The organism is Burkholderia mycopellens (genome assembly GCF_964265025.1).
Lineage (GTDB): Bacteria > Pseudomonadota > Gammaproteobacteria > Burkholderiales > Burkholderiaceae > Burkholderia.
The window spans coordinates 3,319,327-3,376,393 of the sequence record NZ_OZ183803.1 but is presented as its reverse complement, the minus strand read 5'-3'; the positions used below and the strand labels follow the sequence as shown (position 1 = coordinate 3,376,393).

Annotated in this window: 55 protein-coding genes and 1 pseudogene (2 of these 56 running past the window's edge); 37 read left to right on the top strand and 19 right to left on the bottom strand. The window is 57.6% G+C overall.

Annotation, left to right across the window (positions count from 1 at the left end; all coding sequences use genetic code 11):
- From ACPTTC_RS33475 to ACPTTC_RS33455, 5 genes are all read left to right on the top strand, one after another.
- Positions 1–29, top strand: the end of a protein-coding gene (locus ACPTTC_RS33475) for a helix-turn-helix domain-containing protein (protein WP_423395610.1). 328 nt of this gene lie to the left of the window's left edge; 29 of the gene's 357 nt are visible here — the last part of the coding sequence; the start codon falls outside the window, past its left edge; it ends in the stop codon at positions 27–29.
- Positions 30–313: 284 nt separating this feature from the next.
- The gene (locus ACPTTC_RS33470; protein ID WP_423395609.1) at positions 314–949 is read left to right on the top strand and encodes a TnsA endonuclease N-terminal domain-containing protein; all 636 of its coding nucleotides are present in this window, start codon (positions 314–316) and stop codon (positions 947–949) included.
- Entirely contained in the window at positions 930–2,879 is a 1,950-nt protein-coding gene (locus ACPTTC_RS33465; RefSeq protein WP_423395608.1) for a Mu transposase C-terminal domain-containing protein, read from the top strand. Before ACPTTC_RS33470 ends, ACPTTC_RS33465 begins: the two co-directional genes overlap by 20 nt.
- A 10-nt stretch (positions 2,880–2,889) precedes the next feature.
- Positions 2,890–3,798: a TniB family NTP-binding protein gene (locus ACPTTC_RS33460; RefSeq protein ID WP_085546229.1), complete on the top strand. Its 909-nt coding sequence runs from the start codon at positions 2,890–2,892 to the stop codon at positions 3,796–3,798.
- On the top strand, positions 3,795–4,556 hold the full coding sequence (locus ACPTTC_RS33455; RefSeq protein WP_423395607.1) for a TniQ family protein: 762 nt from the start codon (positions 3,795–3,797) through the stop codon (positions 4,554–4,556). The genes ACPTTC_RS33460 and ACPTTC_RS33455 overlap by 4 nt, the downstream gene beginning before the upstream one ends.
- A 198-nt stretch (positions 4,557–4,754) precedes the next feature.
- On the opposite strand, the gene ACPTTC_RS33450 is transcribed toward ACPTTC_RS33455, so the two are convergent.
- Positions 4,755–5,402 carry a helix-turn-helix domain-containing protein gene (locus ACPTTC_RS33450; RefSeq protein ID WP_423395606.1) on the bottom strand — a complete coding sequence of 216 codons (648 nt, stop codon included), beginning with the start codon at positions 5,400–5,402 and terminating at the stop codon, positions 4,755–4,757.
- 49 nt (positions 5,403–5,451) lie between these two features.
- Between ACPTTC_RS33450 and ACPTTC_RS33445 the strand changes: the two genes are divergently transcribed.
- The 11 genes from ACPTTC_RS33445 to ACPTTC_RS33395 all read left to right on the top strand — a co-directional run bounded on the left by ACPTTC_RS33445 (position 5,452) and on the right by ACPTTC_RS33395 (position 13,003).
- Positions 5,452–5,700: a DNA-binding protein gene (locus tag ACPTTC_RS33445; RefSeq protein WP_423395605.1), complete on the top strand. Its 249-nt coding sequence runs from the start codon at positions 5,452–5,454 to the stop codon at positions 5,698–5,700.
- A complete protein-coding gene (locus ACPTTC_RS33440) occupies positions 5,700–7,847 on the top strand; it encodes a Mu transposase C-terminal domain-containing protein (RefSeq protein WP_423395604.1) in 2,148 nt (715 codons plus the stop codon). Before ACPTTC_RS33445 ends, ACPTTC_RS33440 begins: the two co-directional genes overlap by 1 nt.
- 78 nt (positions 7,848–7,925) lie before the next feature.
- Positions 7,926–8,657 (top strand): AAA family ATPase, encoded by a 732-nt coding sequence (locus ACPTTC_RS33435; RefSeq protein WP_423395603.1) that lies wholly within the window; start codon positions 7,926–7,928, stop codon positions 8,655–8,657.
- The gene (locus tag ACPTTC_RS33430) at positions 8,654–9,103 is read left to right on the top strand and encodes a phage protein GemA/Gp16 family protein (RefSeq protein WP_423395602.1); all 450 of its coding nucleotides are present in this window, start codon (positions 8,654–8,656) and stop codon (positions 9,101–9,103) included. Before ACPTTC_RS33435 ends, ACPTTC_RS33430 begins: the two co-directional genes overlap by 4 nt.
- Positions 9,100–9,396, top strand: coding sequence for a hypothetical protein (locus ACPTTC_RS33425; protein ID WP_423395601.1), 297 nt, complete (start codon positions 9,100–9,102; stop codon positions 9,394–9,396). The genes ACPTTC_RS33430 and ACPTTC_RS33425 overlap by 4 nt, the downstream gene beginning before the upstream one ends.
- Positions 9,393–10,097 carry a hypothetical protein gene (locus ACPTTC_RS33420; RefSeq protein ID WP_423395600.1) on the top strand — a complete coding sequence of 235 codons (705 nt, stop codon included), beginning with the start codon at positions 9,393–9,395 and terminating at the stop codon, positions 10,095–10,097. Before ACPTTC_RS33425 ends, ACPTTC_RS33420 begins: the two co-directional genes overlap by 4 nt.
- A gap of 235 nt (positions 10,098–10,332) precedes the next feature.
- Positions 10,333–10,668 carry a Mor transcription activator family protein gene (locus tag ACPTTC_RS33415; RefSeq protein WP_423395599.1) on the top strand — a complete coding sequence of 112 codons (336 nt, stop codon included), beginning with the start codon at positions 10,333–10,335 and terminating at the stop codon, positions 10,666–10,668.
- Between the two features lie 41 nt (positions 10,669–10,709).
- Complete coding sequence (locus ACPTTC_RS33410) at positions 10,710–11,396, top strand: hypothetical protein (RefSeq protein ID WP_423395598.1); 687 nt, start codon at positions 10,710–10,712, stop codon at positions 11,394–11,396.
- Between the two features lie 232 nt (positions 11,397–11,628).
- Positions 11,629–12,162 (top strand): hypothetical protein, encoded by a 534-nt coding sequence (locus ACPTTC_RS33405; protein WP_423395597.1) that lies wholly within the window; start codon positions 11,629–11,631, stop codon positions 12,160–12,162.
- 18 nt (positions 12,163–12,180) lie between these two features.
- Positions 12,181–12,483, top strand: a complete 303-nt coding sequence (locus ACPTTC_RS33400; RefSeq protein ID WP_423395596.1) for a hypothetical protein — start codon at positions 12,181–12,183, stop codon at positions 12,481–12,483.
- Entirely contained in the window at positions 12,467–13,003 is a 537-nt protein-coding gene (locus tag ACPTTC_RS33395; protein ID WP_423395595.1) for a DUF3486 family protein, read from the top strand. The genes ACPTTC_RS33400 and ACPTTC_RS33395 overlap by 17 nt, the downstream gene beginning before the upstream one ends.
- A 109-nt stretch (positions 13,004–13,112) precedes the next feature.
- Here the strand turns inward: ACPTTC_RS33395 and ACPTTC_RS33390 are convergent, their stop codons facing one another.
- Positions 13,113–13,268 carry a hypothetical protein gene (locus ACPTTC_RS33390; RefSeq protein WP_423395594.1) on the bottom strand — a complete coding sequence of 52 codons (156 nt, stop codon included), beginning with the start codon at positions 13,266–13,268 and terminating at the stop codon, positions 13,113–13,115.
- A 375-nt stretch (positions 13,269–13,643) separates the two neighbouring features.
- Here ACPTTC_RS33390 and ACPTTC_RS33385 point away from each other — a divergent pair, with 375 nt between their 5' ends.
- Entirely contained in the window at positions 13,644–13,880 is a 237-nt protein-coding gene (locus ACPTTC_RS33385; protein ID WP_423395593.1) for an antitoxin Xre/MbcA/ParS toxin-binding domain-containing protein, read from the top strand.
- Between the two features lie 31 nt (positions 13,881–13,911).
- Positions 13,912–14,682 carry a TniQ family protein gene (locus tag ACPTTC_RS33380; protein ID WP_423395592.1) on the top strand — a complete coding sequence of 257 codons (771 nt, stop codon included), beginning with the start codon at positions 13,912–13,914 and terminating at the stop codon, positions 14,680–14,682.
- 148 nt (positions 14,683–14,830) lie between these two features.
- On the opposite strand, the gene ACPTTC_RS33375 is transcribed toward ACPTTC_RS33380, so the two are convergent.
- From ACPTTC_RS33375 to ACPTTC_RS33360, 4 genes are all read right to left on the bottom strand, one after another.
- Positions 14,831–15,745: a hypothetical protein gene (locus ACPTTC_RS33375; RefSeq protein WP_423395591.1), complete on the bottom strand. Its 915-nt coding sequence runs from the start codon at positions 15,743–15,745 to the stop codon at positions 14,831–14,833.
- Between the two features lie 8 nt (positions 15,746–15,753).
- Entirely contained in the window at positions 15,754–17,769 is a 2,016-nt protein-coding gene (locus tag ACPTTC_RS33370) for a hypothetical protein (protein WP_423395590.1), read from the bottom strand.
- A gap of 9 nt (positions 17,770–17,778) precedes the next feature.
- Positions 17,779–18,687: a phosphoribosyltransferase-like protein gene (locus ACPTTC_RS33365; protein ID WP_423395589.1), complete on the bottom strand. Its 909-nt coding sequence runs from the start codon at positions 18,685–18,687 to the stop codon at positions 17,779–17,781.
- Between the two features lie 119 nt (positions 18,688–18,806).
- Positions 18,807–19,925 (bottom strand): hypothetical protein, encoded by a 1,119-nt coding sequence (locus ACPTTC_RS33360; RefSeq protein WP_423395588.1) that lies wholly within the window; start codon positions 19,923–19,925, stop codon positions 18,807–18,809.
- Between the two features lie 107 nt (positions 19,926–20,032).
- On the opposite strand from ACPTTC_RS33360, the gene ACPTTC_RS33355 reads away from it, so the two are divergent.
- Positions 20,033–21,004 carry a hypothetical protein gene (locus ACPTTC_RS33355; RefSeq protein WP_423395587.1) on the top strand — a complete coding sequence of 324 codons (972 nt, stop codon included), beginning with the start codon at positions 20,033–20,035 and terminating at the stop codon, positions 21,002–21,004.
- Between the two features lie 156 nt (positions 21,005–21,160).
- Positions 21,161–21,490, top strand: a pseudogene (locus ACPTTC_RS33350) (acetyl-CoA C-acyltransferase); the annotation flags it as partial.
- 19 nt (positions 21,491–21,509) lie between these two features.
- On the opposite strand, the gene ACPTTC_RS33345 reads toward ACPTTC_RS33350, so the two are convergent.
- Positions 21,510–24,308 (bottom strand): LuxR C-terminal-related transcriptional regulator, encoded by a 2,799-nt coding sequence (locus ACPTTC_RS33345; protein ID WP_423395586.1) that lies wholly within the window; start codon positions 24,306–24,308, stop codon positions 21,510–21,512.
- Between the two features lie 275 nt (positions 24,309–24,583).
- Between ACPTTC_RS33345 and ACPTTC_RS33340 the strand changes: the two genes are divergently transcribed.
- The 12 genes from ACPTTC_RS33340 to ACPTTC_RS33285 all read left to right on the top strand — a co-directional run bounded on the left by ACPTTC_RS33340 (position 24,584) and on the right by ACPTTC_RS33285 (position 38,491).
- On the top strand, positions 24,584–26,233 hold the full coding sequence (locus ACPTTC_RS33340) for a fatty acid--CoA ligase (RefSeq protein WP_423395585.1): 1,650 nt from the start codon (positions 24,584–24,586) through the stop codon (positions 26,231–26,233).
- A gap of 52 nt (positions 26,234–26,285) precedes the next feature.
- Positions 26,286–26,735 carry a MaoC family dehydratase gene (locus ACPTTC_RS33335; protein ID WP_423395584.1) on the top strand — a complete coding sequence of 150 codons (450 nt, stop codon included), beginning with the start codon at positions 26,286–26,288 and terminating at the stop codon, positions 26,733–26,735.
- Between the two features lie 22 nt (positions 26,736–26,757).
- Entirely contained in the window at positions 26,758–28,470 is a 1,713-nt protein-coding gene (locus tag ACPTTC_RS33330) for an alpha/beta fold hydrolase (RefSeq protein ID WP_423395583.1), read from the top strand.
- A 56-nt stretch (positions 28,471–28,526) separates the two neighbouring features.
- Positions 28,527–29,420: a poly(3-hydroxyalkanoate) depolymerase gene (gene phaZ, locus ACPTTC_RS33325; RefSeq protein ID WP_423395582.1), complete on the top strand. Its 894-nt coding sequence runs from the start codon at positions 28,527–28,529 to the stop codon at positions 29,418–29,420.
- A 123-nt stretch (positions 29,421–29,543) separates the two neighbouring features.
- Entirely contained in the window at positions 29,544–30,293 is a 750-nt protein-coding gene (locus tag ACPTTC_RS33320; RefSeq protein ID WP_423395581.1) for an electron transfer flavoprotein subunit beta/FixA family protein, read from the top strand.
- A complete protein-coding gene (locus ACPTTC_RS33315) occupies positions 30,294–31,232 on the top strand; it encodes an electron transfer flavoprotein subunit alpha/FixB family protein (RefSeq protein WP_423395580.1) in 939 nt (312 codons plus the stop codon).
- A 33-nt stretch (positions 31,233–31,265) separates the two neighbouring features.
- Complete coding sequence (locus ACPTTC_RS33310; RefSeq protein WP_423395579.1) at positions 31,266–33,056, top strand: acyl-CoA dehydrogenase; 1,791 nt, start codon at positions 31,266–31,268, stop codon at positions 33,054–33,056.
- 32 nt (positions 33,057–33,088) lie between these two features.
- Positions 33,089–34,192: a porin gene (locus ACPTTC_RS33305; RefSeq protein WP_423395760.1), complete on the top strand. Its 1,104-nt coding sequence runs from the start codon at positions 33,089–33,091 to the stop codon at positions 34,190–34,192.
- A gap of 97 nt (positions 34,193–34,289) precedes the next feature.
- Entirely contained in the window at positions 34,290–34,706 is a 417-nt protein-coding gene (locus ACPTTC_RS33300; protein ID WP_423395578.1) for a phasin family protein, read from the top strand.
- A 164-nt stretch (positions 34,707–34,870) separates the two neighbouring features.
- Positions 34,871–36,880: an acyl CoA:acetate/3-ketoacid CoA transferase gene (locus tag ACPTTC_RS33295; protein ID WP_423395577.1), complete on the top strand. Its 2,010-nt coding sequence runs from the start codon at positions 34,871–34,873 to the stop codon at positions 36,878–36,880.
- 114 nt (positions 36,881–36,994) lie between these two features.
- Positions 36,995–38,008 (top strand): AraC family transcriptional regulator ligand-binding domain-containing protein, encoded by a 1,014-nt coding sequence (locus ACPTTC_RS33290; protein ID WP_423395576.1) that lies wholly within the window; start codon positions 36,995–36,997, stop codon positions 38,006–38,008.
- Between the two features lie 246 nt (positions 38,009–38,254).
- The gene (locus ACPTTC_RS33285; protein WP_423395575.1) at positions 38,255–38,491 is read left to right on the top strand and encodes a hypothetical protein; all 237 of its coding nucleotides are present in this window, start codon (positions 38,255–38,257) and stop codon (positions 38,489–38,491) included.
- On the opposite strand, the gene ACPTTC_RS33280 is transcribed toward ACPTTC_RS33285, so the two are convergent.
- The 12 genes from ACPTTC_RS33280 to ACPTTC_RS33225 form a co-directional block, all read right to left on the bottom strand.
- On the bottom strand, positions 38,492–39,820 hold the full coding sequence (locus ACPTTC_RS33280) for an NAD(P)/FAD-dependent oxidoreductase (RefSeq protein ID WP_423395574.1): 1,329 nt from the start codon (positions 39,818–39,820) through the stop codon (positions 38,492–38,494).
- A gap of 383 nt (positions 39,821–40,203) precedes the next feature.
- A complete protein-coding gene (locus ACPTTC_RS33275) occupies positions 40,204–41,139 on the bottom strand; it encodes a 3-hydroxyacyl-CoA dehydrogenase NAD-binding domain-containing protein (protein ID WP_423395573.1) in 936 nt (311 codons plus the stop codon).
- A 28-nt stretch (positions 41,140–41,167) separates the two neighbouring features.
- Entirely contained in the window at positions 41,168–42,373 is a 1,206-nt protein-coding gene (locus ACPTTC_RS33270) for an acyl-CoA dehydrogenase family protein (protein WP_423395572.1), read from the bottom strand.
- Positions 42,374–42,396: 23 nt separating this feature from the next.
- On the bottom strand, positions 42,397–43,152 hold the full coding sequence (locus ACPTTC_RS33265; protein WP_423395571.1) for an acetoacetate decarboxylase: 756 nt from the start codon (positions 43,150–43,152) through the stop codon (positions 42,397–42,399).
- Between the two features lie 84 nt (positions 43,153–43,236).
- Positions 43,237–44,469 carry a CaiB/BaiF CoA transferase family protein gene (locus tag ACPTTC_RS33260; protein WP_423395570.1) on the bottom strand — a complete coding sequence of 411 codons (1,233 nt, stop codon included), beginning with the start codon at positions 44,467–44,469 and terminating at the stop codon, positions 43,237–43,239.
- 91 nt (positions 44,470–44,560) lie between these two features.
- Positions 44,561–45,409: an enoyl-CoA hydratase/isomerase family protein gene (locus ACPTTC_RS33255; protein ID WP_423395569.1), complete on the bottom strand. Its 849-nt coding sequence runs from the start codon at positions 45,407–45,409 to the stop codon at positions 44,561–44,563.
- Positions 45,410–45,475: 66 nt separating this feature from the next.
- A complete protein-coding gene (locus ACPTTC_RS33250; protein WP_423395759.1) occupies positions 45,476–45,835 on the bottom strand; it encodes a DUF3331 domain-containing protein in 360 nt (119 codons plus the stop codon).
- 372 nt (positions 45,836–46,207) lie between these two features.
- Entirely contained in the window at positions 46,208–46,672 is a 465-nt protein-coding gene (locus tag ACPTTC_RS33245) for a two pore domain potassium channel family protein (protein WP_423395568.1), read from the bottom strand.
- A 208-nt stretch (positions 46,673–46,880) separates the two neighbouring features.
- Complete coding sequence (locus tag ACPTTC_RS33240; RefSeq protein WP_423395567.1) at positions 46,881–48,122, bottom strand: PucR family transcriptional regulator; 1,242 nt, start codon at positions 48,120–48,122, stop codon at positions 46,881–46,883.
- 307 nt (positions 48,123–48,429) lie between these two features.
- On the bottom strand, positions 48,430–48,780 hold the full coding sequence (locus ACPTTC_RS33235; RefSeq protein WP_423395566.1) for a hypothetical protein: 351 nt from the start codon (positions 48,778–48,780) through the stop codon (positions 48,430–48,432).
- 13 nt (positions 48,781–48,793) lie between these two features.
- Positions 48,794–49,801, bottom strand: a complete 1,008-nt coding sequence (gene cydB, locus ACPTTC_RS33230) for a cytochrome d ubiquinol oxidase subunit II (RefSeq protein WP_423395565.1) — start codon at positions 49,799–49,801, stop codon at positions 48,794–48,796.
- A 3-nt stretch (positions 49,802–49,804) separates the two neighbouring features.
- Positions 49,805–51,205 carry a cytochrome ubiquinol oxidase subunit I gene (locus ACPTTC_RS33225; RefSeq protein ID WP_423395564.1) on the bottom strand — a complete coding sequence of 467 codons (1,401 nt, stop codon included), beginning with the start codon at positions 51,203–51,205 and terminating at the stop codon, positions 49,805–49,807.
- A 434-nt stretch (positions 51,206–51,639) separates the two neighbouring features.
- On the opposite strand from ACPTTC_RS33225, the gene ACPTTC_RS33220 reads away from it, so the two are divergent.
- The 5 genes in view from ACPTTC_RS33220 to ACPTTC_RS33200 are tightly spaced (at most 24 nt apart) and all read left to right on the top strand, a layout consistent with a single transcriptional unit that may run on beyond the window.
- Entirely contained in the window at positions 51,640–51,945 is a 306-nt protein-coding gene (locus ACPTTC_RS33220) for a YtcA family lipoprotein (RefSeq protein ID WP_423395563.1), read from the top strand.
- Between the two features lie 14 nt (positions 51,946–51,959).
- Complete coding sequence (gene mdtN, locus ACPTTC_RS33215; RefSeq protein WP_423395562.1) at positions 51,960–53,015, top strand: multidrug transporter subunit MdtN; 1,056 nt, start codon at positions 51,960–51,962, stop codon at positions 53,013–53,015.
- Between the two features lie 7 nt (positions 53,016–53,022).
- Complete coding sequence (locus ACPTTC_RS33210) at positions 53,023–55,110, top strand: FUSC family protein (RefSeq protein WP_423395561.1); 2,088 nt, start codon at positions 53,023–53,025, stop codon at positions 55,108–55,110.
- A 2-nt stretch (positions 55,111–55,112) separates the two neighbouring features.
- Positions 55,113–56,597 carry an MdtP family multidrug efflux transporter outer membrane subunit gene (locus ACPTTC_RS33205; protein WP_423395560.1) on the top strand — a complete coding sequence of 495 codons (1,485 nt, stop codon included), beginning with the start codon at positions 55,113–55,115 and terminating at the stop codon, positions 56,595–56,597.
- Positions 56,598–56,621: 24 nt separating this feature from the next.
- Positions 56,622–57,067: the 5' portion of a MarR family winged helix-turn-helix transcriptional regulator gene (locus tag ACPTTC_RS33200; protein WP_423395559.1), read on the top strand. 1 nt of this gene lie beyond the right edge of the window; 446 of the gene's 447 nt are visible here — the first part of the coding sequence; its start codon is at positions 56,622–56,624; the stop codon is cut by the window's right edge — 2 of its three bases fall inside, at positions 57,066–57,067.

Here is a 57,067-nt window from a genome sequence, read left to right as displayed (position 1 = left end):
ATGAACTGGTGACGAGGCTGGACCGGTAACGTCATCGGAAAATGCCCTTCCTCATCAACCTATTGACTTAGGAGTACTTTCTATTCGACAAAAAAGAAAAAACCAACCCATCTAGGACGGATTGGCTTCTTCGACCCGGGCGAGCCGGGGGCACTGGTGAACTCGCAAGTCCCAGTATAGCCCTCCTCTCATCCGCGTCAAGATCCAACTCGTCTCCTCGTTGCGTGGAAATGACATCCGCGCGGCCGGTGCTCGTCCATTCGGACTGGCACCCCCACATCCACGCGCCCGAAAGGGCGCAGGAGACATCATCATGCCTTCGTACGATACCCGCAGTGGCGGGAATTTTCGAGGTTTCACGCCCTCCGTCAAGAACGCTTGCTCGATGCCCTGGTATTCCCTGGCCGAAGAGGCGTCGACCCTCTTGCTCGAGTTCAGCCCGGAGGTGCTGCGCTTTCGCAGTGCTCAAGATAGAACATTTCTTCTCCGCGAGGCCGGCCAGACATTTCGATACACGCCCGACTATGAAGTGGTGCGTCGCGACGGATCGACTGTCTTCGTTGAAGCCAAGCCTGCAAAGGATTTACAGAAGCCTTCAGTGCAGGCCCGCATGGCGCGTGCGAGAGCCGTCCTCGCGCAGCATGGACACGCCCTCTTCATTTGGGATGAACGCACCTACATCTGCGGCACGCGTCACGAGACACTGCGGCTCCTGCGGCCGTGGCGAGGGCGAATTTCGTCCGAACGGATCCGGGAAGCACAGTGGCTCGTTGAAAAGAAGTATCCGAAAACTTTCCGAAACCTCGTGCATCTGGCCCGTTCGCGCGACGTTGCGTTGACCTGGATCGCCAATGGCGCCGCGGGTATCGATCTCGATGTGCCGCTGACCTCCGACGCAGCCATTTACGTCGCTCCTTCGGAGGTGCGTCATGCAAAAATTTTTGCTTAAGCGTGGCGTCGAGTTCCGTGAGGGCGAGTATGTCTGGCGCGTTCAGACTGCGCTGCCCGATGGTCGAATCGAGCTCAGCTCCGACTACAGCTCGCCAATACGCCTGCACGAAACTGAAATATGGGCACGCCACGGCAATGGGACATGGTCCGTCAGTATCGAATCGCTACGTGAGACGGCTGCGTCACCGATTGTTGTTGCTCGACGTGATGTCACCACCTTCAAAGAAGAAGATCTTGTCGTGATGCGTGCGCGACTCGTCTACCTAAGAGCCGTCGAGGAGGCGAAGTGCTCGCGCGTGCGCGAAGTCGAGGCCGTCATCAACCGGGTGGCGTGTGAGGTTGGTGCAACGATACCGCCAACCTATCGATCCTTCTGTCGGTGGAGAAAACGCTACCAACCGTCACGTGATGCCATGGACGTGGTGCCGCGCCATGAAAACAAGGGACGACGCGAAATCCTCGATGGTCCACTGCTCACGCTGGTGGAAGATGTCATCGAAACGCACTATCTCAATGGCCAGAAACTCAACGTGACGAGATTGTACGATCAAGTAGAGGATGCCATTGACGCTCATAACGAACGTGACCTGGAAAATCCGTTACCCACAATTAGTAGAGCGACGCTTTATCGTCATGTCGGGAAACTGAACAGCTATCTCGTCACCGCGGCCCGGGAGGGCCGCACCGAAGCACTGAAGCAGTATCGACCGGTGTTCCGTCGGCTCAAGACAAAACGACTCAACGAGCGGTGGGAGATTGACCACACGCCGGTGAACTTGCTGTGCGTTTGTGAGCGTACCCGTATGGTCATCGTCCGTCCCGTACTGACGCTCATCATTGACGCGCACACACGCATGGTGATGGGGTTTCATATCGGGGCGCGCTCACCTGGCCAGGAGGAGGTCGGATGGGCAATGCAAATGGCCATGCTCAGCAAGCGCGATCTACTGAACCGATTAGGCCTGGGGCATCTTGAATGGTTGGCGCGAGGTGTAGCCGAGATGATCTTCGGTGACAACGCGTGGGAATTCCACGGCGGCGCCACACGAGCTGGCTGCGACGAGCTGGGGATTTCACTCGTGTACTGCCCGAGCCGTGCACCATGGTTCAAAGGCCGTGTGGAGCGGTTCATGCGCACGATAGCGGAACAACTCTTCCATTTGATTCCGGGGACGACTTGGTCGAATACCAAGGATCGTGGAGAGTACCCGTCCGAGAAGCTTGCGTGTGTGACCCTCGAACAGCTAACGGTGTTTGTCGTGCGCTGGATTGTGGAGTGTTACCAGCACGCGCCACATCGTGGCTTGAAGGGCAAGACACCGTTTCAGGCATGGCAGGAAAGTGCACGGCTGACCCCTATCTACATGCCGGCCGATCCCGATCAGCTTTCCGTCGCGTTCTCGGACACCATTATGCGTCCGATCACGAACAGTGGCGTGACGTTTGATCACCTGTCGTACAACTCCAGTGCGTTGCAACTGCTTCGTCACAGCATCTCGGACGACGAAAAAGTCAAGGTTCGGTATTTCAACGAGCAGACCAGCTTTGTCTACGTCTACGACCCAAGGCAGAAGGAATACCTTCGCGTTGATTGCACCGACCCAGATTACACGAAGGATTTGACCAGATGGATGCACAACGAAGTCACCAGCACCATGCGAGACAGCAGCATCGATATCAACTCTGTCTCGCTTCGAAAAGCGCGTATCCGTCTCGCAGACGACATTGCCAAGGCAGAGCTTGATCAGAAACTCAAGAAGCGCAAATGGGTTGCGCAGATCAAGGGGAAGTCGAGCAAGGATCTTTTGTTGGGAGCCGCTGGCGGGAACGCCGTGGACGATTCCGCCCAGTCCGATCAAGTGGACTCCATGGTCGTTAGATTCGATAGTGTTCCTGAATTTTCTGTTACGAAGCGTAATGAACGGTAAGGAGCTGATCATGAAGCGATTTAATGTCCGTAAAAGCATTGTCGAACATCCCGATTTCGTTACTGCGCTCAAGAGTATCGAGGAGATCCATCAATGGCTGCGGGAATCCGGTGAAGCAGGGTGTCTGGCGACGATCGGGGCGTCCGGAGCCGGAAAATCGACCGTGCTCGAATGCTATCGTGCCCAATTCCCGGTGCGAGAGGAGGTGTTGCGCCGGCACGTGCCGGTCCTCTATGTCATCGTGCCTGCAGTACCGACTGTCAGATCGCTGGCTGAAGCTATGTTGATTGCCTTGGGTGAAATCGCGCAAGCTGGGCAATCGAGTGCGCGCCTGACAGAGCAGATTGTCAAACTGGTACACGGCTGTGGCGTGGAGATCATCATGCTCGACGAGTTTCAGCACTTCGTCGAGGGCGATCGCCGTTCGCTGAGACAGGTTGCGAACTGGTTGAAGGTGCTGCTGGACCGGCTCCCAGCTGCTGTTGTGCTCGCGGGGCTGCCGTCGCTGTTGGGTGTGCTGCGAGTCAATGGGCAATTGCGGCGCCGATTTTCTCGCGTGACGGAGATGCGCCCGTTCAATGTGAACACCAACGAAGGCGCCAAAACGTTCATTGGCGTGATGCAGGCGCTCGCCAAAGATATGCCATTGCCGATGACGGATATTGTCGACAAGCGTGTCGTGATGAAGTTGTACTACGCAACTGCAGGACTGGTGGACTACATGTGCAAGCTGTTGAACGGTGCTTACCAGGTTGCCGAGAGACGCGGTGGGAAAAGTGTCACGCTGAACGATTTTGCCGCGGCGTTTCGCGTTCATATCTGGAAGGATGCACCGCCTTCTCGCGATCCCTTCGATTCGAAGTTTAATGGCGTTCCGCTTGACCAACCAGGTGAACCGTTTGCGGAGGACGTGCAATGACGACCCCTCTTCTTCTTGGCGTTGCTCCGCATCGCGGAGAGTCGCTCTCGTCGTTGCTGCATCGTGTTGCCGAGGTCAACGGGTTGAGTGGACCAGGGATGGTCCTGCGCCGCGCCGGCGTGGCTGCTGCTCGGCCGCGCTTTGCCTCGGAGGTCGATGCGCTTGCCCGCGTTTGCCGGCTCTCCCCGAAATTGGTCCGGGCGATGACACCGTTGACCGTGGGCGCGATCGACCGTAGCGGGACGAAGCACGCGAAGATCAGCTTGTACGGTCACTGGGTTGAACCCGATGCAATCCTTGTCGGCGCCAACGAGCGCATATGTCCGGTGTGTATCGCCGAGCACCGACATGTGCTGGGCGTGAATGCTTACGTATTCGCTACGTGCTGCGCTGTCCACGGCGTCCAGCTGCTCGACCGCTGTCCGAGCTGTCGACGCGATGTGTCGTCCATGCGGCCGGCCCTGGCGCGTTGTCAGTGCGGGATGGATCTCGGGTCAATTGCATGTCAACCCGCGAAGCCGGACGACCTGATGATCACTCGGCTCATCGATCGGCGCTGGCGCATGAGCTTTGAGCATGATGTGCCGGACTGTCCGCCAGGCGTCCCATCCGATTTCGCCGCGCTTGACCTTGGGGAACTGTTGCGTGTGCTTTCGTTCCTGTATCGCGTCAGTGGTAGAGGGGCTAAAATTAATCCGGACTGGGAGGCTAGAAATATGGCGGATTTCGGTGGGCTGAACTGCGCCAATACGGGCTGAAGTGGGCTGTAAACGTCCATTTTGACCCACCTCGATTCCATATTGTGGGAAATTGGGCCCCGAGACGCGATTGGCGCAATGATTGCCGCAATATTGCGGCAATCCCCGAGAGATGCTTTGCGACATGTCTTGCTGCGATGCAGCAGATAATTTACATGACGGCCAGCATCGCTCGAAAGACTTCCAGAGCAGTCGAGGTTACGACTTCCGCCAATCTCCGTCAGCTCTTGTGGCATGAGCTCGCGCGATTAGAATTTCTCGGTCAACCCTACCGGCTGCTGCAAACTGTTGATACAGCGACACTACAGTGTGCGATTTGTCTATCGGATGAATTTTTCTACTCATCCGCATCCATTCATTCTCAAGCTCATAGATGATATCCGTCAGGATATCTCGATCGATTTCTAGATCAATCGTTTGTCTGTTCAGCACCGGACTACCTGTTACTACCTCATTTGCAAGCAAGTTGGCCTTCGCAACAAGCGTGCGGTAGCCGAGTTCCGCAACGCTCAACGCAGTAGCCCTGGCCAGCACTGTTTCAACAGTTTCTCCGGGCACCTCCAACACCTCGCACATCGCGCGAATCAACGATTCTAATCCGACCGTTGCGTCGATTCCATTTCTCGACACCGCTCCTGTGATGACGAAGGCGACATCTACGCCGATACGGGCCGCTTGTTCAAGGTAGCGCGCGTCCGGACTGCGTTCGCCTGATTCATACGCCGCTTGAGCTCGTCGCTGCACGCCACACTCGTTACCGAAATCTGCTTGCGTCAATCGCAACTTTTCGCGCTCGGCCCGGAGCCTTGCTCCGACCCCGTTTTCTTCTCTTGACGATGTGTCCATATGAACTCAATATGCTCAAACAATCACTTTGATTGAAAGGGGTGTTCAAATGGAAGCATTGTGCGGGACGGCTGCAAATCCTCAAAGCAGACAACGCCTGAAAACCCGTGAGGAAGTGCTCGCGGAATTCGATCGGCGTGGGATGTCTATCGCCGATTGGGCAAAAGGCCACAATTTGCCAGCGACGATCGTGCGGGGATTGCTGACGGGACGTGTCCGCGGCCGCCGAGGCGCAGCACACCGGGCGGCCGTTCTCCTCGGGATCAAGGAAGGCATGATCGACGAGGTGCAAGGCTGATGCCCTTCGTGTGTGAGACAGCGGCTCTCGTCACGCATGATCGACGCTGGCTCGATGCCGACGCGTTTGCACGGCTTGCCGGTATTAAGGAGCGAGCTGGTCAACACGCGTTGACTCGTTCATCACAGGGCGCTCAATGGCGTGGGCGGCAGCTAACCGTCCGCGCTGTTGAATGCGTCGGCGGCAATTCAGGCAAGCGCCTAGAAGTCTTTGCGCCGAGTTTGCCAGCGGAACTTTACGAAAAGTGGATCGAGCTGAACGCACGACAGCCGATGCGGATCGCTCCGGTCGGCCTTCGGATTGAACTTCCCGACAATGCACGCATTGACCCTCTCCATTCGAAGCGCGTCGCCGATGCGAAATGGCGCTTGTCGGTTATCGAATTGATCCTCGCCACTCGGCCACGTTCGCCCGAGCGCGCTGACGCATTCAAAACCGCAATGGAACAAGAACACGTGAGGCCAAACGGCACGCGTGAGCGCGTCGGCCGTACTGCCCTATATCAGTGGGTCGCCGACTATGAAGAAGACGGTTTCATTGGCCTGATATCCGAGCAACGTGCGGATGCGCGCAAACCGCGCGTCATCATTAGTCGCGCTTGGGACAAAGCTTGTCCGATCGATATCGACGCCAAACGGAATATCGGGGCCGAACTGCGCGATTTCATTCGCGGATTGTGGGTGTCCGGCGCTTCGGGGTGGCGCACCGTCCAGCAGCTCGCATCGACTCGTCTTATTGAGTTGTCACGCGAGGCGGGATGGTCTGCCGCTACTCGCGACCTCTGTATGGTTCCGCGAGTGATGATCGAGGCGGAAATCAAGTATCGGGGTGTCTCGATACACGATCAGGACGCGAAGCGGTATTTCGACAAGTTACAGCCCCGTATTCGGCGCACGCGAGCCATCATGCTCCCAATGGACATTGTTGTAGGCGACGTGCACCCGATCGATATCGGGGTACGCCGCACTGACGGCAGCGTGGCCTATCCGCGCGCTGTCGCGTGGCTTGACCTCGCGAACAACCGCCTGTGGATGGACATTGTGTTGCTCGACAAAGGGCAAGGCATCCGCCAAGTCGATATCGCCGGTAGCTTCGCACGCATGTGCGGCCAGTGGGGCATGCCGAAGAGTCTTTACCTCGACAACGGCAGCGAGTATTCATCGCGCGAAATGATCAACGGCATCACTGAACTGTCCCGGCTGATGAAGATGCCGATCCGGATGCTGTCGAGCGATGAAGTTGCCATTGCGGCCGCGCAGGATGGTCGTGAAATCGTTCGGGCGAAACCGTACAACGCTCCGGCCAAGCCGATCGAATCGGCCTTCGCGGCGATCGAAAAGCGCGTCTTCTCGATGGTTCCCGGCTATGTCGGTGGTAACCGTATGAAGAAGAAAACCCACAACGTCGGCCGCGAACCAATGCCGTTCACCGGCACGCACGACGAATTTTCTCATGCGATGAAGGAAGCACTCGACTTCTACCATCACTTGCCGCAGCGTGGCTCGCTCGATGGTAAGTCACCGCAAGAAGCCTATGCGGCGGCCATCGATGCAGGCTGGTGCAAGACCGACATTGACGAAGACGCCTTATTGCTTGCATTCGCCCGTGTTGGTACACGTGTGGCCGATCGAGGCTATGTCTCTTGGGAAGGCGTCGACTACTACCACGACGATCTGTTGCCGTACACCGGTCAACGATTGACGGTGCGTGTGGCGGATCACGTCCGTGATCGCGCATTCGTCTGCAACGGGGACACGCTGCTATGCGTTGCGCGTCCGGACCATGCTTATAGCTTCCTCGATCCGCAGGGTGCGAAAGAATCGGCACGCCGTCAGCGAGTCATGAAGCGCCATATCTCGACGCTGAAAAGCCAAGCGCCAGCGCTCGATATGGTCGATGAAATGGCTCGCTTCAACGCGGCCAGCGCGCCGATGCCGGACGCACCGGTTGGGGCGAGCGTCGAACTGGACGGGACGGTGATCGGGCAGATGCTGGAAGCCGCGCACGCCTTGACGCAGGAGCAATTGCAACAGAGGAAAGAAGAAAGAGCCGTCGATGCACCCAGCACCGGACGGCTCAATCAGTGGAGCAGCGACGAAGAATATCGTGCGCAGCTCAAGCAGATGGTCAAGTACATCGACGAATGACCTAACAGCAGGAAAGCGCGCGCCGGAAGTTTGGCGACAGAAAGCACGCGCGGACTGCACCTACGCGCCGGAGTCTACATGAGTCAGATAGTTGAAACAAGGCAGTTGCTCGACGTACACCGGATGGCATCGGCCATCCTTGTATCGAGCGATACCGGGGCCATCGGCCAGATTATTGGCGAGCCCGGCACCGGGAAGTCCGTCGCGGGCAAGTGGCTTGCGAAGAAGCTCGACGCGGCGCGGGTCTGCTGTTCGCACTCCATATCGACCAATGCGTTGTTGCGCAAAGCGTATACGGCGTTCAGCCGCGAAGCGCCACCAGCGTCAAATCTGATGGAGCGCTTGGAAGTGCTCGCAGCCGGAAAGCTGCTGATTGTCGATGAGGCGAACCACCTGCGCTGGCAGCAGTTGGAAGCACTTCGTTATCTCGCCGACGAAGCGGGCACGGGGCTGCTACTCATCGGAACGGATCTGTTGGATCGACCCTTCCGCGACAGTCGAACGAACATTCTCCTTGCTCAACTGGCGAGTCGCATCGGCGGCAAACGCATCCGATTTTCGCACTTCACGGACATGGATGAGATTGTCGTGCATGTGCTCCAGCCGCGTTTCGGCAGCGTGAGCAAGACGGTTGCACAAATGTTCTTTCGGAAATCCGGAGGCTTCTGGCGCGACGCGGCCGAGCTTGCCAACGCGTGCGAACGCATGATGCAGGCCAACGGCAAAGAAGCCTTGACAGCAGAAATCGTCAAGGTTGCAGCGGAATGGATGGCACCGGCACGTCAGCCAACAGGAGAGACTGCATCGTGAAAGCCGCGAACCAGCGTCACGCCTTGATGGGGCGTGTTCACCAGCTCGCTAAGGCGCTCGGCCTGAGCGACGCGAGCTACCGAACCTTGCTCATTTGTCATACCGGCAAGCAGAGTTGCGCAGACCTAGACGATGAGGCATTGGGTGCAGTCGCTGATGTGTTTTCCCGCATGCTTCGCGGCGACGGCCCGGACGATCTGGCGATGCCGATCAATCTCGAACTGCCGCCCACAATGCGCCCAACGCCTCATCAGTGGCGCACGCTTGACAGTCTCGCACGGTCGATGGGGTGGGCTGGACTGCACGATACGCGGCTCTTGTCCTTTGTGGAAAGAACGACGGCCGCTTACTCGCTTGAAGAGATGACGCGCAAGGCCGTGAGTGACAGCATTTCGGGCTTGATGAACTGGAACAAACAAACCAAGGCGAAACGAGGTACGGCATGAAGAATCTTCGAGTGATCCAAAAGCAGAAGGTAATGTTCAGTAGTCCGAGATTGAGCGATTACTACGCGCACTTCGAGCGCTCCGGCGCGGAGGCCGCCGACTTGTGGCTGCGTTCGCCAGTCCGTGCCACTATGGCCGAGTTTCGTGATATGCGTTTTCGTAGTCTCGTCGCCGTCACTCGTGCGCATGGTGATCGAACCTCCTGCCGCTCGGCTTTTGACGACGGATTTTCGCGCGTGATCGCTGCTTTCATCACGTGTCCCGCTCGGTTCGCGCGCGGAGGTGTGCAATGACGGCCGTTGATATCACCTCGTTCAACCGCATCTCTGAGCATCCGCTCTATAAGGCACTCGTGGATCAGGAGACGCAATGCGAGCGCGCTGCGTTCGAAACGGAAAGCCAAGTCCACCGGGTCGGTGCGATCCTTCGCCTACTGAACTTTCGCTTGGTGAACTCCTCAGCTTCGCCCCAAGAGTTGAGGCGCGATGACATGAGTGCGCTCGTTGAGTTGATGCTCGAAACGCTACCAGCGGATGAACAGGATGCTGAGACCCTGATCGACACCTACGGCGCTGCTGCGCGCTCGGCGCTACGTTCATCCATCGAGCATGGTGAGCGCCAGAGGCTGATGCTCGCGGCGATGGCGGTCGCTGCGAATCTAGGTTCGACGCATGCCGAACTCGACTCGGCTGCACGGACGGCGTGGGAGACATGGCAGCTCGATCCCACGTTTGAGCCTGACTGGCTCAATTTTTGTCGGGCGATCCAGTCGCGTGGGTTCGTGATAGAGATAGAGCGCGTGAACGATGTTATCTCCTTCGTGATCGTGGAGACACCGGAGCGGCGCACCTACAGTCGCCAACTGGACCGCGCCCAGCGGAAGTTTTCCCAGGCTGCTGGCGACATACGAAGCATCGAGGCGACGGCTCCAGTCGCTGCGAAACCAAATCGGAAGCTTTCGACGCCCATGGTGCGCGAGAAAAAGCGCCGCTAGAACACAACAAGCAAAACGCCCCTCCGGGGCGTTTTTGCCATATGGGGGTACCCAAGGTCGTGCCACACCACCGGAGGCCGTTGTAACGCGTTATGCGCCCGTTACGTAGCCACAATCCCCGCCGGCGTTCCGGGCTGTCGTCGTTTTCTCGCCGAACTTCGATACCAAAGTTATTTACTCGCCTAGTTTGTTGAAAAATTTTAGGATTTTATGGTCTCCACGAAAATCACTCGGCATGAAGACGCATCCTTTTACCTTCCCTCTTCGCTATCCTGAGTTGCTGGAGCAACTGGCTGCGACGTTGTTTCACGAGATGAAGAAAGCCGGTGTTCAGGAAGAGTCGGCATCGCGAATTTCACTCAAGGCGGTAGATGAAATACGGCAAGTGTTCGGAGGGGTTCAATACTATATTCCGCGTGCAGACTACATAGATAAAGGCGTCAGAAACAAATTGATCTGTGCAGAATTCGACGGAACCAATCTTCATGAATTGAGTAGAAAATATCGGCTATCGGACCAACAAATTCGAACCATTCTGAGTCGCGGCCTTGAAGCCGACCGCGACAAGTGAGGAGCGGATGAGGTCGCCAAATAATCAACCTTGGAGTCGCTATGAGCAACGCAAAACCGACAACGAAAAATCAATCTGAAGATGTTCTAGGCGAAGCCCAAGTCGCGCTTGCGCATGCGGCCGAGCTTTCGCGCAAAGCATGTGGTGAACTGCTGCCGAGGTATCGCGAGGCAAAAAACGATATCGTTCGTATCGAAACGGAAATTGCTCGTCTGCATCGAGCATCAATTCCTACGTCGGATATGATCGGATTCCTCCAAGACTACATCGACGCGCGCTCCGATGCATTCGTGCCGTTCCTGAATACGGTGGTTGATCGGCTGTACTATGTGGGCCACAGACCGGGCACCGTGCTAGACAAAGGCGCTCCTACAAGCTTCACACAATTTGAATGCCTACTTGCGCATGGCGGCGAAGCATTGTTCCCGCAGCGCTCCGGTGATCCGCTCTACGGTATCTCGGAGCGTATTCCCCTCGCCGGCTATACGATGGGTGAGCGCATGAACGTCGATGCAATGTTTTTTTATTTTGGCGACGTGATGAAAGCAGCTCTTGCCGCCAAGGCCGACAAGATTGTCGCCCCATCTATTCCCGACGAATATCGCGATGAAAGTACGCGAGCCGAGCGCCGTGCTAAGTTGAAGGATCTTTTTGCCGAACTGGCACTTGCGCAAGGCATTGCCGCCGAGCTGCTCGTGCAACTACGTTCATTCGGCTGGGACGAGTAAGCAATACTAGTCATGACGGAGGCGTCTTCAGCAACGCCTCCGTCAAATCGTACCGATTATCGTCGTCGGTGCGTCGAGTGCACGGCGAGAAGGTTGCCATAGTCGTATGCTCGAACGGATGGCAACCAGGGCATTCGGGAGCCATCGCCCCCGCCCATCAAGTTCTATGTCGGGTCTCCTTCGCCGTAGACAGGTGGAATTGGGTTTCCTCTCTTTTGGAAGGAGCGTAAAAATGAGCAACGAACGTCTCGCAATCGCTTGTGCCGGAATCGGAATCCGTGACCTTGAGCGCAATTGGAACAATCGTATCGAGCGCGAGGGTATTGCGGCTTTGTCGACGGTATTTCCGGAGCGCTTCAAAAATGGCGCTTTGGTTGCAACGTCTTCTTCGGCTAACATGGGTATTCATTCGCCGTCTAACAGCATTTCGGAGGACGAGCGGAAAATTTGCAAAGCGATGGGGCTTGAGCCGACCAAGTTCCTTGAGATGAAGGCGCGGCGCGGAGTCGCTGCGGCGAGTTCGAAAACATCGTCGTATCCGTCTGGTGGCATCTCGAAAGATGAGCTGAAAGTCTGCAAGGTGATGGGGCTTGAGCCGGCTAAGTTCATCCAGATGAAGGCGCAGTGCGGAGTCGCTGCGGCAAGCTCGAAAGCATCCTCGTATCCGTCTGGTGGTATCTCGGAAGATGAGCGGAAGATCTGCAAGGCGATGGGGCTTGAGCCAACCAAGTACATGCAGGCGAAAGCAAATGCCAAAAAGACGTGATTTAAAAGGGCTTGAGCGATGAGCTACTTCGATGCTGAACTTCCGAAGCGACGCGCGTTGATTCTGTGTGTCCTCGCAATGTCTGAGCCATATGGAAGCAACAAGGCGCTTCTTCATGCCTTCATGAGCGAAGACGGTATGGCAAATTCAACCTTTTTGGTTGATGAGGATATAGCATGGTTACAGAGTCGGCGGCTCGTTTGCTTAATGGATGATTTTGTTTTGCTAACCCTGCGTGGTTCCGAGGTGGCGAACGGTCGAGAAATGTTTCCCGGAGTCAGTCACGTAACCGATTGGGATCAATATGCCGCCGCGCTCTAAAATAGAAACTCTTCCGAAGCCCGTTAAAGAATGGCTCGATAAATATCTAGTCGATTCAAATTTCGCCGATTATAACGACAGCCTTATCGCGCTGAACAAGCAACTTGAATCCTATGGGATTAAAGTTAGCGCGTCGGGACTAAAGCGTTATGGCAAAACGTTCGCCGAACGGTTGAAATCGCTTCACGTAATCACTGAGCAGGCGCGCGCCGTCGTGACGGCCTCACCAGATGATGATGGTGCGGTCAACGATGCTCTTGTGCGTCTCACGCAAGAGAAGCTTTTCAGCGTGGCGGTTGAAATGGACGTTAACCCGGAATCGATCGACCTGGCGAAGTTTGCGCGGGCCGTCGCCGAGCTGGGGAAGGCATCTGTCATGCAGAAGCGCTGGCAGGCGGAAGCGCGCCGACAAGCGTTCGTAGAGGCGGCAAAGCAGGCACAGACGGTCGGAAAGGGCCTTGGGCTAACCGATGAGTTCGTGGCGGAGATCACGAGCAAGATTCTAGGCATTCCGGCTTGATTGCGTCCCCTGCAATCGAGTTTCACGCGGTAGGTTTCGCTTACTTGTTCTCTCTACTTCTGTGCGGTCGAGGCGCTTTTTTTGACCTCACCTCCACCTTATCTACCCCTCAAATGCTGCGCCGCAGCATGCCAAAATCCGCTTTAATTTTTGCCATTTCACTGCCGGAATCCGTTTTAATTTCCGCCAAAATCCGGATTAATTTTTGCCCGTCTAGTGGTGCAACAAGCGGATCTACAGATAAGGGGCTGCGCTCGAAGGCCATTCACGAACTTGCGACTCGCATGCAGAAAATCGGACGGATCATGTCGGACTGGCCGCGGGGATTCGAGGATCTGGTCAACGCGGAACGGCAATACCGACCTCGGTCGGGGTCGCTCCTGAGCTCGGCCCGAAGCGTTGAGCACATCTCTATGCGTTTGTTCACGGAGTTGCCGGAGCCACCGTTTGCGTTCCTCCATCGTGCGTTGGTCGACGCAATAGGCGGCCAAGTGGTGCAGACCGTGTGACGCGGTGTTTTCAATGAACCGTGGAGATCCGATTCGAATCGGATCTCCACGGGTTCCGACGTGGGACTTCGAATCTGGGTGAGGTGAACATCATGAAAACGTGTCGTTGCGGCACATGGCGATCCGAATGCATGGTCGAACACGTGCCTGAACCGGTTTGGAACAGGCTCGTGAATCTTGTGCAGAAAATGGTCGGCGAGTCGGGCGACCCGGAGGGGTTCGACGCGAAACGGTGGTTGTGTACCTGGTTACATGAAGAGGTTCCGTCACTCGGGTGGAAGAAGCCGGCCACATATCTGGATACCGCCGACGGAGAGGAACTGGTGGCCCGGACGCTGCTGAGCATGCAGACAGGCGCCTACCGCTAGCGATAAGCGCTGCGTCGATCTGGAGTTCGATATGGAAAATCAAAGTTGGGTGCCGTATTCCGCAAGGCCGGCGAATGCGATATTACGACTACCGCTTGCGCTGCGCGTCGAACCTTATCCCGACGAGTCGTTGTCGTCGGTGCTCATGCGCCTGGTGGATGCCAACGGCCTGAGAAGCGTTGGTGCGTTGCTGCGTGACGCCGGTTGCGTTGCGTTCGGTCCACTGGTTTCCGCCGAGATTGCGGAATTGTCTCGTGTTTGCCGGATCGGGCAATCGACCATAAGATCAATGTGCCCGGTCGAAGTCGGTGGGCGAGCACGAGGGGCCGCCTTCAGTTACGCGGTGGGGCATCACGTGATTGAGGCCCGGCACTTGCTTGTTCGAGAGCGCGAGCGGATTTGTCCGCTGTGCCTGCTCGATGGCGGAATCCTGCTTGCCGCACATCGGCTTACATGGATGACAGCATGCCCCGTGCATGCTGTTCAATTGCTTGATGTCTGTCCGCAGTGCGAGAAGCCGATCATGATGACGCGGCCAAACATGACGCGATGCCGATGTGGTTTCGATTTTTCTCACATTGAACCCGCGGCATCTGCACTAGAGGAAACTGAGAGCGCGTGCTATCTGGACCAGTGCTGGCGCATGCCGCCAACGACCGGATCCGAACTTTCCGAACGACTGACGGCAGTAGAGAAGCGAATGGCCCGGCAACATACCGTTCTAACAAAAAGGGGTAACGACTCGGTCGACCGGCGGGGAGTTCCGTTGCATCAGCTACGGAAATCATTAGGCTTTAACTGATTCGCGTGGAGGCTGAACTCACGGGGGCTGTCGATCGGTATCCGAGAATCGAACACCGTGACGAGATTGCCAAGGATGACCGAGACGAGTTGCATCGACGTCTCCCTCACTTAGTCCCGAAGATCCAAAGGCTTGATGCTTCGCCTGCTCACTGCCATTCGATACTGTAACGATGAACACAGTGTACGCCTTTCGTCCGCCCGTGCTTCCGTACAGGGTAGTCATAGATGACGCGCATGATGTGGTTTTCTACGCAGTAGAGCGCTGCGCCGATCGCGGTAGGCTTCGTGCCGAAGGGAGCGACGGCTAACCGACTACACCCCGATCCCTGGAGCCCGGATTGCACTTTCGCGAGTAGTTGATATGCACCCAGTGGATCATTTGCACCGCTGAAGCTCACACGAGGACTGGAGTGTGTGAGTAGGCTCGTATTCGCCATGAGCGAATGTAGATCCCAAGTGCTCTGGAACGGTGGCACGCCGAACACGACGGTCACGGTCTTGTAGAAATTCCCATCGTCATCTTGAAGCACGCGCAGTACCCGCGTTCCCTCGAATCCGAGGAACGCAACGAGGTGCGCCTTGTGGTTGGCCGACAACGCCGCCGCAAATTGCGGAATCGGCCGACGCTCGCCAAAGGTCTCCGTCAACTGGTACGCAACCGCCTCGTTGACTTCCTGAACCTTTTTGACGTACTCGGCGGGCTCGGCGTAGATGAATGAGCAAGCTGGCTTCCGGTTAGGCGAAAAGTGCCGGTAGGCATACAGCAACAATGCCATTTCAGGAAATTCCATTGTCGTCGCATCGATGACAATGGTTCGGGCGGCGTAGTCCAGCGGAATGCTTTCCAGTTCGTCACTCCGATAGCACTTGTCAGCGATGGTCAGACAGAACGTCTGTGAATCGTAGCTGACCCGGAGTGAGCGTCTCGCAGCGCCCGTGCTGATTTTGACCGACGCCTGGCTCCGGTCATCCAGTTGATCGTTGCCATGAAAAGCAATGTCAAACTCGTCGCCTTGCTTGAGGTCGCTCGCAACGATCACTTCCTGTTTGAGGAATCGCATGCTGCTTCCTAAAAGAGCTGAGCCGTGGAGCCCACCTTAGGATCCACGTCGTCCGGATCGACGAGCGACTTCAATACCATCTCGAACTGCTCATACGAGCCCGTAAGGATGATGTTCACCTGCGCGGCAGTCAGCATCGCCTTCTTCTTCTTCCGATAGCTGATATTGAAGTGAGGGCAGTAGATTTGGTTCAATATCCAGTCGGCCTGAGAGACGTCGTAATTGGTCTTACTTTTTGTCTCTTTCTCTTCATATAGTACCGACCAAATTTTTGCCTCCCTGAGAATCTGAACGGAGGTTGCAGACAGGTGAACTTGGTCCGCCTCGTCGATAGAGAAGTGGTTGATCTCCGTTTCGCTCTGGCTTCGACGCCGATTGAATGCCTCGAATAGCTGACCGAGTCGACGGGCAATGTCCAAAAGCTTCTCGCCGTACGATCCGACTTGAGCGATGCTTTGTAGCAGTGCGTCAGAGACTTGCCTTGCCGCTCGCGCCTGAATTTCCGGGTCGACTACGATCGCCGATTTGCCCACGGATTCCACTTCGGCGGCGTCTCGGCGCTCGTAGGCCAACAGCAGGGTAACGTGACACAGTTCCTGAAAGAAGCGCAGATTAGGTGTGGCCAGCCGACAGAAGCGATCGAAGCCGGCGTAGAGAATATTCGGACGCTGCGGCAAGCCGGCGTGTAAGTGGAACAAGCAACCGTATAGGTTGTTGTCGATCCATCCGCCGCTTTTATAGAAGGGGTCATCGTCGCTCTTTTTCGCCTGCTTGTATAGATCGATGACTGCCCTTGGCTCCTTCCTCTTGCGATTCAGCAAGGCGCCAAGTACGACGCTCGCCTCGGGTTTGCTTTTATCGATAAGCGATTCGGCCTTATATTCCCCTTCCAATCCAGAGAAGGCCAACCCTTTCTCAATCATCTCCTTCAAGCGTCGGAAGAGCGGTTCATCTTTCATGACGATTCCCGCAATGTCCGGCGCAGTCAGGTCAGGAAGAATGGTGCGCACGGTGCCAACCACCTGATCCCGATAGGTCTTGGTTAGGCGATCGGCTAGGTACTTCGGATCGTTCAGTTTGTCGACGTCGAACTTTTCGCAATCGAAATTCAGTCCTTGTCGATGCAGCCGCAACAGCACAAGCTCAGCCGCCAAGAGTTCGAAGTCCTTATTCGGCTCTGCGAGTTCTTGTTCGAGATCAATTTCCCGAAGATCATGGATCAGGGAAATTCTCTCTTCACTGCTCGTCTTGAAATCCGTCACGGCATCGCGTTTGTGCGCGATGTTTACGATTGTACGAATTGACGGATGCTTGATTGCGTCACAGATGACCCCGCGCTGCAACTCCGTCAAATTCTCAAATTCGTCGACAAATATGCGCAGTGAAAAATTCTTAAGTCGATCGGCAGACTGCGCGATCGCTTCAGCAATGCGCGACATCACTTGATTGAATGACAACAGCATCGGCATTTGTGCATGGCGAGGGTTTTGCACCCACATCTCGACGCCAACCATTTCGGCTTCAACATACCTTTTCAAGTCATTGATTTTTTCAACACGACCGCCGAAATAGTTTTTTATTGCATCTGTCAATGCCAAATCAGAGAAACTCAACCGTCCATGGGAAAAATCTGCCTGTGCGATGCTTTCCGACGCAGCGCACAACTCCCAGAGGAGTTGGAGTGTCACATAATGAGAAAACGCCAGCTTTGCCTGCTGCTCACCTCCGAGCCAGGCGGCAGTCATGAGTGAGCAAAATCCAGTATCCGGCCTAAATATCAGGCCAACCGCGTCCAGCGTGCTATCGGCGATCCCTTTTCGAGAAGGGCTGAATGTCGTGGCATGACAAAAGTAGCGAATGAACATTGTCTTGCCACACCCGCGCCCACCCAATATCCGCACGGACTTCTTGTCTCCAAAAATGCTGATTCTTCCGAAAAATGGAGGCACGATGAACGTGTCAGTGACATCAAGCGGTAGCTGTTCGGCACGATTTTCCAGGAACGCATCAGCAAGTGCGGACATAAGATACCTTCAACGGGCTATTAGTGGATGCCAGTGATTTGACTTGGCCCAATACAGGGGCAGCGTATTATTCGGCGCGGCGTGTTCAAACAGCACGGCAAGATCAAGCGAGTGTCTGGTCCGCTTGGGAATCTCATTGCGTTGGGACAGAGCGTCGCAAAAATCCTTTACATCCTCCACCTTATTGGCCGCATCGCCGTGCCACAGTCCATCGAGCCCCTTGGCACGAAAGAACTGATGCTCTGGCCCCATCCGTTCGATCGGTAGCAAGTTCAGCCATGGATAGTGCTTGGCAACATGTGCAATGCCCTGGGCGTGCGACAGCTGTGGGCTGTACGCCATCGCAAAACGGGCACGCAACTCGTCAAGCTTGTAGAACTTGGCGAACTTACCGAACTGGGTCCCCGTGCCCAACATATCATCGACGAAAATCAAAAATTTAACGTGCTCGGGAAGCGCAGCCACGTTCCCGGGCCGACAGAGAATCTTTTTGCTGATGTTGAGATGCTGCGCAAACTTTCGGATGATGACGCTCCCGCTTTTGCCGGGCGCTTGCTCGAATTCGCCGTCTACCGCGACGAAGCGAATCGCGCAGTCTTGCTCAGCCTCTTGTAGTTGCCTGTGAAATGCAACCAGTCCTTGTGGCGTCTGGAATCCGTTTCGATGCAAAAATACGGGCAGCTCTGAGTGCATCAAATGCTGGAAGGAGCTGCACAGCATATGCCCTGACCGATAAATCAGCGAATTCAATAGATGAGCGGCGAGATACTTCTCTTCTTTATTTTGAAAATTCGATAGCCACTGATCCAAGTTCCCGAAGTCGATCCCCGTTAGAACCTGTTTCTGCAGGAGCAGCTTGAATCGTTGTATCGTTTCATCGTAGAAGTTTTCATAACTTTCTGGAACGAAGAATGCCATGCTTCACCCGTTCGTGATAGCGCGTGTGTAACTGAATTTTATCAGAAAAATAACACGACTTGACAATAGATTGAATGTAAAAGACCCGCATTACGCGGGCCTCGGTGAAATTTCCATATCTAATTGGGGACTGGCATTTGCAGAAGGGTGGATACGGTTAAATGCTTGGCGCATGCACCTCGGGCCGCCATTACCCGCCAGCTAACCCCCTCAGGACTGCGCATCCAATCAAATACCTTGCTTCGGTACTTCGCCGGCACTGCGATGCGATACACCGCCTCGGTGTAGGGGCGGCGCCCTTTGGACACCATGACTTGGCGATCGAGGCAGCGAGATCCGACGCGCGGCACGAGAATGTTGCCCGCTTCGGCAAGCTGGAATTGGTCGTCGCAAGCACCGCGGAATGCGATTTCATTGCGGCCGCCGGGGAAGTCCGTGGTGTGGAAGCTAGGAATACCCAGGGCCACAAATTCGTTCCTGCTCCGGCTTCCACGTACGACCACGCCCCCCATTTCCTCCAACGTCTTCCCGCTCCTGGCCTTCAAGGCGAGATGCACATCCGTGAACTCGTAAAAAGCCAGGTCCAGACGAGCCACTCCTTGTTCGCCGGTCACCTTAATGCGCTTGGTCATCACGAAGTCGGTGCCTTCAAGGCGCCCCACGTGAACATTACAGCCGAGCTTTCTGAGACTAAATTTCGCGACAAGCAGGTAGGAGCGCACCTCGGCATTGGGAAACGTGTTGACGGGCAACTCGAAACACTCGACCTCGCTCGCTTGGTTAATCAGCGCACGCCGAAACGCCTGCAACGCCGGGGCGTCAATGAGGGGGGCACCGACGATGAAGGCTGCGGCACCGGGTCGCTTCAGTCGAGACAGCGACTCGAGCACAAAATATAAGTCCATGCGGGACCATTGCCCGCCCGGTAAACCAGGGCATAGATCGTGTAGGCGCTCGATAGCATGAGGGGGCAGTCGCGCCTCCCCAAACGGGGGGTTGCCCACCGAATATTCGAACTGGTGCTCGGTCAGCAAATGATCGAGGCGGGATGGATCAAGCACGTCGACGCAATGCAGTGTCCTATCCGCGCGTCTGGCATGCCTGAGGATCAGGTCGCGATCGATCTCGACACCAATGAATCGCTCCGGACTCGCGAGCTCGAAGCAGGCCTCCATGAGCTGGCCGCCACCCACGCCGAGCTCCAACCACTGCCCACCGTCGACACCGAGAACGCGCATCAAACGCTCCGCGAGGGCCGGAGGAGTAAACACTTGGCCCAAAATGCTTCGCTTATCAGACGGATTTCGATATCGCATGCCAAAAAATTATATGTATAATTTTTGGCATGCGCAAGCGAAACTCTCATACGTTTAGTGAAGCGGCACTGGGCTGGTTGCACTCAAAATCAGCGCTCGCCGACGTTACGCGCACGGCCTATAAGGGAGAGGTGAACCGCCTTGCGGAACACTTTGCTCACGCGGGTATCAGGCATGTGTGCGCCGTAACTCGAGAGGCGTGGTGGGACTATCTGAGGAGCCTCAATGGTCACCGGTCGCATATCGATACGAAGCGCCGCAAGGGCCTCAGCTATGGCAGTATTCAGCAAGCCCGACGCATTTCGCGTGATTTCTTCATGTGGGCACTGGATGAAAAAATCATCGACTGGTTGCCGCGCTTGCCCGAGACCTCATCGGCAACTGCGCAGCGTCGCGACCAACGTGCGCGCACAAATCCCCGATGCGCTATCGATTCGGTCTTGGCCAACATCTTACTCGGCGAGGTCGAAGCTGAAGACATTCGAGAGTGCCGAGCGCACTTCACGCTCAACCTAGTCTTCTGGGGAGCGTTGAGGCCTGCGAGATTGGCGGAATTGAAGGTTCGTGATTTATCCCGTGCCGGCGTGATCGATGGGGGAAGCGTCGACGACCATCGAGTGGAGTTGCCGGAGCACGTTGTTCGGCAATGGAAGCGCTACAGCCAACTTCGCCGACGCGCTATTGGCAAGGCGCCTCTTGCAAGTGCGCCCCTAATCAGCCATCTCGACTCAGAAGATGCAATCTCTGCCTGGGGTATCTGGTCGATCTTTCACGAGTGGGAGAAGAGTCGGTGCACTCATGAAGACCTTAACGTCACGCCGCGTACATTGCGCTCGGCCTATCTCGACCTTTTATGCAGCGGTAGTGAGCAAACATTACGGTGGGCATGTGTACATGGGGGCGTGCGAGAGAGACGCGTTCAGGTCGACTCTGACGCGATACCACAAGGCATCGTGACAGAAGCACATGATCAGATCCTTCTCTACTTGAAGGCGGTCTGAGAAGTTTCGCGCGAGCACAGACTGCGGGCGCGTGAAGGCGTGACCTGTGCGCTGTTCGAAGCCCTGGGCGGTGTTCCTCGCGAGATCCTTTACGACAACGATTGACGCCTGCGGGCCGGCGACGTTCGGCATCTCGGTTAGGCGGCTATCCCGAGCATGCGCGAAGCAGTTATCGTTTCCACCGTCCGCACGCCGCTGACCAAGTCGCACCGCGGCGAATTCAACGCCACGCCCGCCGCCCAACTGGCCGCTTTCTCCGTCAAGGCGGCAGTGCAGCGCTCGGTCCTCGATCCCGAGATGATCGAGGACCTGATCTTGGGTTGCGGAAACCCTGTTGGCTTCCAGGGCCGCAACCTGGGCCGCCAGGCCGTGCTGCGCGCCGAACTGCCACTGTCGATCGCGGGCACGACCATCACGCGCTACTGCGCCTCGAGTCTGCCGTCCATTGCCCTTGCGCCGGGCCGCATAGTGGCCGAAGGCGTGGAATAAATTGTAGTTTTAGTTTCTATGTGGTCCGGCGTTGATTCGGAGATGCGTTCGACTCTTTTACATCACTACGGTCGACTGAGGTAACACCCAACCCACTTTGGACTGCCTCGAATCTAGAGCCGACTTTGAGCTTCTCGAAGATGTTCTTCAAATGCCACTTGATGGTCTCGGGTGCAACACGCAATGCCCGTCCGATTTCCTTATTGGATAGGCCATGGGCGATATGGTTGAGTATCTCGATCTCGCGTGAACTGAGAAGATTTCGGGCGCTCTGTGGATCAACGTCGGTTACCGGCGCCCGACGCCGTTCGAACGCAGCGATCAACCGATCAAGGAAGACCTGTTCGACACCAGCACGGTCGACCGTTTCGCGAGTCCACTCCGTCAGTAGCTCCAGCGACGGCTGACCCTCGTCGACAAAGCTGCTGACCATACCGTTCGATTGCGCATAGCGCAGCGCGTCTTCCAATGCCGCGAACGCTTCAATATGTACGCCCTCACTGTGCAACGCCAGCGCACGCAAGAGCGAAGCCCGCGCTTCGAGATACTTCATTCCGGACTGGGCCAGAGTGGCCTTCAAGGCACCAAGCCGTTCCGCTGCTTGACCCGCATGACCTGTTGCGATCTCGAGCCGTGCCTTCACTTCGCACCAGCTTGTCCACGTCTCAAGGAAACTGCCCATTGGCATTGGAATCTGTTCGGGCATGAGTGCTGCTAACGTATCCGCAGTTTTTATTGCGCGGTCTATCCAGCCCTGCTGCAGACATAACCAGACGATGTCGGCGTCGCAAGCCGCGCGCAGGCGTAGCCAGTGACGGGACTCCGCGATTTCTGTTCCTTGTTTCAGGTAGAGCAATGCTGACGCGATATCTCCGTTTCGTGCGTGCAGCCGGGACGCTGTACGGCAGGAATTCGAAAAAGAGCCGAGAGGGCAGACTTCCGCGGTGATGGCCGACCGGTCGTTGATCAATTGCAGAGCACGGGCTAAATCGTTTTGTTCGTAACACACTGCCGCGAGATATCCTGCAGGGACAGCCGCTGCAGCGGAGTGGACATCGATATGTGTTTCCGCATAGCTGAGTGCCGAGTCGAATCGCAAGGCTGCAGCTGTCAGGTCGCCGCTCACCAACATACTCAATCCGAACATGCATTCGCGGTACACGTTGCCGTAGGTCGACTCTTGATCGAGAGTCGTTCGGAGTCTGATCGCTTCGATATCGGCATAGCGTCCGTCGTAGGCAAGACCGAAGATATGTGCGGTCTCGCCGATTCGCCTGACCCACGCTGAGACCGGCAACGCAGAGGCCGCAACATCGCGTCCTAGTTTGAGCGACCGGTAACTGTCATCGCCGAAGCCGGAGATGGCCGCATCAACAGCAATCATCTCGAGTGCCAGCGCGGGGTCGTTGCCGGTTCCAATTCGATCAGTATCGGCATCATGCTGCGCGAGGTCTGATTTCATCGACCGGAGTGTGTCATCAGCTTCCGGCTTGCGCATTAGCATCGTTAGCGCCCATGCCTTGGCAAGCCGCAACCGCAATCTCGACTCAACCAGCTGGTTTGGGAGCTTGCCAATCAAACCCAGCAACGCACTCACGTCGCTACGATCCATCAGCGTCATCGCGCAGTTCTCAACCCATGTCGCAGCCTGCTGCGCTTCATCGGCCGCCAGCGCATGGCGCACGGCCTCTGGCCAATAGCGTTCGGCAGCAAACCATTCGCTGGCTCGACGGTGAAGTCTCGGTATTTCGTCGGCCAGTTGCCGAGCGGCACGCCGTCTTAGTGTTTCGGACAGCAGCGCGTGATACCTGAACCACTGGCGTTCGTCGTCGAGCGAACGGATAAAGTAATTGTGGCGTTCCAGCCAATCGAGCTTTTCCCAGCTGCGTGCACCGGCTCCCATGATGGCGTCGCATAGCCTGGGATTTAGTCGATCGAGAATCGACGTCCGAAGTAGAAATTGATAGACCGCAGACGGAAGGCGCGCCAGAACCGCATCCTCGAGATAGGAATCGATGCCTGTCCGGTTGCTGGCGAGGTCGCGCGCAACTTGAGCGGCGTCCGTCGTTTCCTGCAGTGACAGGGACGCGAGTTGCAAGCCTGCGATCCATCCTTCTGTCGCGTCGTTGAGCAATTCGACAGCGGGGCGGTCGAGGGGGGTAGGCGTGGCGCGGGCGAAGAATGCTTGTGCGTCGTCCACCGAGAAACGCAGATCTGATTCGTCGATCCGAAGGAGCTGCCCCTGGGACTGGAACTGCGCTAGCGCCAGTTTGGGCTCGCCACGCACACCGAGCAGGACGTGGAAGTTTTCGGGTGCGTAACGCAGCAGGCGAAACACCGCTGCGCATACCGGGATGGACGTGATCTGGTCGAAGTCATCCAGGATGAGAAAGACCTGTTTGCCGCAGCTGGCGATTTCGTTAAGCAGGATGGAGATGACGGCTCTTCCGGGAGTCATCGGGTCCTTGAGCAGCAACTTTTCGGCTTGTTGCCCCACGCCGCTGGCTCCCCGGGTGAGTGACGCGACCAGATAAGCGCCGAACTGGTCGGAATTGTCGTCGTCGTTGTCCAGGCTAAGCCACGCGACAAGTTGATGTCGCGCGCGCAGCGTCTCGCACCACTCGGACAGCATCGTCGTTTTTCCGAATCCCGCCGGAGCGATGACCAAGGTGACCGTATGCTCGGTCGTCGCCGCGAGCTTTCTCAGCAGCGCCCGTCGTGTGACGCGGCACTTCGGCGGGCGCGGCGGCGCCATCTTGGTTTGGATCAACTGCAGATCCCAGAGTTGAGCGTCGGAATCGATCGGCAAGTTCATTGCGATAAGCCCTGGATTTTCCGATTCATGATAGTCGGAGCGGCAGGTCGGGCGATGAGGGTTTTCCCACGGGAGGGGGTATTTTCCCCCCCTCCCCCCCCACCATCTTGTGTCGCACCTCCCCTGCAGGGGGCACAAACCTACGCCGTCTGCTCGTAGCCTTCCATCATGCCCGCGTCAGTACGGCGCGGCAGTCGCGTCTTACGATGTCGCGGAACGGGACGTTGTGACTCGCCGGAACTGGCACCCGTCCACCACACGTTGAGGAGTCGATCGTGTCTACCGCTTCGCTGATTGAGCAGCCGTCATCGGCCTATGCGTACCCTCTACTGATCAAGCAGTTGTTACATACGCCGCTCGCGGTTAGCCCGGAGCAGGAGATCGTTTATCGGGGGAAGGTGCGTTATGACTATTGGGCGCTGCGTCATCGGATTGGGCAACTGGCAAGTTGTCTGCAAGATCTAGGCGTCCAAGCTGGCGATACAGTCGCCGTGATGGACTGGGACAGTCATCGCTATCTGGAATGCTATTTTGGCATCCCGATGATGGGCGCTACTCTGATGACGGTCAACGTAAGGCTGTCTCCCGAGCAGATCGCGTACACACTGAATCATTCCGGTGCATCCGTACTACTTATCAATGCTGAGTTCGTGCCCGTGCTCGATGCGATTCGATGTGATTTGCTCCATATCGACCGGTTCGTGTTGATCGACGACGGTGGTTCCGTCGACGTGCCGCCGTATCTTGTTGGAGAGTACGAAGCGCAACTGGCGGATGCTTCACCAGAGTTTAATTTTGTTGATTTCGACGAGAACACCCGGGCGACGACGTTCTATACGACCGGCACGACGGGTGCACCGAAAGGCGTTTATTTTTCGCATCGCCAAATCGTCCTTCACACGCTTGCCGTGATGGCTGCGCTTGCGAGCTCGCCGAAGCAGGGGCGCATCGATCGAGACGATGTGTACATGCCGATTACGCCGATGTTCCACGTGCATGCGTGGGGAATGCCGTACGTTGCGACCGTACTCGGGCTCAAACAGGTGTACCCCGGACGCTACCTCCCCGAGACATTGCTGGATCTCATTCAGCGCGAGAAAGTCAGCTTCTCGCATTGCGTTCCAACCATCATGCAGATGTTGCTGACGCATCCGGCTGGCAAGGATGTCGACCTGAGTCGCTGGAAGGTGATCATCGGCGGCTCGGCGTTGCCGACGGGACTCGCCCAGCTTGCGCTGGATCGCGGCATCGACATTTTCGCTGGATATGGCATGTCGGAGACCTGCCCGATACTGACGCTCGCGCAGGTCAAGACGACGATGCTCGACGAAGCGTCGCAGGCGCTGAGCGTCAGGACGACGGCGGGTCTGCCGATTCCGCTGGTCGACCTGCGTATTGTCGACGATCAGTTGCACGACGTCGCGCGCGACGGCAAGACGCCAGGTGAGATTGTCGCACGGGCGCCGTGGCTAACGCAGGGTTATCTCGACAACCCGGAAGCGTCCGATACCCTCTGGGAGGGCGGGTACCTCCATACGAACGACATAGGACTCGTCGATAGCGACGGGTATTTGCAGGTAACGGACCGTATTAAAGACGTGATCAAGACCGGCGGTGAATGGGTATCGTCACTCGAAGTCGAGAGCCTGATTTCGCGTCATCCGGCAGTCAGCGAAGTAGCGGTGATCGGAATCAAGGACGAGAAATGGGGTGAGCGTCCGCTTGCGATCGTCGTGCTGAAATCAGGAGAGACCGCGGACAAGAGCGCGCTTCAAGCTCACTTGAGCGAGTTTGTCGGGCGTGGACAGATATCGAAATATGCAATTCCTCAATCGATTCTATTTGTCGAGTCGATAGAAAAGACCAGTGTCGGAAAACTCGACAAAAAGGCACTGCGGAGCCGGTACGCGAGCATGCGGCCGTAAGAAGCATTGAGTGGAATCAATTCACGGTGGTGACGGAATGGAAGACACAAGAATGAGCCTCGACGGTATTGGGCAGTTTGTTGGCAAGGAACTTGGCGTATCGGTCTGGCAGGATATTGGTCAGGTGCGCATCAACGAGTTCGCCCACTGTACGGGAGACGATCAGTGGATTCACGTCGATCAGGATCGTGCGGCGAGCGAAAGTCCGTTAGGCAGCACTATCGCGCATGGTTACCTGTTGCTGTCACTGATTGCGCCGACCTCGTTCGAAGTTTTCATCAAGCCAGTGTGCGTGAAAACTGCGCTCAACTACGGTCTCGACAAGGTTCGCTTTTTGATGCCCGTGCGGTCGGGGGCTCGAGTCCGAAATCGCATCACGTTGCTGTCAGTCGCCAGTAAAGGCAACGGCAGAACGTTGCTCGTCACTGAGAACACGTTCGAGATCGAAGGTGAAACTAAACCTGCCCTAATTGCGCAAGCTTTGACGATGGTGATTGAGTAATTCGGAACAGGAGGAGTGTGGAATGGCAACTCGCAAGGACGACACGCCCCCTCAGCCAACAGGGACTCGCGATGAACTCGGTGTTGGCTCTGCGGAGCGTATGCTGGGACCGAATCCGTTCGTCGGTCTGCGCGGTCAGGATGTTTTGACGGGTGCGAGCGAGTTCGCGGCGGCAGCGATCGCGAAACCTGCAGTGTTGCTGGAGCAAGAGGCGGCGCTCGTTCGTGATCTGATCGGCATTCTGACCGGTACTTCAAACGTCGTGCCCGACGCGTCGGACAAACGATTCCAGGAATCTGCGTGGACTTCAAATCCCGTATATCGGGCCATCATGCAGGGGCACCTCGCGTGGTCCCGGACGCTGGAGCAACTCGTCGAGCAGTCGGGGCTTGCTGACGACTCCCTGGAGCGTGCGCGCTTTGCCATTTCGATCCTGACAAGTGCCACGGCACCCACCAACACGCTGCTCGGCAACCCCAAGGCGCTCAAGCGCTTGATCGACACCGGTGGCACCAGCGTGATATCGGGGTTACAAAATATGTTGCAGGATATTGCCGCCAACGGCGGAATGCCTGCGCAGGTTGACACAAGCGCATTCAAGGTCGGTGGGAATCTTGCGATGACACCCGGTGCGGTTGTATTTCGCAACGAAGTCCTGGAGCTCATTCAGTACAAGGCATCTACGGAGTCAGTGCACGAGCGCCCGCAACTGTTCGTCCCGCCGCAGATCAACAAGTACTACGTGTTCGACTTGGCGCCGGGTCGGAGCATTGCCGAGTTTCTCGTGAGTAGAGGCTTTCAAGTATTCATGGTCAGTTGGCGGAACCCTACACCGGCACAGCGAAGCTGGAATTTCGATACATACGTAGAGGCGCTGATAGAGGCGATTGCCGCGATGAGGGATATCACCGGTTCGGACGACGTCAACGTGCACGGTGCATGTTCGGGTGCGATGACAATCTCGGCAATGCTGGGCTATCTCGCGGCGAAGGGCGAACCGCTGGTGAACGCCGCGACGCTGATGGTGGCGGTACTCGACAGCCGTGCCGAATCACAGTTAGGGCGTTTCATGAGTCCCGATACGATCGCGCTCGCCAAGAAGAGGTCCGCGGCGACGGGGGTCCTCGAGGGCAGGGAGATGGGGCGCGTGTTCGCGTGGATGCGGCCCAACGACCTTGTTTGGAACTATTGGGTGAACAACTATCTGCTGGGCAATGAGCCGCCGGTGTTCGACATCCTATATTGGAACAACGACACAACACGGTTGCCGACCGCATTTCATGGGCAGTTGCTTGATATCTATGTGAATGATCTGCTGACCACGCCATCAGCGCTTACCGTGCTTGGTACGCCGATTGATTTATCAAAAGTGACTTGTGACAAGTATCTGATCGCTGGCAGCACGGACCACATCACGCCTTGGCAAGGCGTATTCAACACATCGCGGGCGTTCGGTGGTGCCAATGAATTCGTTGTGAGTTCAAGCGGCCACATTCAAAGCATCATTAATCCGCCTACGAATACAAAAGCGAAATTTCAAACGGGAAGTGCATCTGCCTCCACTGCCCACGAATGGCTGGGCGGCGCTAGCGTTAGCACTGGCACGTGGTGGACTCATTGGGCGGATTGGCTCGCGAGTCGATCAGGCCCGTTGCGCGAAGCGCCGGCAATCATCGGGAATGAGAGATACCCGGCGTGCGATGCTGCACCGGGGAAATACGTTAGAGAAAAATAGCAAAACGTCAAATGTAATTTTTAGACAGATTAAACAAATTAAGTTAGGAATTCGAAATGAAAGATGGCGGCGTCGATTTTCATGAATCTATTGACAAAATGCAAGAGATCGGCGCGATGGAGGTTAAGAGTTTGGAGGTGAACGGTCAGCGCTTGAGGGTCGGGATTCGCAAAGGCGATGCCGATGGCGTGCCCTTGCTTATATTCAATGGCATCGGTGCCAACATGGAGCTGTTGGAAAAATTAACCGCCGAGCTCACTGGCATCGAGACGATCGTCTTCGACGTACCTGGCGTTGGTGGATCTCCGGCTCCGGCGCTACCGTACCGGTTTTGGAGTTTGGCACGATTGGTTAATCGCATGATGTCGGCACTTGGCTATCAAGATAAGTTCGACGTGATGGGCGTTTCATGGGGAGGTGCACTTGCCCAGCAGTTCGCGGTTCAGTATCCGGGGCGCTGTCGGCGCTTAGTTCTGGCCGCGACAACACCTGGGGTACTGATGATACCGGGTAAGTTGTCCGTGCTTAGCAAGATGGTGAGTCCCCGTCGCTACTCGGACGAGAAGTTTCTCGAAAAGGTGGGAGCCGACCTGTACGGGGGTGCGTTTCGCGACCACCCGGAAAGACTGCGACAGCACAGCCGCCATATGCGTCCGCCGCGCGGCACCGGTTACTTTTATCAATTGATGGCGATGTGGGGCTGGAGCAGCCTACCGTGGTTGTCGCTGTTGCGTCAACCAACGCTGGTGATCGCTGGTAACGACGATCCTATCGTGCCTTTGATTAATGCCAGGTTGCTTGCATTGATGATTCGAAAGGCCAGACTACAGATTGTCGACGACGGACATCTATTCATTGTCAATCGTGTCCATGACGTCGCGTCGTTGGTCCGGAAATTCCTGACAGATGGGCTGTCTGCTCCCGAGGAGAGCGCATCACGACGCGATTAAGCATTTAAGTAGGAATTATAAATAATGATTTCGACGTGCCTGAGTAAGTCGCTTGAATTCGCGGAATCGAGATGAATTCATGCGGATTCGTGAACTCGTGACGAAAAAGAAGGAGGCAGATCAATGACCAAGGTTCTAGTTGCCGTCAAGCGTGTGCTTGACTATAACGTCAAGCCGCGCGTTCGCAGTGACGGCAGCGGTGTTGACCTCAGCAACGTCAAGATGTCGATGAATCCGTTTGACGAGATAGCCGTTGAGGAAGCGGTGCGACTGAAGGAGGCCGGTGTCGCAAGCGAGGTCGTAGCAGTGTCGTGCGGTGTCGCTGCGTGTCAGGAGACGCTGCGCACGGCGCTCGCGATCGGCGCCGATCGCGCGATCCTGATACAGACCGATGCCGAGCTGCAGCCGCCCGACGTCGCCCGGTTGCTGCAGGTGGTTGCTGAACGTGAGCAGCCGCGTGTGTTCCTTCTTGGCAAGCAGGCGATCGACGACGACGCTAACCAGGTGGCCCAGATGTTGGCCGCGCGGCTCGGTTGGCCGCAGGCGACGTTCGCGTCGAAGGTGGTGCTGGGAGAGTCGCTGCGGGTCACGCGGGAGATCGATGGCGGCCTCGAGACCCTTGAGCTGGCACTGCCCGCAGTCGTCAGTACGGACCTGCGTCTCAACGAGCCGCGTTACGTCGCGCTACCCAACATCATGAAGGCGAAGAAAAAGCCGCTGGAGACGTTGTTCGCGGTCGAGTTTGGCGTCGAGATCACGCCGCACCACGTCACCGTCAAGGTTGTCGAGCCACCCAAACGTGCCGCGGGCGTAGTGGTGCGCGATGTCGTGCAGTTGGTCGATAAGCTCCGCAACGAAGCAAAGGTGATCTGAATGAACGTCCTCGTCCTCGTTGAACACGACAACACGGCAGTTGCAAACGCAACACGTAATGTCGTGACTGCAGCACTGCAATTTGGTGGCGCAGTCGATCTGCTGGTGGCCGGGCACGACTGTCGCGCGGTCGCCGAGCAGGCGGCTTCCATTCCTGGCGTCGCACGCGTGCGGCTCGCCGATGCGCCACATTACGCGGATCAAGGAGCGGAGAATTTCGCCGCGCTCGCCGCAGCCAGCGCGGATGGTTATAGCCAGATTCTCGCGCCGGCCACGACATTCGGCAAGAACGTGGCGCCTCGGGTAGCTGGCCTGCTCGGCGTCGGGCAATTGTCCGACGTGGTCGCGATCGAAGATGCGAACACGTTCGTGCGGCCCATCTATGCCGGCAACGCGCTGGCAACAGTGCGCTCGAACGACTGCATCAACGTGATCACGGTGCGTACCACGGCATTCGAGCCGGCCGCGCTCGGTGGCGGCACTGCCGGCATCGAGTTGCTCCCGCTGGGGCCCGATCTCGGCTTGTCAAGGCTGATCGAGCGCGTCCTGGTGAAATCCGAGCGGCCGGAGTTGGCGGCCGCACCGGTCGTCGTATCAGGCGGGCGCGGGCTTGGGTCGAGCGAGAACTTTCACAAGGTGCTCGACCCGCTCGCCGACGCGCTGAACGCCGCACTTGGCGCGTCACGCGCCGCGGTGGACGCGGGCTACGTGTCCAACGACCTTCAGGTGGGACAGACGGGCAAGATCGTCGCGCCGCAGCTTTACGTCGCGATCGGTATCTCCGGCGCGATTCAGCACTTGGCCGGCATGAAGGATTCGAAGGTCATCGTCGCCGTCAACAAGGATCCGGAGGCGCCGATCTTCCAGGTGGCCGACTACGGCCTGGTCGGCGACCTGTTCGAGCTTGTGCCGGCGATCGTGACGGAACTCGGCCACTGATCTCATCCACATCGCGATCCATCGGAGCAAGACATGACTCAGTACAACGCGCCATTGCGTGACATGATGTTCGTCCTCAACGAACTGGCCGGCCTGTCGAAGATCGCTGAATTGCCTGGGTTCGAGGATGCCGGCCCGGAAACGGCGGAAGCCATCCTGGACGAAGCAGGGAAGCTTGCGTCGCAGGTTTTGGCCCCGTTGAACGCTGAAGGTGACAAGGTCGGCTGTATATGGCGCGATGGTGTTGTTAAGACGCCACCTGGCCATAAGGAAGCCTATGCACAATATGTCGCCGGCGGCTGGAACGGATTGACGTTCCCGCAGGAGTATGGCGGCCAAGGTCTGCCTAAGCTGGTCGCGAGCCCGGTGCAAGAAATGGTGATGGCCGCCAACCTTGGCTTTTCACTATGCCCTCTGTTGACGGGGGGCGCGATCGAGGCGCTGCTGTTCAAGGGTTCTGACGCGCAGAAGGCGCGCTATTTGCAGCGCATGGTCGAAGGCAACTGGACGGGGACGATGAATCTGACGGAGCCGCAGGCCGGATCCGATCTCGGCCTTGTGCGCAGCCGCGCGGAACCGGAAGGTGATCACTACCGGATCTACGGCCAGAAGATTTTCATCACGCACGGCGAGCACGATATGGCGGAGAACATCGTGCACCTTGTGTTGGCGCGCTTGCCCGACTCCCCGGAGGGGGTCAAGGGGATTTCACTGTTTGTGGTGCCTAAGTTCCTGGTCAACGACGACGGATCGCTCGGCGAGCGCAACGATGTGTGGTGCGTGTCGATCGAGCACAAGCTTGGTATCCATGGCAGCCCGACTGCGGTGATGGCCTACGGCGAGCGTGAAGGCGCAATCGGTTATCTGGTCGGTGAACCGCATCGCGGCCTCGAATACATGTTCGTGATGATGAACGAGGCGCGATTCGCGGTGGGACTGCAAGGGATCGGCATGGCCGAGCGCGCGTATCAGCAGGCGCTCAATTATGCGAAGGAGCGTGTTCAGAGCAAGAGCCTCGACGACCCGCGCGGCCCGTCAGTCACGATTATTCAACACCCCGACGTGCGCCGCATGCTGATGATGATGAAGGCGCTGACCGAGGCGACGCGCGCGGTCGGCTATGTAGTGGCGGCGACGCTCGACGAGGCGCACGCGTCGCCAGACGACGAGGCCCGTGCCCGTGCCCGTGCCTTCGCGGAGTTCATGATACCAATTCACAAAGGCTGGGCGACTGAGGTATCGATCGAGGTGGCGAATCTGGCGATCCAGGTCCATGGTGGAATGGGTTTCATCGAAGAAACTGGCGTCGCGCAGCATATGCGCGATGCGCGCATCCTGACGATCTACGAGGGGACGACGGGCATCCAGGCCAACGATCTGATCGGCCGCAAGACGATGCGTGACGGCGGTGCCACGGCGAAGGCGGTCGCCGCGCTGATGAAGGGTACGGTGGCCGAGCTGGTCGGTGAAGACGATGACATCGGAACAATCCGGATCCAGTTGGGCGAGGCTGTCGGCTCGTTCGAACGCTGCGTCGAGTGGATCGTTGCCACGTCGCGAAAGGATATCAAGGCGGTGCACGCGGGTGCGGTGCCGTTCCTCAAGCTGAGCGGGCTCGTCTGCGGCGGTTGGCAGATGGCGCGCGCCGCAGCGGTAGCTACACACAAGCTCAACGCTGGCGAAGGCGATCCGGAATTCATGCGCGCGAAAATTGGTACCGCGCTTTTCTACGCGGACCATCTGCTGAGTCAAGTCGCGGGTCTCGAACATGCAGTGGTTCGCGGCGCACACGGTGTTCTGACGTTGAGCGATTCGCAGTTCTAAATAGTGAGATTGCCGATACAGGCAACCGAATGATGAAAAGGAGACGCTTCGTGACACCAACCAGTATCCGGAAATTAAGCCTAATTTCGGGGGCGCTGCTCGGCTGCATTGGCCTGTCTGCGCACGCACAAGGTAGCGTGACGTTGTATGGCGTCATCGACGCGGGATTGCTCTATACCAGTAAATCGCTGAATCCAGTCAATGGGCAAAACGCCGGGCATCAGTTCTCGCTGATCTCGGGTGGCATGACGCCGTCACTATTTGGTCTGCGCGGCACTGAAGACCTCGGTGGTGGCTTGAAGGCGATCTTCGACCTCGAAAGCGGGTTTCTTGTGTCGAACGGTCAACTCAACGATTCGAATGGCAACTTGTTTGGCCGTAAGGCGTATGTTGGGATCGCGAGCGACACCTACGGTACCGTGAAAGCCGGCGTTCAGGAGTCGCCGTTTGTCACGTCGCTGATTGAGGTCGATCCGCGCAACGTGTCGTATTTCGGCAGCGGCGTACCGATCTACGTTGGTAACGTGTTCGTGACGGGCATCTTCAATTCGAATGCAATTTCGTATACCAGCCCGACGATCGCGGGTTTCAGAGGTAGCGCGATGCTTGCGCTCGGCGGCACCGCCGGCGACTTCCAGGCAGGGCGGCAGTATTCGGCGAATCTCGATTACACGTATGGCTCGCTGCTGATCACCGCGGCGATGTACAACGGAAATGCGGGTGGCACTGCCGCTTCGACGCCGATACCGAGCACGGTGCCATTCACCGGCCGCACGATCGGCGCGAGTTACCGACTCGGCGACCTGACCGTGAAGGCGGCGTACACGCTCGAAAAGAGCGCGGGCTCGTTCGATAACCGTGTCTATAGTGGCGGCGCTCGCTATCAGTTCACGCCTGCCGTGAGCGCGGATGCAGGTGTTTGGTACACAAGCGACGGTAACGACACGAATAATCATTCGATCATGGCCGCGACGGGCATCACCTACAGCCTGTCGAAGGCAACGTTGCTGTATGGGCAGTTGGGCTACGTCGACAATCATGGATTGATGCACGTCGGGCTGTCGACGAATGGCGCGCTGCTCGGCGCGTCGGGATCAACGTTCGGTACGGCGATCGGCATTCGACACTTGTTCTAGACGTCGTCGATCTACGGACTTCATCGCATCAAGTTTGAGTCGCGCCAGGAAGTAGCGGCAAATTGCACTGGTCCCCTTAACTACTGAAGGAACACTCATGGACAACCCATCGAAACTGCTCGACGACATCAACAGCATTGCACGGCAATTCAAGATTCCGGGCGTCGACGTCGACGCGATGCTCAAAGGGCGAAGAAAGGACGTGGAGGCCTTACTCCAGATTGGCAAGATCACAGTCGGGAGCACGCAGTCTCTGGTGCAAAAGCAGGTCGAGATGCTGCGTGTGTCAGCAGAAGAAATGCGCGATGTGCTTGGTTCGGCCACCAAGCTTGACGGGGTAAAACTCGATGTAGCGCGCAAGGCGGCACAAACAGCGCTCAGCAACTTTAGTGAGATGGCGGAGATCGCGTTGCAATCGCAATCCGAAGCATTCGACACCGTCAAGAAGCGCGCGCACGAGAACATCGAGGAACTGAAATCTCTGATCGGTACCAAGCCGCAGGATGATGGTTGAGACCCCGTGGTCATTTCTACGAGATTGCGATACGGAGCCTGCAGTCTATGTAGAGGCGCCGGGCACAATATTCAGGTTGCCCGGCGTATCGCTGAGACACCCGTAAGCGCATGCGCTTGGCGTTGCGCTAATCCGCGAACACGTTATGTGTGAATGGTAGGGACATGAATAATTTGAGAGCAATCCATGCGACGCGGCCAAGCGAGGGTGGCAAGATTGTTTCGGCCGAGGAAGCGATTCGACTTATCCGCGATGGTGACACGATAGCGCTAGGCGGTTTCGCGGGCATTGGCTTTGCAGAGGAATTGGCAGTCGAGATGGAGAATGTGTATCTCGGAGACCGCACCAAGGCAGGACATCCCAATATCGGCAAGCCGTCCAATTTGACGCTCGTGTTTGCCGCAGGCATGGGAGACTGGGACACTCGGGGCCTGAACCACTTGGCCCACCCAGGCTTGGTGAAGCGGGTTATAGGCGGGCATTTCGGTGCATCGCCGAAGCTTGGGCAACTTGCCGTCTCGGGTCAGATTGAAGCTTACAACCTGCCACAGGGCGTAATTTCGCACCTATACCGAGACATTGCCGCTGGCAAACCTGGACATTTGTCCCGCGTTGGGCTGGGGACTTTCGTCGATCCGCGTCTCGGTGGAGGGAAGGTCAATAGCAGGACGACCGCTGACTTGGTCGAGCTCATGACGATAGGCGGTCAAGAGTATCTGTTCTACAAGACATTCCCGATCGATGTGGCAATTCTACGCGGCACGACCGCAGACCCCGACGGCAGTATCACGATGGAGCGTGAGGCACTCACTCTTGATAGTCTTGCGATGGCGACCGCAGCTCGCAATAGTGGAGGCATCGTGATCGTGCAGGTGGAGCGTCTCGCTGAGTCTGGGGCACTGTGTCCGCGACAGGTCAAGATACCGGGTGTGCTGGTCGACTGCGTGGTCATCGGACGGCCTGAGAACCATCCGCAGACATTCGGCACTATTTACAATCCTGCCTTTGCGGCGGAGTTTCGCGTACCGCTCAACTCCATGAAACCAATGGCCATGAGCGAACGCAAGATCATTGCACGTCGGGCGGCGATGGAGCTGAAGCCGAACGTCGTGGTCAATCTAGGCATTGGCATGCCTGAGGGTGTCGCCGCCGTTGCGAGCGAGGAGAAGTGCACCGACTTATTGACACTCACCGCTGAACCCGGTGTGATCGGCGGAGTGCCAGCCGGCGGCATGAACTTTGGCGCCGCGGTCAATGCGCAGGCTATCATCGATCAGAGTTACCAGTTTGACTTTTATGATGGCGGAGGTCTCGATATTGCGTTTCTTGGGCTCGCACAGTGTGACAACCTCGGCAACCTTAACGTGTCGCGCTTTGGCCCCAAGTTGGCTGGATGTGGTGGATTCATCAATATTAGCCAGAATGCGAAGAAGGTAGTGTTCGCTGGAACTTTCACCGCCGGTGATATTGAGGTGTCGATAGTTGACGGCAAGCTGCTAATCGAGCGCGATGGCAAGTATAGGAAGTTCATCAACGAGGTTGAGCAATGCACATTCTCCGGCCCATACGCGGCTAAGGATGAAAAGGAGGTGCTTTACGTCACTGAGCGCTGCGTGATGAAGCTCACTGTCGAGGGTTTAGAGATTGTCGAGATCGCACCTGGTGTAGATCTGCAGCGCGACATCTTGGACAAGATGGACTTCGTGCCGATCATACGTGAGCCAAAGATGATGGATGCACGCATCTTCCGTCCGGAACCGATGGGACTACGCGAGGAAATGCTGCGAATTCCGTTCGATGACAGATTCCGTTATGACGAGATTAAAAATGTACTGTTCCTGAATTTTGAGAATTTCGATATTCAATCGATCGAAGACGTTGACGCATGCAAGGAGCGCATGCGCGCGATCTGCGAACCGTTGGGCCACAAGGTCTATGTAGTCGTCAATTACGACGGTTTCGAGATCAGCCGCAGGTTGGAGGATACCTACCTCAACTCTGTGCGGGATTTGGCCGAGCGCTACTACCTCGGCGCAACACGTTTCACGTCCAATGCGTTCGCCCGTGCGGCGATCGGCGACGCGCTGGAGTTGCGCGGAATCGCACCGCGCTTGTTCGGGACCGAAGACGAGGCCAAGGCGGCGGTACGCGAGACACTGCCACGTGACGAATGAATTGCCAATAAAGGCTGGCTCATGAGCAGAGCTACTCGCGTAAGCCGGACGCTGGTTCGCGTGAGCGAAACGAATGACCTTATGGCTCGGCTAGCGAAATAGTGAGGGTTCAGCGTGAATTCACTGACCACCACTGTTCCCATCTCCATGGTGAACGGTTTTTTCTCCGGAACAGAGTGGGGAACGGTTGCGAGACTGGCCGCGCTCGCCGGCATTCAACTCGAATTGCTCGGTAAGCCCGGTGCCCGCGTGACGCGGGAGCAATTCTCCACGCTCTACCGTCTGCTCGTCAACGAGCAGGACGATGAAATGCCGGGAATTTTCAGCCGGCGGTGGCGAAAGGGAACAATCAAGTTCTTGTGTATGAGCGTGTTGGACGCGCCCCGGCTCGAGGTGGCGCTGTCTCGGCTCACGCACTTCTTTCATATTCCTGTAGAGGATTTCGCGCTCGAGTCCTTGAAGAGCGGCAAGACCGGTGTGGTCCAATTAGTCGTCGATCCATACGGACACCGTGTGAGCGCGCTTGGTTGCCAACTGGTGCTCAAGCTGTTTCATGGCATCATGTCTTGGTTGATTCGCCAACAGATTTCGCTCATCGAGGTGGATTTTCAGTTTTCGCGATCAGCGCAGGTGGACGATCATTTTTACCTGTTTCCGGGCCCGGTCAAGTTCGATCAAGACAAGACCCGCTTCTGCTTTGACATTAATTATCTCGATATGTCTGTAAGACAGCGTGAGCAGGACCTCGAAGCCTTCCTGAGGCGCGCGCCAGAAGACTGGATCTTTGCTGTACACACAGAGCAGATGGTCTGTCACCGAGTCTGGCGATGCATAGCGGACTGCCTTCCTGCCACGCCGACGATCGGTCAGATCGCGGTAGCGCTGAACTGCTCGGTGCGCACGCTAAACCGACGTCTCTTGACCGAAGGTAGAACGTATCAGACCATCACCGGCGAAGTGAAGCGGGATATCGCGATTCAGCTACTGACTTACTCTCACGATTCGATTGCCGAAATCGCGTACCGCGTCGGATTTACCAATTTGACAGCGTTTCATCGGGCGTTCCGTCGCTGGACAGGATGCGCACCAGCCATTTATCGCACCACGGAGCGGGCCTGTGTACGATAATTAAATTACGTCGGGCGCGCGTATTATCGGGTGGCTGGTTCTCAAGGAACGCCGATGCGTACTGTCGTTTGTTCTCATATTGCTTCGCTACGCATGCCAAAGATTGTCAAATGGAGCTGAGAGAAACAGCCTACCAATGTCTTCGCATGTTGATGCGAATCCGCACCGCTGCCGCTCAACCAGGTGTTCGCCCTTGAGCGAACACGGCAGGAGACGACGTACCAATTGCTATGGCTCGAGTAGCGCATGCTGAGGTCTTTCGATATCGAGCACTTCGCGAACAACCGGACGCGCGGCCATTCGTTCGAAGAAACCGGCCAAGCTGGGCCACTGGGAAAGTTCGATCGAGAGACGCTGGGCTCACGTCAGCATAGTGAACAGATAGGCGTCGGGCGCCGTGTAGCGATGCTTGTGCGTCTGCAGGAGCAGGAAGCGATCGTAGCGCAGCAAGCCACGATCGACGACCGCAGCGTCCGAGATTGATCACCTGAAGCTAGTGTCCGAATGATGTTCCATCTCACTTTCAGCAATCAGTCGAGAGCTTCGCTGGCCAGTGAAATAGCTCCAGAGCCACTGTGTAAAAACGCGCATCCGATTCTGTAGCTGAGGCAAGAACAACACGTGAAGCGCTGCCCAGAGCCACCACACCATCATGCCGCTGGAGCGAAATTTACCTCGCTCGATGACAGCGAAATTCTTTCCTACGACCGCCATGTTCCCGCGGTCGTTATATCGGAAGGGCGGTGGCGGGGGACGCTTCTGTATTTGAGCGGCAATACATAGACCTGCATACTTGCCTTGCTGAAGGGCTGCCTGCGCGACGCCGGGAACAGGTTTCCCATCTTGCATGAAAATGGCAGCATCTCCGACCACGTGAACGTTCTGGTGCTGCTCAAGATTGAGCGATGGGCCAACCAGGATTCGACCGGAACGGTCCGTCTTTGCTCCCAACGAAGCGAGAATCGATGCGCCTTGTACACCGGCGGTCCAAAGTACCGTGGCGCTTTCGAGTCGGCCGTTTTGCACGGTGACTCCCTGCGCATCAACTGATTGGACGATTGTGTCAGTTCGTACCTCGACTCCAAGCTTCTCTAGCTGTCTCTTGGCTTGCTCAGACAAAGATGGGTGAAACGATCCCAGCACTCGAGAGGATCCTTCGAGCAAGATTATTTTCGTGTCCGCAGGATCGATAGTCGAAAAATCTCTCTTCAGGGTGACCCGTGCCATTTGCGCAATGGATGCTGCCAATTCAACCCCAGCAGGGCCTGCGCCAACCAGGATAAATGTCAGCGCGCGATTACGGGCGACAGGATCTTCGCATTGCTCGGCAAACTCATAGGCAAGAAGGACCTTGGAGCGAACGAATTCAGCATCCGTGATGGTTTTAAGGCCTGGCGCGAAAGGGGCAAATTCGTTGTGGCCAAAGTAGGTAGGACGGACTCCTGTTGCGACGACAAAATAGTCAAATTGCACCGTACGTTCGGGAAGATTTTCTGTGCTGAGGGTAATCTTCCTGCTGTCTAGGTCCACGTCGATCACCTCAGCCATCCAGACCGTCAGATTGCGGCACCGTTGGCGAAGTTGCCGGATGGGCGCTGCTATTTCTGCTGGAGAGAGGACCGCAGTGGCGACTTGGTAGAGAAGGGGTTGAAAGATGTGATGGTTCCGTCGGTCAATCATAATAACCTCGGCATCAACATCTTTGAGCGCCAACGCCGCCGCGGAACCTGCGAAACCACCGCCGAGAATCACCACACGGGGGCGGTGTCGAGTCATGCCGACCTCGGATTTTGAAGATTGTTCTCTTTTCACGGGAAAGTCACCAATGGTCGGCACGAGAAATAAGTCGAATTAGAGGCATTCCAGCGGTTGCTACGTAGCAGAGGTAATCCTGTAAAGCTTCATCATCGATCACCCGTGGTACGGCGACTAGGATGCCGGTGAAAATCCAGCCGATTTACAGCGTTCGCCCGAAACGTCGAGGGCTCCCGCAACGGATGGGCGCGCAGGATATAGAGCGCGGCAACTGAGAACAACTGACACGGGGCGGGCATGCCTCGTGACCCACGCTCGATCGCCAAGTCGCCCACGCCCTGCGCTGGGATTTGTGCCTGCCGTTTTGGCAACTCTGCACGATGGCCGATGATCAGATCGGTGGTACGCCGCGAGACGCGCGACGACCACCGTCGGATTCGTTAGCGTTCTTCTGTCCGGAGAGACAGCAACCCGAGCAGCACTTCATCACGGCGAGCCGCCAACTGGTCGATCGACCGACCGGCTACCTCTTCTTGAATGCCGGCGACCATTTTTTGTCGAACTTCAGGTGTGATTTGCGGCGAACCGAGCACCTTCCACCACGCGGTCATCGGGCCGGTGAACTGCTCGAAGAAGTGATCGATGCCACCTTGACCGCCGCCGAGATGGAACAGCAGGTTCGGGCCCATCACGCCCCAGCGCAAGCCGGGACCCCAGCACACGGCGGTATCTGCGTCCTTGACGCTCACAACGTCTTCCGAGACCAGATGGACGATCTCGCGCCACAGTGCGGCCTGAAGCCGGTTCGCGACGTGACCGGGTACTTCCTTGTTGAGCTGGATGGTTTTCTTGCCGAGGTGCGTATAGAACGCCGTTGCGTGTTCAATGGTTTCCGGCGACGTCTTGTTGCCGCCGACGATCTCGACGAGCGGAATGAGATGGGGCGGGTTGAACGGATGCCCGATCACGCACCGCTCGGGATGGCGCTCGCAGGCCGACTGGATTTCGCTCATGGTCAGGCCGGACGAACTCGACGCGATGATCGTGTCCGGCGCGAGAATGGTGTCGAGATGCTTGTAGAGAGCCTGTTTGAAGTCGATCCGCTCGGGGCCGTTTTCCTGGACGAAATCGGCGCCGGTCACCGCGGCGTCGAGATCGGCCGTGAACTGCAGCCTTTCGCGCGACGCGCCCGGGGCGAGGCCCATTGCCTCCAGCGCTGGCCACGCCGCGTCGATGAATGCGTCGAGTTTTTCCTTGGCGTCCGGCGCGATGTCGGTCGCGATGACGTCCAGCCCTCTGGCGAGAAACAGCGCTGCCCAGCTTGCGCCGATGACGCCGGTGCCGATGATGGCGACGCGGTTGATTGCCTTGCTCATGGCTTGTGATCCTTGGATTGGAGTGAGGTCAGACGAACGCGCTGAAGCCGGTGATAGCCTTGCCGACGATCAGATGGTTCATTTCGCGCGTGCCTTCGTATGAGTAGAGCGCTTCCGCGTCGGCGAAGAAGCGCGCGACGTTGTAGTCGAGCACGATGCCGTTGCCGCCGAAGATTTCGCGTGCCCAGGCAACGGTCTCGCGCATGCGGCTCGTGCAGAACGCCTTGGCCAGTGACGATTGCTGGTCCAGCAGCTTGCCCTGGTCCTGCAGTTCGGCGAGACGTACCACCATGCATTGCGACGCGGTGATGTTGCCGAGCATCTTGGCGAGGTGGTCCTGAATCATCTGAAACGATGCTATCGGCCTGCCGAACTGTTCGCGGGTCTGCGCGTATCGCAGCGCATGCTCGTAGGCGCCCATGCTGCAGCCGACGGATTCCCATGCGACGTATTGGCGTGTCAGGCGCAGCACGCGCGCCGTGTCGCGGAACGACATATCGCCCTGAAGTCTGTTTTCTTCGGGCACCCGGCAGTTGTCGAGGGTGATCACGCCGTTTTGTACAACCCGCAGCGCGATCTTGTTCTCGATCTTTTCGACGGAAAAGCCCGGGGTAGTCTTGTTCTCGACGATGAAGCCCTTGACCTGGTTGTCGTCGACATCGCGCGCCCAGATGATCGACAAGTCGCACCAAGGCGAATTCCCGATCCAGCGCTTCTGGCCGTTGAGCACCCACGTATCGCCCTCCCGCTTGGCGGTGGTCAGCAGACCGCCACCGGAGCCCGATCCGACCAGCGGTTCCGTCAGGCCGAAGCAGCCGATTTTTTCCAGGCGTGCCATCGGCGGCAGCCATTTCTGCTTCTGCTCTTCCGACCCGCCCAGATAGATAGATCCCATCGCAAGCCCACTATGGACGCCGTAGAAGGTCGAAATTGACGAGTCGACGCGCGCCAGCTCCATTGCGATGAAGCCGTCGAGTAGCGTGCTACCACCGGGGCAGCCGTAGCCTTCGAATCCGATCCCGACGATGTTGAGGTCCCGGATCTCGGGGATCAGTTCGAACGGGAACGCGTCATCGGCCCAGAACTTGTTGATGACCGGTGCGACCCGGGTCTCCATGAACGTGCGTACCCGCTTCATCAGGGCGAGATCGGACTCGCTCAGGAATTCGCGGATCAGGTAGAAGTCGCTGTCAGGGGCCGGAAGTGGGTGATTCGGCTTCGCGCTGGCTGTCATGATATGTCCTCGTGGAGCGTGGTTCAGGATGCGTTCGACGGCGCGCGCAGATAATCGTGGACGACTTCCGCGCCGGCGATCGTCAGGTCGGTCAAGAGGTGGACGGCGGAAACGACCTCAAGCACCGGCAGCTTGGCGACCGGCGCGAAGCAGTGCGGATGCAGTTCCAGCGACGCCGGACCGGTCCACGCGCCTTTTACTGTGATGTCGGTCACGTAATACCGCACCAGCTCGCAGACCCGGGCCGTCCCGTCGACGTGCGGCAGTATCTTCAGAAGGAAGCCGGGCGCCTCGAGCGTCTTCTTGACGGCGGCGAGATCCAGCGGCTCGTACTTGTAGGCCATGGTAGCGGTCGCCACACGCACCCCGTTGTAGTCGAGGGTGCCAACCAGCGCGTCGTTCCGGACTTCGAGCTTTGGTTGTGCGAGCACCTTGGGAAAGCCGAGCAGTTCTCGACCCGATGCGATGCCCGCTTCGCTGTCGAGATACATCGCATGTGTGAAGCCGCCGGGCATGCCGTTGAATGTGACCGGAACCACCTGGCCCGATTCGGTGTAGGAGCCCAGCCCACTCGAATCCGGCATCTTGATGAATTCATACTTGACGATCGGTTCGGCAGGACGCAGCGGCTCGGGGACAATGCGGGCTAGCGCCTCCGGATCGGTACGGTAAGTCACGATGATGAATTCGCGATCGACGAACCGGAATGGCGGCTTGGGGTAGGCAGGACTGCCAAACGGCATGGCGTAGGCGTGGGCGCGGATTTCGTCTTCAGTCATAAAAATGCTCCGAATGGGCGGCTGGCGTTCGCCGGCCGGTATGTTGTGCCGGAACAGGCATCCGGGCAGGGGAAGGGATCGAAATCAACTCGCGTCGTCGCAGCGAGCGACCGCGCCCACGTTGTGTAGGTGCGCGATCTCGGCGTCGTCGAAGCCGATCTCCTTCAAGATGGCCGAACCGTGTTCACCGAGTCTGGGCGCGGCGCCAGGCTTGACCTTGTGCTGACCCTTGATCTGGATCGGATTGCTAACCGTACGCGTGGCCGGTTGTCCGGGAATGTCGAGCGGCACGACGATTTCGTTGATCTCGAGCTGAGGATCGTGGATGATTTCTTCGGCGATCTGCACGACGCCGAAAATTACACGCTCCGCCGCGAGGGTCTGTTTCCAGAAGGTCAGTGGCTGACTCGCGAACCGCGGATCGAGGATCTCGACCAGCGCGGCTGCGTGCTTGACGCGCAGTTGTTCGTCGGCAAAGCGCGGATCGTCCAGCAGCTCGCCCATGTCGATGGCTCGGACGAAGCCGGCCCAATCCTTGCGTTGCGCCGCGACCAGTAGAATCCAGCGGCCGTCGCTTGTCTGATACGGATTGAGCAGCGCATTGGGGGGATTCTTGCGATCGTGCTGAGGAAAGAACCTACCGCCGTTGAGGCCACCTTCAACCCAGGCCGCCGCCGCCCAGATGCCATTGGCAATCAGCGACGTCGTCACGTGGGTGCCCTTGCCTGTCGTGGTGCGCTCGTAGAGTGCGGTCACGATTGCGGCATATAGGGTCGTTGCGGTGGCGTGGTCGCCGATCCCTGGAATGGGAAGGGTCGGCGGACTGCCCGCATCGTGCGTGACTTCCATGAGGCCGGAGCGTGCCCAATACGCGGTGACATCGAATCCCGGGGTATCTGCGTCGGGCCCGTCGGACCCGTAACCGGTAATGTCGGCATAGATCAGTCGGGGGTTCAGGGGAGCGAGATCGTCATAGGTCACGCGGAGGCTGGCCCGCACGCGCGGCGGGAAATTCACGACCACCACGTCGGCCCATTGCACGAGGCGTGTCAGCACTGGGAGCGCCTCATCAGACTTGAGGTCGAGCGCAATGCTGCGCTTGTTGCGGTTCGTCAACTGCCATGCGTAGTTCGTGGCAGCAACCGGGTTCGGCGGAATGCTTGAAAAGAAGCGATAGACGTCGCCGGTGCCGGGTGGCTCGATCTTGATGACGTCCGCGCCGAAATCGGCCAGGATCGTCGTGGCCGCAGGGCCGGCAATGTAGCTCGCAAGGTCGAGCACCTTGAGACCTGAAAAAACGTGCTTTCCGTCAGTCATGGATGTATTCCGGATACGAGGTTGAACGGGGAGGGGCTAGCTCGACGGTGGCCGTCCCGGTCGCCGGTTCGCGCCACGGAGCCGTTGCGGGTCAGCGCCCCTGGAATGCCGGTGTGCGTTTCTCGAGAAAAGCTGCAGTGCCTTCTTGCTTGTCCTCGGTTGCAGCGCACAGTGCAAATAACTTGCCTTCCAGTGCCAGTCCTTCCGGCATAGCCGCGTTCAGACCGAGATGGACGGCGTCCAATGCATACGCGACAGCCAGCGGAGCGTTGGCGGCAATTTGCGCGAGAATCGCTTCCGCACGGGCGATCAACTGGTCGGCTTCGACGATTTCATTGACCAACCCGATTCGGTGTGCTTCGTTGGCCGATACCATCTCGCCGGTGAGGATGAGCTGCAGCGCAATGCCTTTGCCGACAAGACGTGGCAGTCGTTGCGTGCCGCCGAAGCCGGGGATGAGCCCGAGCCGGACTTCAGGCTGACCGAACTTTGCGCTGGGGCTCGCGAGCCGGATCGTGCACGCCAGCGCGGTCTCACATCCACCACCGAGCGCAAGGCCGTTGACAGCGGCGATGACCGGTTTGCCAAGATGTTCGACGAAATCAAGCAGGGCCTGACCGGCGCGTGTGCGTCGCTCCGCGTCGATCGGCGTTGCGGTGGCGAGCTCGCCGATATCAGCGCCGGCGATGAACGCTCGGGTACCGCTGCCGGTAAGGATGACGCCGCGAATCTCCACGTCGTCGCGTGCATCCGAAAATGCCGCGTGCAGTTCCTCGATCGCCCGCTGGTTCAAAGCGTTCATCACATCGGGACGGTTCATCGTTACGTAGGCAACTGCCGCTCGCTTTTCATAGCGAATAGTGTCAAAGCGGGGAAGTGATTGTCTGTTTGACATCAGATCTGTTTCTCCAGAGAAAGGCACTTGCAGATTCGTCACCATCGACCGTTGATCCCGGTGGTGCGATCGAATCGACCCGACGGCGCCGTTCGATGCGAGAGAAAGAAATTAGGTATCCGAAATTTGGACGTCCTCTACAGCAGCGGCGAGGATCATGAAATTCACATTGACAGGCTTCGGTTGCAACCGGACCCGGATTGGCCGGAAGATAAGATCTCCGGCTTGTATGGCGCGATGCGACAATGCGCATACGCCAGACAAGCGAGCAATGCTGAGCTTCCAGAGCTGGTCGCCATAGTGACACGCGGTCGGGTCGAACCATGAAACGCAGATCGTTGAGTCGCTTTGGTACCCGAGGACCCGGACTGTGGCGACGGACGAAAACGTGTCTGATTGACACCCCACTTTCCCCTTGTCATTAGTGGAGGAAAGGGAGCAGTTCTCACGTCGGTTTCTTCCGTTGAGCATATCAATCATATGTGACCATATCGAACAATCCGGTATGTTGATCTCCATCCATACGACTCCTCTTACCAAGATTTCATTCAGTAAGTGATACCGAGTCCGATTGATACTAAGACGATGGTGGTCTGATGCATATGTGAAAGTAAACAACCAAGTTAGCTTTTTTTCCAATTGGGCGTACTCGACACTCGGTTACCCATTGAGGAGATGCTGTTCGCGAAGAGGGGGCCTCTGTCGGGTATTGAATAGTAGGTGCCGCTACGCGCGTCGGCGTGCGGGGACGGAGGTGCTGTCGAATTAGGCGGGTATGCCGTTATCTGCGGCGACACGCAGGTGCCCGCGCTGACGTGGCGCTCGGTGTCGGAGGTGTGTTCGCTATCGGGACGACACGGAGTGATTCAACGTGTTCGCTATTGCTGCGAAGTCTGTCTGGACGACGGCAAATACGAGAGCGGTTGACATACCGAACAGCAGTACGCCGTCGGACGATTCGATCGCGCCGAGCATCCGCCAGTTTTCGGTCAGCGAGAGGCCTGACGCGCCGCGCGTCGCCATCGCATCCAGCGAAAAGAACAACGCGTCACTAAACGAGCCAAGCGCCTTGAGTTGAACAAAGACAACGGCCCACAGGGCTGCTTCCAGCGTGTGCAGCATGCCGAGTGCGATGCAAATGAAGGTAACGATGACCACCAGTTTGCGAAGCTCCACATGAACGGTGTTGTGCTGGATGTCGAGTACACGCCGAACTCGACGGGCACCGCCGGCTAAACATACCATTGCCGCCGAGTGGATTAATATGCTGGCCATACCCAGAAGTATGCCAATTGTCCAGCTTTCCATAATGATAGGTTCGTTTTTGATTAAAAATAAAGATGGAGAGATTCTGTCTAGGAATCGGCGACGTGGCGAACTGATCTGACATCGCTTACGTATGGTTGATGACCGCCTCATTCGCGCCGGGGTTTCCGAGAGTACTTGCTACGTTAGAAGGATAAAGGTCAGATATGCGGAGTCGCTGGCCCTCGACAAGCGACCCCGACGGCGGGAATCATTTTTCCGTGTTCCGCAGCTTCATCGCGATATCTAGCTTCGAAATCCAGCCAGCATCATCCAGGCGCGCACCGAGAATATTCTCGATACGGTCCAGTCGATAATTTAGGGTGTTGGGATGGATGCCCAGTACGCTGGCGGTCGCCTTGCGCCGTTGTAGCTGTTCGAAATACGTTCGGAGCGTCTCGAGTAGATCGGGTTCGCCAGCCAACTGTTCAATCAGAGAAGTGAGGTAAGACAGTGTGCGTTTCGCGCTGCGGATGCTTTCTTCGACCGCGATTTCGGAATACAGACGCACACGATATTCGTCAAGGTGCGTTCGACCGAAACCGAGAGCCCGGCCGGCCTCGTCAGCTGACTTGGCCCAGCCCGATGCCCCTTCTCCCGGCAAGCCGATTCCGATGGCTTTGACTTCGGGCAGTGCGTCTGCAGTCGATGCGATCTGTTTGGCCATCTGAAGATCATTCGCTCCCGTCGACTTGCCGGGTTGGAGTGGCACCCACATCAGCAATTGGCCACGAAACCAGACATCAAAAATTTCGTCGACGGAGAGTTTGAGGCGACGAGCAGTTGCTGCAACGATCCGATCAAGTTCGTTTTTGAAGGTGGCTGAATTGCTATCGATAGACTCAACATCGATGGCCAACGCGACTCTCGGTACCGACGCGTCGAGTCGTAACGCGGCTGCGGTTTTGTCGAATTCGTCGGTGTCGTCAGGGAAGTTGAATATGATGCCGTGCAGCTGATAGCGTAGCGAATCTCGCCAGCGGGCCTGTTTGTATTGCTCCTCCAGAAAGGTCTGGGCGATTTCTTGCGACATGATGTCGAAGAACTCCATCAGATATGGAGAGACCTGGAAGAGGAGGTCATTGCGTAGATTGTCGTCTTCCTCGGCAAGTTCGATATAGCAGCACCACAATTCGCGGGAACCGAGTCGGAATGCGCGTAACAGCGCTTCAAGTGGAACGCCTTGATAGACTCTCCGGCGGCCGTATTCGCGGAAACCTTCCAGCGCCTGCTCCGACGGCATCTTGCCTGCCAGCAGGCTGTCGAGCCAGAGTTTTGAAGACAGGGCGATCGAATTGCGGATATCAAGCTTAGTCGTCGAATCTAGATCGGCATAGGGCTTAACGTTCATCAAGGCCTTGTACACGCGCTCGACACTGAGGGCGTTGTTTTCAGCGACATGTGCGATCCACCGGCGCAGGACTGGGGAGATCTTGGGAATGGCAGTTGTCATACGATTTCGCTCCTGGCGAAGGATTCGCACGATCGGACAGTGCTCCAGATAAGTTGAATGGTACGTCCGAGTCGATCCTGTTGCTGAAACTAGTTGGAGTGGTGGGGCCGGAAGGGAAAAGGCTGCGAGCGGGCGATGCGGGTTGGTTGACGTATGGAGTATGTCGAAGCACTCCGATTTGCGCTGGCAACGAGTTGTCGGCCGAAGCGATCAGCTACCTGTCCATTGTGCGGACTGACCCGCGTGCCTGCGCTGAAGTGAAGCCCACGCATCGCATCGACTCTGTCATCCGCCGTTGCCCTCTCTGCTATAGCATCGCGATAAAAATGGCCGCTGGATTGCCGACATGCCGAGTCAGGTCGTCCTCATGTATTGCAAGTTGCGTATTCGATTGCTTGTGATGGAATGCTGGCATCGGGCTATCCTTTCGGTTGACCTTGCTGTGCGCTCTGTTCAGGATGACCTGCCTGAGGTTATTGGGGTTTGATGCGCTGCCTGTTGAGATGTCAAGCAGTGACGGATAGTAGTCGTCAGGTGCGGCGTTGTCGGGGAGCCATCGGTGCCGCATGGGGCCGAATGCGGTCGTGGCGCTGATGCGATGCAAGCAGGAGATCGTTGCGTGGGTCATGTTGGGTGTTTTTTGATAGTCATTCGACATGCACAAGGCAACATCAGTAGTGCTTTATGTCTTCCGAATGTATCTTGCCGCGAAAAACATAGTACTGCATCGCGTTGTAGGCGAGGATGACGGGCAGAATCACCACGGTGCCGACGAGTGCAAACAACTGGCTTGAATGGCTCGATGACGCATCCCATATCGTCAACGACGGCGGAACGATGTTCGGCCAGATACTGATTAAAAACCCAGTGTAGCCAAGAAAGACCAGCCCGAGCGTCAACAGGAAGGGCATTGCTTCGCGCTCGGTCTGTAGAGCTCGGTATATACCCAACACGCACGCAAGTACGAGAACCGGCACTGGCAAAAACCACCCGAGATGGCCACTTTTGAACCACCGACTCGCGACGGCCGGCAGACCGATTACGGTCCACAGGCTGACGATGCATATTGCGCCGAGCAGCACGCCAATGAGAGGTTTCATTAGCGAGCGCATTTTGTGCTGTAGTTCGCCGTCGGTCTTAAGGATCAACCAGCCACAACCGAGCGCCGCATACGTGACAAGTACGCCAATTCCGCAGAACAGGTTGAACGGCGAAAGCCAGTCGAACGAGCCGCCCGCGAACTGGCCATTCTCGATCCGAATGCCTCGCAGCAATGAGCCGAGCACGATCCCTTGGCAGAACGCTGCGAGCGCGGAGCCTCCGACGAATGCGAGATCCCAGAGATGTTGGGTGTGGGCTGCTCTCGCCCGCAGTTCGAATGCGGCGCCACGGAAGACCAGGCCGACGACCATCAGGATCAGTGGCAGGTAGTTCGCCGGGAGCAACGTCGAATAAACAGTAGGGAATGCCCCATAGAGTCCGGCGCCGCCGAGTACGAGGAACGTTTCATTACCGTCCCACACCGGCGCGATTGTATGAAGCATCACGTCACGGTCGCGCTTTGTGTCGAAGAACGGAAACAGCAGACCGATGCCGAGATCGAAGCCATCGAGCATTACGTACAGAAATACGCCGAGGCCGATGATCGCAGCCCACACAACTGGCAGGTCAATTTGCATGCGTTACTCCGCTCGGTTGGTGTCGTGTGGTGTTGATAGCGCGCTCTTGTGCAAACCCGGATGCCGGCGGAGTTTAGCTGGGCCGGCTTTCTCCACCGGCCCGCCAGCCATCAGTTTCATCATGTAATAGACTCCGGATCCGAACACCAGGAAATACACCACGACAAAAATCAACAGCGATATGCCAGTCTGCTGTGCGGTGACGGGCGATACGGAATCTGCAGTGCGCAACACACCATAAACGGTCCACGGTTGACGCCCGACTTCAGTCGTGATCCAGCCGGCTAGCAGTGCGATGAGGCCCGACGGCCCCATGGACAGCACGAACCACTGATACCAGCGTGATTCATAGAGGCACCCGCCTTTTCTTAGCAACAGGCCGAGCAGTGTGGTCAGAAGCATCAGCATCCCGAGCCCCGCCATGATGCGGAACGACCAGAACACGATAGGAGAATACGGGCGGTCTTCAGGAGGAAACTCCTTCAGCCCACGAATTTCACCATCCCAACTGTGGGTAAGGATCAGGCTTCCGAGATGAGGAACCTGGATTGTGTAGCGTGTGACCTCGGCCTGCATATCAGGCAGTCCGATCAGATTGAGTGCCGTTCCGCCTTTTTCCGTTTCCCACAACCCTTCGATCGCGGCGATCTTCGCGGGTTGATACTGTCGCGTATTGAGACCGTGTGCATCGCCGACGAAGATCTGTATTGGTGTCAGGATTAGCAGCAACCAAAGCGCCATCGAGAAGCTGCGCTTGACGGGCTCGTCGCGGCGCCCCTTCAGCAAATGCCATGCGCCGCACGCGGCCACGATGAAGCCCGCGACGATGAACGCGGCGATCGCCATGTGCGCGAGACGGTACGGAAACGAAGGATTGAAGATCACAGCGAGCCAGTCGACGGGGACGATCTTGCCGTTATGGATTGCATAACCCTGCGGTGTCTGCATGAAGCTATTGGAGGCAAGAATCCAGAATGTCGACACGAGCGTGCCTGCCGCGACCATCAGCGTTGCGAAGAAATGGGCGCGTTCGCCCACCCGCTGCCAACCGAACAACATCACACCGAGAAAGCCTGCTTCGAGGAAGAACGCGGTCAACACTTCATACGTGAGCAGCGGCCCGGTGATATTGCCGGCGACGCTCGAGAAGCCGCTCCAGTTTGTGCCGAACTCGTAGGCCATCACGACACCGGAGACGACGCCCATGCCGAAGCCGATCGCGAAGATCTTTGACCAGAATACGAACATGTCCCTATAAGCGTTGTCGCGGGTCGCGAGCCAGCGCCACTCGAGTACAGCTAGAAAGCTGGCCATGCCGATACTGATGGCGGGAAAGATGATGTGAACCGACACCGTGAACGCAAATTGCAGTCTCGCCAGATGAAGTGCATCGAATATCTCCATCTCCACTCCATCGCCTAGTTGAAATTACGTTCTTATAATCAATAGTGACACGCAAAGTCAATGCATATCTAAGAGCCGGGTAGTCAGGCGCACGCGTAGTATGCGTCTCACAAAACTGGTCAGACCGTTTAGGCATGGGGCGCATGGGTGTGCAGCGTGCATGCGGGAACTATCGATCTATTGTGGTTTTAACCAAATGTATTTGTGACAACTGTGAAATTGTGACAATCGACAATGCGGATTGTGTGTTTTGACAATTTCATTGATCCGGCGCCGCGGTTACTATTCACAATCGAGTCGCACACTGAGCGTGCTTGACATTGATGAATGTTGTCAATTCGAAGTAGAAACGGCGACTAGCGTTTAAACCGCACACCCTAGCCTCATCTTATCGCGTACGTTCGATCGCCAAATCAACCTCGCGCCATGCTGTCATGCCGTTTTCGTCCGTTGCCTTGAGTAATTTGCCGATGCGTCTGTCTATCGCTTTGAATCTTGCTTTGATTGCGGCCAGTCTGTTGCTCGAAGGATGCGCGTCCGCACCGTCGGTTGCCGTGTTCGGCGCGGCTTTTCCGGACTGGCTGTTCTGTATCGTTGGTGGTGTGCTTGGGGTTGTGGTTGTTCATGTCGTGCTGGACAGGAGCCGCAAGCGCGCGTTGCTCGCGCCTCTAGCGATTAGCTACCCAGCGCTCGCCGGGGCGTTCGCGATGACCCTCTGGCTGCTCTTCTTTCCTCACTGATTCCGCGTACCGTTATGTCCGACGCTTCCGGCGCATCGCGCAAAAAGTCCCCGCTTGTATGGTTCATCGTGATTGCTATGCTGGTGCTGCTCGGCATCGTCGTATGGCGTCTCGACCAGTCTCCGACGACCGACGACGCCTACGTTTATGCGGACACGATTAACGTAGTCCCGGAAGTCAACGGCAAGATTATCGCAATGCCGGTGCGCGACAACCAGCGGGTAAAGCGCGGTGACCTGCTGTTCCAGATCGATCCTCGGCCGTACCAGGACGCGCTGAACCAGGCGCGCGCGCGGCTCGTTACCCTCGATAAACAGATCGGGCTCACGCAGCGCACGGTCAACGCCCAGCAGTACAACGCGGATTCTGTGAAGGCAGCTGTCGAGCGTTCGCGCGCGCAGGCCGCGCAGGCTACGGTCACACTGCGCCGGATGGAGCCGTTACTCGCGCCAGGTTATACATCGGCGGAAGATGTTGATCGGGCTCACACCGCGCAGCGCGCGGCACAAGCTGAATTGAATGCAGCGATGCTGCAGGCGCAGCAGGCATCCGCGGCGGTCAGCGGTGTGGATGCGCTGGTCGCGCAGCGCGCTGAAATCGAAGCGCAGATTTCGATCGCTGAGTTGAATCTCGAGTACACCGAGGTGCGCGCGCCGTTCGACGGACGGGTCGCCGCATTGCGTACGACCGTTGGCCAGTTCGCGTCGGCGCTCAAGCCGGTCTTTACTCTAATCGATACGCGGCAATGGTACGTAATCGCGAATTTCCGCGAAACCGATCTGAAAGATGTGCGCGCGGGGATGCCGGCGACCGTCTATTTGACGAGCGATACGGGCACGCGTTTCGGCGGGACAATCGATTCGATCAGCTATGGCGTGCTGCCCGACGATGGCGGGGTGGTGCTGGAAGGGTTGCCGCGCGTGGCGCGCAGTATCAACTGGGTGCACGTGTCCCAGCGCTTTCCGGTCAAGATTGCGGTGCACAACCCGGACCCAGACCTATTTCGAGTTGGTACCTCGGCGGTCGCGACGCTTCGGCGCGACGCTGCTGCGCACAATACGGCGCGGTGAGCGTGGCATGAGCACTGCGCAATTCGCGTCGAGCCGTCTCCAACGCCTCGTGAGCTTCGTCGGCGGTGAGATCCGTTCGTACCCAGGACGCGTGAACGTGATGCTGCGTTGTGTGCTCGCCAGTGCCATTGTCATCGTCGTGTCGATGGCACTGCAGGTGCCGCTGCTGGCGGTGTCGCTGATCGTGGTGTTCTTCGTGACGCAGGCGAACGTCGTGGTGACACGCCTGATTGGTGTTCTATTCATTCTCGGGTCGACGCTCGCCGTCGGTAGCTCGATCTTGGTGTTCAAGTACACCTACGACTATCCACTACTAAGGATTCTGCTGATTGGTGCGCTGTTTTTCTTCAGCGTCTACATGATGCGGGTAGCCAAGATCGGCGTAGTGTTCTTTATCGTCGGCATCATCGTCATTTACTCGCAGACCTTTGTCGATCAAACCGATCAGGCTGAACTGCTGGTGCGCGCGGTGTTGTGGGTATGGGTCGCCGTCAACTATGCGATCGCGGTGACGCTTGTGATCAATACGTTGTTGTTACCTGTCGAACCAGTGCGTCAGCTTCGTGCTGCCCTGTGCGGACAACTCAATGTCGTTGACGCGATCTTGGCTGGGCTCGAACGACACGCACCGGTGGGTGGCCCGACAGCGCAAGATATCCAGGCAGGCACGCTGACGTTACAGAAGCTGCTCCGTTTCGCGATGATGCGCGATGCAACGTATCGCGTGAACCGGGCGTTGCATCTGGTTCGTGTGGTGACAGTGTCGCGTCTGTACGCCGCAGCCGACCATCTGCCGAGTTCTACCGAAGGGCGGGTGGTCGACGTGCTTCCATTGCTGCGCGATGCCGTTCGGTGTTTAGCCGACGCGGTCGAGGCGGACACCCGCTTCGTCGCGCCGGGAGCGCTGGTCGGGCTGGTGACGGAAGGATTACCGGGCGCGCTAGTGGAAATGCGTGACGCGTTGCTGACGTTTGCGGATCGATCCATGGCGCCTCCCGATGTTGAATCCACGGTCGAGAAGGAGCGCATGCTGGTGCCAGATGCCTTCACCAATCCGGTCTACACGCAATTCGCACTGAAGACACTGATGGCGGCCATGTGCAGCTATGTTTTCTACGTCGCGACTGACTGGCAAGGCATTCATACGATGATGCTGACCTGTCTGATCGTCGCGCAGCCGAGCCTCGGCGCATCGATGCAGCGCGCGGTGCTACGGCTCGGCGGTGCGGCGGTCGGCAGCGCGCTAGCGCTCGCGATTGTCGTCTGGGTCATGCCGCGGCTCGACGACATCGTCGGATTGTTGTTGATGACATTGCCGGTGATTGCGCTAGCCGCTTGGGTATCGGCGGGATCGGAGCGCGTCAGTTACGCGGGCACCCAGATCATGTTTACGTTCTCGCTGGCCGTGCTTGAGCATTTCGGCCCGACCACCAATCTCACGGAGATCCGCGACCGGATGATCGGGATCCTGCTCGGCGTGGGCGTGTCCGCGGTCGTTCACGCGTTTTTGTGGCCCGAGGCCGAGGGTGAGGCGTTGCGTCAGCGCGTTGCGAAGCTGCTGAGCCGGATCAGTACGCAACTTCGCTCCGCTGTGCCGGGACCGGTCCCGGTCAGTCTCTGGGCTGAACTCGGCGATAGCGAAGCGATGTCGGCGCGCGTCGCGCTCGAACCTGGCTGGCAAATGGCCGACGGCGAGCACGAGAGTTTCACCTTGCGCATGCAGATGCTGCTGGTGCGTACGCGGGAAATCCTGCTGGCGACCGATGCGTTCGGGGCGGAGCGGGATGCGCAGCGCTTGCCGGCTGTGATTGCTGAGGGGACGGTCGCGTTTCAGGCCGAACTGGCCGGGGCGCTCGACAGCTATGCGAATGCTTTAACCGAGCACCCGCTGGCAATTGACCCACCACTGCCGGTGTCTATTGCGGCGCTGTCGGATCGCTGCGCGGCGAATCTGTCTGTCCTGCAGGGCGACGCGTCGCATTCTGCGTACGACCGGCTGCTGACCCGCGCTGGCGACCTCGCCGATCAGGTAGCGAGCTTGCCCGCCTGTGCGCCGAAGCGCGTTGCTCCAGTAATGACTTCCCGAGCTTCATAAGCATGATCGATTCGTTGATCCGACTTCGCTGTTCGTCGTTGCGCCGTATTGCCGTCGCCACGTTGCTGTGCGGACTGTCCGCATGCGCGCTGATTCGTCACGACACCAAGCCGATGGCGACGCTCGATCCGGAACGCATCCGCATTGCTGGCGACATTCATTTGGCGCAGGACGGGTGGCCATCGGCGCGCTGGTGGACACGCTACGGCGATCCGCAGCTCGACGCGTTGGTTGACCAGGCGCTGGCCGATTCGCCGACGATGGCGATCGCGCGCACGCGCGTGTCGCAGGCCAAATCCGATGTTGATTTGGTGAAAGCGGGGACCAACCTGCAGGTGAGCGCGCTTGGGTCGGTGGACCGGGAGCGCGTGTCGAGCAACGGCTTCCTGGGCGCCTATTCTGGCAACGAGCCGCTGCTCGGCGCGTCCGGGCCGTGGTATACGGAGGGCATCGTCGGTCTCGGCGCGAGCCTCGACGTCGATATCTGGGGCAAACAGCGCGCGCAGGTGGCGGCAGCGATGGGCGTGCACAACGCGCGGGTGGTCGAGACTTCTGCGATCGAGCTGGAGGTGTCCGCCGATGTTGCGCAGCTTTACTATGGTATTCAGACGACCTATCGCCTCATCGATTTGATGACGCAACTGCACGATGTGGCCGCGTTTTCGATGGACGCGCATGCAGCACGCGCGGCCCGTGGGCTTGAGCCGAAGACGCAGACGGAGCTTGCACATGCGCAGAAACTGGCGACTGAGCGGGAGATCGTGGCCGCCCGGGGGCGGGTCGTGCAGTTTCGCGAAGCGCTGCGTGCGCTGCTCGGCGCGGGACCGACGGATCTGCCTGAGATTCGGCCCGTACCGTTGCCGCAACCGCCGTCGTCGCTGCCGTCGATGCTGTCGTACGAGCTGTTGGCGCGAAGACCGGATTTGCAAGCGATGCGCTGGTATATCGAAGCGTCGTTTAGCAAGATCGATGCAGCCAAGGCTGCGTTCTATCCAAGTTTCGACATCAAAGCGTTCTTCGGCGTAAACGCTCTGCATCTGGGTGATCTGTTCACGCATGCGAGCCAGCAGATTAATCTTGTACCAGGCTTGTACCTGCCGGTGTTCGACGGGGGGCGGCTCAATGCGAACCTCGGCAACGCTCGCAACGCAAGTAATCTGCTGATCCTGCAGTACAACCAATCGGTCCTGAATGCTGTGCGCGATGTCGCGACGACTGGCAGCCGGTTGGACGACCTCGATGCCCAGGCGAAGTTGCAAACGCAGAAGATCCAGGCCGTCACGTTTTCCCAGGATAGTGCCAACGCGCACTACCGGCGCGGGCTAGCCAGCCGGTTGACCTCCGTTGAGGCGAAGCAGGCAGTGATCTTGGAGCGGATCGCGCTGCTCGATCTTGACGGCCGGCGCATCGGCCAGGACATCGCGTTGACCAAGGCGCTTGGCGGCGGCTACCGGTCGGATGCGTCGGTCGTCCTGAAGCCGCGGTAGAGGTACATTATGTTGAGCCAGTCCTTGAGGTCCACCTTTCCCGACGTGCCGCGTGAGATTGACAGTTTCCGCACGATGCTGGGCGTCCAGCTTGCGGTCCGGCAGGCGCTGAACCAGAGAATGCAGTCGGTACTGGAAATTCAGTTCTCGCACGGCAGCGCGCTCGTCCATCTCGCGCGTCATGACACGATGTCGTGCCAGGCGCTCGCGAAATCGCTCGGTTGCGGCACGAGTCGTCTCTCGCGTCTTGCGCAGGATCTTGAACGTCGCGCTCTGATCGTGCGAAGCCGCAACAGCCAAGATCACCGCGCGCTGGATCTGTCGCTCACGGCGCCAGGAATGAGGATCGCAGAGCGCGTCCCGTCCGTCGTTGCAGAGGCCGAGCGGGTCGTGCTGATGCGACTGTCGGCGGAGGAACGAATGTTTCTCAAACGGTTTCTCCAGCGCATCCTCGGGGAGATCGATATATG

Bases quoted from the DNA above. Each gene is read 5' to 3' on its own strand.
- ACPTTC_RS33470 (WP_423395609.1), top strand. From the start codon at position 314: ATGCCTTCGTACGATACCCGCAGTGGCGGGAATTTTCGAGGTTTCACG.
- ACPTTC_RS33465 (WP_423395608.1), top strand. From the start codon at position 930: ATGCAAAAATTTTTGCTTAAGCGTGGCGTCGAGTTCCGTGAGGGCGAG.
- ACPTTC_RS33460 (WP_085546229.1), top strand. From the start codon at position 2,890: ATGAAGCGATTTAATGTCCGTAAAAGCATTGTCGAACATCCCGATTTC.
- ACPTTC_RS33455 (WP_423395607.1), top strand. From the start codon at position 3,795: ATGACGACCCCTCTTCTTCTTGGCGTTGCTCCGCATCGCGGAGAGTCG.
- ACPTTC_RS33450 (WP_423395606.1), bottom strand. From the start codon at position 5,402: ATGGACACATCGTCAAGAGAAGAAAACGGGGTCGGAGCAAGGCTCCGG.
- ACPTTC_RS33445 (WP_423395605.1), top strand. From the start codon at position 5,452: ATGGAAGCATTGTGCGGGACGGCTGCAAATCCTCAAAGCAGACAACGC.
- ACPTTC_RS33440 (WP_423395604.1), top strand. From the start codon at position 5,700: ATGCCCTTCGTGTGTGAGACAGCGGCTCTCGTCACGCATGATCGACGC.
- ACPTTC_RS33435 (WP_423395603.1), top strand. From the start codon at position 7,926: ATGAGTCAGATAGTTGAAACAAGGCAGTTGCTCGACGTACACCGGATG.
- ACPTTC_RS33425 (WP_423395601.1), top strand. From the start codon at position 9,100: ATGAAGAATCTTCGAGTGATCCAAAAGCAGAAGGTAATGTTCAGTAGT.
- ACPTTC_RS33420 (WP_423395600.1), top strand. From the start codon at position 9,393: ATGACGGCCGTTGATATCACCTCGTTCAACCGCATCTCTGAGCATCCG.
- ACPTTC_RS33415 (WP_423395599.1), top strand. From the start codon at position 10,333: ATGAAGACGCATCCTTTTACCTTCCCTCTTCGCTATCCTGAGTTGCTG.
- ACPTTC_RS33410 (WP_423395598.1), top strand. From the start codon at position 10,710: ATGAGCAACGCAAAACCGACAACGAAAAATCAATCTGAAGATGTTCTA.
- ACPTTC_RS33405 (WP_423395597.1), top strand. From the start codon at position 11,629: ATGAGCAACGAACGTCTCGCAATCGCTTGTGCCGGAATCGGAATCCGT.
- ACPTTC_RS33400 (WP_423395596.1), top strand. From the start codon at position 12,181: ATGAGCTACTTCGATGCTGAACTTCCGAAGCGACGCGCGTTGATTCTG.
- ACPTTC_RS33395 (WP_423395595.1), top strand. From the start codon at position 12,467: ATGCCGCCGCGCTCTAAAATAGAAACTCTTCCGAAGCCCGTTAAAGAA.
- ACPTTC_RS33390 (WP_423395594.1), bottom strand. From the start codon at position 13,268: ATGGCCTTCGAGCGCAGCCCCTTATCTGTAGATCCGCTTGTTGCACCA.
- ACPTTC_RS33385 (WP_423395593.1), top strand. From the start codon at position 13,644: ATGGTCGAACACGTGCCTGAACCGGTTTGGAACAGGCTCGTGAATCTT.
- ACPTTC_RS33380 (WP_423395592.1), top strand. From the start codon at position 13,912: ATGGAAAATCAAAGTTGGGTGCCGTATTCCGCAAGGCCGGCGAATGCG.
- ACPTTC_RS33375 (WP_423395591.1), bottom strand. From the start codon at position 15,745: ATGCGATTCCTCAAACAGGAAGTGATCGTTGCGAGCGACCTCAAGCAA.
- ACPTTC_RS33370 (WP_423395590.1), bottom strand. From the start codon at position 17,769: ATGTCCGCACTTGCTGATGCGTTCCTGGAAAATCGTGCCGAACAGCTA.
- ACPTTC_RS33365 (WP_423395589.1), bottom strand. From the start codon at position 18,687: ATGGCATTCTTCGTTCCAGAAAGTTATGAAAACTTCTACGATGAAACG.
- ACPTTC_RS33360 (WP_423395588.1), bottom strand. From the start codon at position 19,925: ATGCGCGTTCTCGGTGTCGACGGTGGGCAGTGGTTGGAGCTCGGCGTG.
- ACPTTC_RS33355 (WP_423395587.1), top strand. From the start codon at position 20,033: ATGCGCAAGCGAAACTCTCATACGTTTAGTGAAGCGGCACTGGGCTGG.
- ACPTTC_RS33345 (WP_423395586.1), bottom strand. From the start codon at position 24,308: ATGAACTTGCCGATCGATTCCGACGCTCAACTCTGGGATCTGCAGTTG.
- ACPTTC_RS33335 (WP_423395584.1), top strand. From the start codon at position 26,286: ATGAGCCTCGACGGTATTGGGCAGTTTGTTGGCAAGGAACTTGGCGTA.
- ACPTTC_RS33330 (WP_423395583.1), top strand. From the start codon at position 26,758: ATGGCAACTCGCAAGGACGACACGCCCCCTCAGCCAACAGGGACTCGC.
- phaZ (WP_423395582.1), top strand. From the start codon at position 28,527: ATGAAAGATGGCGGCGTCGATTTTCATGAATCTATTGACAAAATGCAA.
- ACPTTC_RS33320 (WP_423395581.1), top strand. From the start codon at position 29,544: ATGACCAAGGTTCTAGTTGCCGTCAAGCGTGTGCTTGACTATAACGTC.
- ACPTTC_RS33315 (WP_423395580.1), top strand. From the start codon at position 30,294: ATGAACGTCCTCGTCCTCGTTGAACACGACAACACGGCAGTTGCAAAC.
- ACPTTC_RS33310 (WP_423395579.1), top strand. From the start codon at position 31,266: ATGACTCAGTACAACGCGCCATTGCGTGACATGATGTTCGTCCTCAAC.
- ACPTTC_RS33305 (WP_423395760.1), top strand. From the start codon at position 33,089: ATGAAAAGGAGACGCTTCGTGACACCAACCAGTATCCGGAAATTAAGC.
- ACPTTC_RS33300 (WP_423395578.1), top strand. From the start codon at position 34,290: ATGGACAACCCATCGAAACTGCTCGACGACATCAACAGCATTGCACGG.
- ACPTTC_RS33295 (WP_423395577.1), top strand. From the start codon at position 34,871: ATGAATAATTTGAGAGCAATCCATGCGACGCGGCCAAGCGAGGGTGGC.
- ACPTTC_RS33285 (WP_423395575.1), top strand. From the start codon at position 38,255: ATGCTGAGGTCTTTCGATATCGAGCACTTCGCGAACAACCGGACGCGC.
- ACPTTC_RS33275 (WP_423395573.1), bottom strand. From the start codon at position 41,139: ATGAGCAAGGCAATCAACCGCGTCGCCATCATCGGCACCGGCGTCATC.
- ACPTTC_RS33270 (WP_423395572.1), bottom strand. From the start codon at position 42,373: ATGACAGCCAGCGCGAAGCCGAATCACCCACTTCCGGCCCCTGACAGC.
- ACPTTC_RS33265 (WP_423395571.1), bottom strand. From the start codon at position 43,152: ATGACTGAAGACGAAATCCGCGCCCACGCCTACGCCATGCCGTTTGGC.
- ACPTTC_RS33260 (WP_423395570.1), bottom strand. From the start codon at position 44,469: ATGACTGACGGAAAGCACGTTTTTTCAGGTCTCAAGGTGCTCGACCTT.
- ACPTTC_RS33255 (WP_423395569.1), bottom strand. From the start codon at position 45,409: ATGGTGACGAATCTGCAAGTGCCTTTCTCTGGAGAAACAGATCTGATG.
- ACPTTC_RS33250 (WP_423395759.1), bottom strand. From the start codon at position 45,835: ATGCTCAACGGAAGAAACCGACGTGAGAACTGCTCCCTTTCCTCCACT.
- ACPTTC_RS33245 (WP_423395568.1), bottom strand. From the start codon at position 46,672: ATGGAAAGCTGGACAATTGGCATACTTCTGGGTATGGCCAGCATATTA.
- ACPTTC_RS33240 (WP_423395567.1), bottom strand. From the start codon at position 48,122: ATGACAACTGCCATTCCCAAGATCTCCCCAGTCCTGCGCCGGTGGATC.
- ACPTTC_RS33235 (WP_423395566.1), bottom strand. From the start codon at position 48,780: ATGTCGAATGACTATCAAAAAACACCCAACATGACCCACGCAACGATC.
- cydB (WP_423395565.1), bottom strand. From the start codon at position 49,801: ATGCAAATTGACCTGCCAGTTGTGTGGGCTGCGATCATCGGCCTCGGC.
- ACPTTC_RS33225 (WP_423395564.1), bottom strand. From the start codon at position 51,205: ATGGAGATATTCGATGCACTTCATCTGGCGAGACTGCAATTTGCGTTC.
- ACPTTC_RS33220 (WP_423395563.1), top strand. From the start codon at position 51,640: ATGCCGTTTTCGTCCGTTGCCTTGAGTAATTTGCCGATGCGTCTGTCT.
- mdtN (WP_423395562.1), top strand. From the start codon at position 51,960: ATGTCCGACGCTTCCGGCGCATCGCGCAAAAAGTCCCCGCTTGTATGG.
- ACPTTC_RS33210 (WP_423395561.1), top strand. From the start codon at position 53,023: ATGAGCACTGCGCAATTCGCGTCGAGCCGTCTCCAACGCCTCGTGAGC.
- ACPTTC_RS33205 (WP_423395560.1), top strand. From the start codon at position 55,113: ATGATCGATTCGTTGATCCGACTTCGCTGTTCGTCGTTGCGCCGTATT.